Genomic DNA, 56,389 nt, shown 5'->3' with positions numbered 1-56,389 from the left:
AGGGTGTCCATGCTGACACCGAACTCGGGCAGGCCCCGCGCCACGAAGAAGATGGTGAGGACTACGGGCAGCCCGCGGAAGACCTCGATGCAGATCCGGGTCGCCCACGCGAGCGCCACGCTGAGCGCGCGCAACAGGAGAGCGACGGGGGCGGCGATGCCGGGGAAGCGGCGCCGGGCCAGCGACTCGAGTTCGATCCGCAGCACGCTCAGCAGCGTCCCGATGATCAGGGAGCCGATGATGGCGAACACCGCGGCGGTCAGCGTGTTCTTGACCCCGACGCCGATGCGGTCCCACACGGCGCTGAAATCCTCGTTGCCGGGGTCGATGAGCGGACCCCAGAGCTTCATCGAGAATTGCCCCTTGTGGTGCAGGGGCAGATAGATCAGATAGTAGATTCCGGCCAGCAGCCCGATCGCGACGAGCAGGCTGGAGATCAGCGTGATGCGGCGCTGGCGGGGGCCCGGAACGTCGTAGAGAACGCTCTGCTGACTCACGGGGTCACCTCTGTCGCGCCGCGGTGCCACCGACCGGTGACACCGATGCCCATCGGGTCATTGCCGAGCCTGCTCATCGGGCGGTCACCGCCTGCCTGCGTTCGATCCGGTCGAGAAGGGCGCCCAGGGGCACAGTCATGATCAGATATCCGATCGAGACGCCGATGGCGACGGGTACGAAGGCGAGGCCCTCCGCCGAGGTGAGCTGGTCGGCGGTCTGTGACAGGTCGCCGACGACGCCGAAGAAACCGATCAGCGCGGAGTTCTTGATCATTGCGATGATCACCGAACCGAGCGGCACGATGGACGCCTTCCAGGACTGCGGCAGAACGACGTACCGCAGGTTCTGACCGAATGTCATGCCCAGCGACCGGGCGGCCTCGGATTGCCCGGGCTGCACCGCGTTGACACCGGAGCGCAGCGCCTCGCAGACGAAAGCGGCGGTGTAGAGCACCAGCGCGATCAGGGCGAAGCGAAAGTACGGCAGGTCGGTGCCGAGCCGGGTGAAGATCGCGTCGAGCACCGGAATGCGGAGGAAGTCGGCGTTCGAGCCGAGAGCCGGCAGGGCGAACGCGGCGAAGAACATGACCACGGTCAGCGGCATGTTCCGGAAGACGGTGACATACGCGGTGCCCAGCGCCCGCAGCGGCGGGACGGGGGAGATGCGGAGCACCGCCACGACGGCGCCCAGGAACAGGGCGCCGATCGCGGCGAGCACGCAGATCTGGAGCGTGAGCCAGAAGCCGCCCGCGAAGACGTCGAATCGATCGAAGATCACACTCACGGGCCGGGCTTCCTCCTCGTCACCGGATCAGTGGGCGGAAATCAGTAGCGGTTGACCGTCGGCGCGGCACCCAGTTCGGCGCCGAACTTGCCGGCGGTGTCGTCCCAGGCCTTCTTCCAGCTGCCGTCGGCGAACGACTTCTCCAGCGTGTCGTTGATGAACGTCCGGAAGTCCTTGTCCTCCAGCTTCACGCCGATGCCGTACGGCTCCTTGGTGAAGTTGGGCCCGGCCAGCTTGTACTTGCCCTGGTTCTTCGAGATGTAGCCCAGCAGGATCACGTTGTCCGTGGTCACCGCATTGACCTGGCCACCGTCGAGGGCGGCGATGCACTTGTCGTAGGTGTCGAAGAGCACCACCTGGCTGGGGACGTCTTTGACGTACGTCTTGATCTTCTCGGCCGGCGTCGAGCCGGTGACCGAGCAGACCTTCTTGGTGCCGTCCTTGAAGGAGTCCGGCCCGGTGATGGTCGAGTCGTCTGCCTTGACCAGGATGTTCTGGCCGGCCTCGTAGTACGGCCCGGCGAACGCGACCCGCTTCTTGCGCTCGTCGTTGATCGTGTACGTGGCGACCACGAAGTCGACCGTGTTGTTCACGATCGAGTCCTCACGGACCTTCGACGGTGTCTCGACGTACTGGATCTTGTCGGCCGGAATCCCCAGTTCCTTGACGATGATCTTGGAGATCTCGACGTCGAAGCCCTCCGGTTTGCCGGACAGTCCTTTCAGCCCGAAGCCGGGCTGGTCGAACTTGGTGCCGACCTTGATCGTCTGGGCCTTGTTGAGACGCTCCATCGTGCTACCCGCGGGGAACGACTTGCTGCCGGCACCCGACTTGGAGCCCCCGTCGGATTTGTCGCCGCACGCGGCCAGGCCGAATACCAGGGCGGTAGCCGTGGCAACAGCCGCGAGACGCTGCAAACGCATGGTCCTCTTCTCCTTGTTAGATCGAACCGCTGAACAGTCTTGGGGGCGGTCTGTGAGGTGGATCAGTGCGTCAGGATCTTGGAAAGGAAGTCGCGCGCCCGCTCGCTCTTCGGATTGGCGAAGAACTCGGCGGGTGTCGCCTGCTCGACCAGCTGGCCGTCGGCCATGAAGACCACCCGGTTCGCCGCGTGCCGGGCGAAGCCCATCTCGTGGGTGACCACCACCATGGTCATCCCCTCCCGGGCCAGGGCGGTCATCACGTCCAGCACCTCGCCGACCATCTCCGGGTCGAGCGCGCTGGTCGGCTCGTCGAAGAGCAACGCCTTGGGCTGCATGGCCAGCGCCCGGGCGATCGCGACCCGCTGCTGCTGGCCGCCGGAGAGCTGGGCCGGGAACTTGTCCGCCTGGGCGGCGATGCCGACCCGGTCGAGCAGCGCCATCGCGCGCTCCCGGGCGGCGGCCGGTTTCTCCTTGCGGACCTTGACCGGGCCGAGCATCACGTTCTGCACGATGGTCTTGTGCGCGAACAGGTTGAACGACTGGAAGACCATGCCGACCTCGCTGCGCAGCCGGGCCAGCGCCCGGCCCTCGGCGGGCAGCGGCTGACCGTCGAAGGTGATCGAGCCGGAGTCGATCGGCTCCAGCCGGTTGATCGCCCGGCACAGCGTCGACTTGCCCGAACCGGACGGTCCGATGACGACGACGACCTCGCCCCGCTCGACCGACAGATCAACATCTTTCAGCACGTGCAGCGGGCCGAACCACTTGTTCACGTTCTCCAGAACGATGAGAGCCTCGCCTGCCACCCCGTGTCCATCCGCTCGTCGGTCACTCGATGGGTGCCACCTTAGGGGGACACAGGTATCGGAATGCGACGAGAATGGTCACGGAGCGGTAACGCAGCCGGCGCGGGGCGAAAGGGACGTAGACCATGACGGGTATGGCTGGCCTCTGGAACTGGTCCGCCGCCGGGCTGATCGAGCCCGAGCGCGTGCGGAACGCCCTGGCTGGAGCGTTGGAAACCCCGGTGGGGGAGATCGCCGGGGGGGGCTTCGGCGGCCTGCTCTGCGACGTTTATCAGGTCGGTGGCGATTTTCCGACACTGATCGATGTATTCCTGGCCCCGGGCCACCTCGCCGAGGAGACGATCGCCAGCGCGGTCGCGGTTCGGCTGGGCGCCGCGCTGCTGCTGCCCGACGACACCCTCAACCCGACCCGGTACGTGCTGGCCGAGCCGGACGGGACGCTGCGCGCCGTGCACGTCGAGGAGGAGGAGACCGACGACGGTGTCGAACGGCGGCATGCCCGCCCGTGCACCGGCGCCGACCCGGACTGCGCCACCGGCCCGGGTTGCGCCCGCTCCCGGTTCCGGGCCGCGGCCTGACCGCAGTACCCTGGTCAATTGCCATGACTACCGAGATGCAGAGCAGTTCCGGGATGCCCAGCGCCGCGCGCACCTATGATGTGCGCACCTACGGCTGCCAGATGAACGTGCACGACAGCGAGCGGATCTCCGGGCTGATGGAGGACGCGGGCTACGTGCGCGCCGCTGACGCCGACGCCGCCGACGTGGTGGTCTTCAACACCTGCGCGGTCCGGGAGAACGCCGACAACCGCCTCTACGGCAACCTGGGCCACCTGCGTCCCACGAAGCTGAAGAACCCCGGCATGCAGATCGCCGTCGGCGGCTGCCTGGCGCAGAAGGATCAGGGCGACATCGTCAAGAAGGCGCCCTGGGTCGACGTGGTCTTCGGCACCCACAACATCGGCTCGCTGCCGGCCCTGCTGGAGCGTGCCCGGCACAACGAGCAGGCGCAGGTGGAGATCCTCGAGTCGCTCGAGGTGTTCCCGTCGACGCTGCCGACCAAGCGGGAGTCGACCTACGCCGGCTGGGTGTCGATCTCGGTGGGCTGCAACAACACCTGCACGTTCTGCATCGTGCCGTCGCTGCGCGGCAAGGAGAAGGACCGCCGCCCGGGCGACGTGCTGGCCGAGGTCCGCGCGCTGGTCGCCGAGGGCGTCCTCGAGGTCACCCTGCTCGGGCAGAACGTGAACTCGTACGGCGTCGAGTTCGGTGACAAGCTCGCCTTCGGCAAGCTGCTGCGCGCCTGCGGTGACGTCGAGGGCCTGGAGCGGGTCCGGTTCACCAGTCCGCATCCGAAGGACTTCACCGACGACGTGATCGCCGCGATGGCCGAGACGCCGAACGTCTGCCACTCGCTGCACATGCCGCTGCAGTCCGGCTCGGACCGGGTGCTCAAGGCGATGCGCCGTAGCTACCGCCAGGAGAAATACCTGGACATCATCGACAAGGTGCGGGCCGCGATGCCGGACGCCGCGATCACGACGGACATCATCGTCGGCTTCCCCGGCGAGACCGACGAGGACTTCGAGCAGACCCTCGAGGTGGTCCGCCGGGCCCGCTTCTCCAGCGCCTTCACCTTCCAGTACTCGAAGCGTCCCGGCACCCCGGCCGCCACGATGGCGGAGCAGGTGCCGAAGAAGGTGGTCCAGGAGCGCTACGAGCGCCTGATCGCCACCCTCGAGGAGATCACCTGGGCGGAGAACGGGAAACTGGTCGGCGAGACCGTCGAGGTGCTGGTCGCGGTCGGCGAGGGTCGCAAGGACGAGCGCACCGGCCGGATGAGCGGCCGGGCCCGGGACGGCCGCCTGGTCCACTTCGCGACCGGCGACCTCAGCCCGCGCCCGGGCGACATCGTCGAGACGGTGATCACCTACGCCGCGCCGCACCACCTCAACGCCGACGGCGCGCCGCTCTCGCACCGCCGCACCCGGGCCGGCGACGCCGCCGAGGCGGGCACCACGCCGAAGCTCAAGGGCGTCTCACTGGGCCTGCCGACGATCGGTGTCCCGGCGCCGCTGCCGGCCGCCGAGGGCTGCGCCCTCTAAGGTTCTCGACCGGCTACCCGCTACCCCCGACGGCCATGATCCGCGGGACGGATCCTGGCCCTTTCCCGGTCCACGCGCGGCCAGGTCGTCCCGCGATCGTGCAACCTGGCCGCCGCCCTCGCCGGTCTATCCGGACGTGAGAGCAGACAGAGGCTCGGGTAACACCGAGCGTGACAGCCAGTTCGCCGGCTTCGTGGCCGAGCAACGCGGCCGGATGGTGTACACCGCGCGGTTGCTGACCGCCGGTGACGCCTTTCTCGCCGAGGATCTCGTGCAGACCGCGCTGACGAAGCTCTACGTCTCGTGGGCGGCCTTCGGGCGGGCCGACAGCCCGGACGCCTACGTGCGGCGGGCCCTCTTCAACGCGCTGGTCGACGAGCGCAAACGGATCTGGCGGCGGCACGAGCGGCCGGTCGCGGACGTCCCGGACCGGGCCGGCGAGCTCGTCGGCGCGGACGACGGCGATCCGGAACTGGCCCGGGCGCTCGGCGAACTGCCCCCGCGGATGCGCGCGGCGGTCGTCTTTCGGTTCGTCCACGACATGGACGTGGCCGAGACGGCCCGGGCGCTGGGCTGCTCAGCCGGCACGGTGAAGAGCCAGACGGCCCGGGCTCTCGACAAACTGCGTGCCGCGCTGGGGCAGCCCGCCCTCGCGACCACCTTCTCCGGCCAACCACAGGGAGCCAGCTGATCATGGACCTGCACACCAGACTCGAGCGCTTCGGCGGCCCGATCGAGGCCGCCGCCGCGGACACCATCGCCGCCGACGTGGAACGCGGGCAGCGCGCCCTGCGCCGTCGCCGCACCTTCCGGACCAGCGCGGTGACCGCGTTCGGGATGGCCGCGATCGTCGCCACCATCTCGGTGACCGGTGCGGTCACCGGCACCGCGCCGTCCGGGCCGGCCGTCGCCGCCAGCCTGCCGGCCGCCGCCGGGAGCACGCCCGCCGCCCGCGTCAAGCTGGTCGACTACACCGGCGCGCAGCCGAAGTGGTTCACCATCGACAAGGTGCCGGAGGGCTACTTCGTCCAGAAGGACGACGAGGGCGGTCTGACGATCGCCCCGGCATCGGTCAAGAATCCGCCGCCGGGCGCCGACCCGTCGAAGGATCCGCGGTACGACCCGAGCGTGCTGACCGACAAGATCGGCATCTATCTGGAGCCGACCTGGTACCGGGAGGGCAACGACGACGGCGAGAAGGTGACGGTCGGCGGGTTCCCGGCGGTCCTGCACGGCGCCGCCCCGCTGCAGCAGCTGATGATCCTGGTGTCGCCGAAGGTCTACGCCACCGTCCAGGCGGATGTCCCGCTGACCCGGGACCAGCTCCTGGAGCTCGGTGCCGGCCTGCACGTGAGCAAAGAGGCCGTCGACCGGATGGCCGCATCGACCGGCAAGACCGGCAAGACCGGCAAGTGACGGTCTGACCGGTCACCACCCGCTGCGGCCCGGCCGCGGTCCGCTCGCGGTCCGCGGCCGGTTCAGGTTCCCGATCGACGCGTACGCGGGTAGCCCGGCCGCCGCCCGCAGATGACCCAGCAGCGCGGTGGTGCCGGGCGGGTCCGGCGTGTCCCCGTACACCGCCGCGTAGACGGTGCGGGCGGTATCGGGCAGTGCCACCGTCCGTACGCCCGGATCCTGGTGTGCGGCCAACGCCAGCGCGGGCAGGACCGTGACGCCGAGACCGGCCGCGACCAGCGCCTGCACCGCGACGTAGTCGTCGGTGGTGAAACGGATGTCCGGGGTGAAGCCGGCCGCCGCGCAGACCCGCAGCAGCTCCGCCCGGCAGCGCTCGCAGCCGCTGATCCACGGCCGGTCCCGATGGTCGGCGAGGGTGTCCCCGGCCCGGTCGCCGGGCGTCACCAGATACAGCCGCTCTTCGAGCAGCGGCTCGGGCCGCAGCCCGTCCAGGTCCGGCACCGTCTCCCCGGGATAGGTGAACAGCAGCGCCACCTCCACCTCGCCGCTGCGCAGCAGCCGCACCGCGGCGGGCGGCTCGGCCTCGGTGAAGCGCAGGTCGATCCCGGGGTGCGCGCCGACGAACCCGGCCGCCGCGGCCGGCACGAAGGTCCCCAGCGCGCTGGGGAAGGCGGCCAGCCGCACCCGCCCGGACCGCAGCCCGGTGTGCGCCGCCAGCTCCGCCTCGGCCGCGTCGAGCCGGCCCAGGATCTCCTCGGCGCGCTCGGCCAGCATCCGCCCGGCGTCGGTGAGGCGGATGCCGCGCCCGGCCCGCTGGATCAGCCGGCTGCCGGTCTCCGCCTCCAGCCGGGCCAGGTGGTGGCTGACCGAGGGCTGGGCGTAGTGCAGGGCCTGCGCGGCCGCGGTCACCGACCCGCACCGGGCCACGGCGACCAGCACCCGCAGCCGGGTCACGTCGAGCACACCGGCAATCTATCAACCGGATCTATGAGACATCGAGCGATCCGGCATTGGACCGATGCGTTGCCGCGCCCGAGGATCGACGCATGGAGCTGACCCTCGCCGACTTCCGCGCCGCCCACGCCGTCGTCCGCCGCCACCTGGCGCCCACCCCGCTCGGCGGCTACCCGCTGCTGGACCGGGCGGCCGGCGCGACCGTGCTGGTCAAGCACGAGAACGCGCAGCCGGTCGGCGCGTTCAAGGTGCGCGGCGGACTGACCCTGCTGGACGCCCTGCCGGCCGCCGACCGGGCCCGCGGGACGCTCACCTGGTCGACCGGGAACCACGCGCAGTCGCTGGCCTACGCCAGCCACCGGTACGGCGTGCCCTGCACGGTGGTGATGCCGGCCGGCACCGATCCGGGCCGGGCCGCCGCGGTCGAGGCGTGGGGCGCCCGCGTGGTGCTGGCCGGCGACCGCCTGGAGGACGCCCAGGAGCACGCCGGCAAGCTGGCCGCGGAGACCGGCGCCCTTGCGGTCAGCCCCGGGGACACGCCCGAGCTGCTGGCCGGGGTCGGCACCCTGTACCTGGAGATTCTGGAGCGGGAACCGGACCTGGACGCGATCGTGGTTCCGGTCGGCAGCGGCACCGGGGCGGCCGCGGCCTGCCTGGTGAGCGCGGCCCTGGGCGCGCGCTGCGCGGTGATCGGCGTGCAGTCGGCCGCCTCACCGGCCGCACACGACTCGTGGCGGGCCGGCGAGTTGCTCGCCCGGCCCAACCGGTCCACGGTGGCCGGCCTGGCCACCGGGCGCGGCTACGCGCTGCCGCAGCGGGTGATGCGGGCCGGCCTGGCCGATTTCCTGCTGGTCGGTGACGACGAGATCGGGGCGGCCCGACGACTGCTGGCGAGCGCCGCGCACACCCTGGCCGAGGGGGCCGGCGCGGCCGCGCTGGCCGGGGTGTTGAGCCGGCCCGACCTGTTCGCCGGGCGCCGGATCGCGGTGGTCTGCAGTGGAGGCAACGCCGACCGCGCCGAACTGGGCACGATGATCGATGGCCGAGGGTGAAGATGCCATGACAGACTGAGGGCCGTCTACGTCCCGCAGAGGTCAGAGGTGTGGATGGCCAACTTCCCGCGCGCGCCGCTGTCGTCGTGGGGTGAGCAGCACCAGCCCGCGGTGACGTTGACGCGTGTGGTGTTCGCCCTGATCGGCGCGGCCGCCCTGATGCTCGGCTACGCCGGCCTCGACGACTATCTGGCCACCGCCCCGGCGGGCAGTCGGGACCCGCTGAACCTGGCGTACGACACGATGCAGCTGTTCGTGCTGGGCTCCGATCCGCTGCAGGGCGGCACCCGCTTCCCGGTCGCGCTGCAGATCGCCCGGTTCGCCGCGCCGCTGGTCACGCTGTACGCGGTCGTCGAGGGCGGCCGCCTGCTCCTGGCCACCGAGGTGCGCCGCTGGCGGGCTCGCCGCTCCCGGGACCACGTGGTGGTCTGCGGTGACACCTCGGTGGCCCGCACCCTGGCCGAGCGGCTGCACCGGGCCGGACGCCGGGTGGTGCTGGTCCGCACCCGGCCGATCGGCCCGCTGGAGCTGCGCGGCCGCGGCCTGCTCGGCGTGCAGGGCGACGCCCGCGAGCCGGAGGTGCTGCGCGGGGCGGCGGCCGGGCGGGCCGCGGTGATCTACTGCTGCGCCGAGTCCAGCGCGGTCAACCTGGCGATCGCCGCGAACGCCGCCCGGGTGGCCGGCGACGGTCACCGCGACCTGGCCATCTACGCCCAGATCCACGAGCCGGACTGGGCGCTCACCCTGCAGGCCCGGCGGCTCGGCGTGCCCGACGCGGGGGCGCAGCGGCTCGACTTCTTCCAGATCGACCAGCTGGCCGTGCAGGTGCTGCTGGCCCGGCAGCCGCTGCCGGTCCGGCTCGGCGGCGCCGCGCCGCGGCTGCTGCTGGCCGGTGACTCACCGCTGGTCCGGGCGCTGCTGGTGGAGGTGGCCCGGCACTGGCGGCTGCGCCGGGGCCGGCCGGACCGGCGGCTCGACATCGACCTCGTCGCGCCGGACGCCACCCGGGTGCTGGAGCGGGTCGCCCGGCGGCACACCGTTCTGCGCGACACGTGCCGGGTCGTGCCCCGGGAGACGACCGTCGCCGAACTGCTCGCCGGCGCCCCGGCCGACGCGTCGCGCTACGAGCGGGCGTTCCTCTTCTTCGCCGACGAGAAGTACGGGCTGCAGCTCGCCCTGACCGAATACCGGCTCTGGCACCGGGTCGCCGGCGACGTGGTGGTGGCCGTGGACGGCCTGGCCGAGTTGGCCGACGCGTTCAGCCCGGAACACCCGCCGCCGCTGCTGGACCCGCTGAACGGGCGGCTCAAGCTGTTCTCGCCGGCCGCGGCGGGGTGCGATCCGACGCTGATCGCCGAGGACCTGGCCGAGCGGCTGGCCCGACTGATCCATGAGCGGTACGTGGTGGCCCGGCTCGCCCGCGGGGATCGGCGAGGCGACGGGCTCGGCGATCCGTCCGGTGGGCATCCGGCGATGACCGCGTGGGCCGATCTGCCGGAACCGCTGCGCCGGGCGAACCGGCTGCAGGCCGCCGACATCGGCCCGAAACTGCACCAGGCGCACTGCGCGATCGTGCCGCGGGACGGTGCCGCGGACGATTTCGCGTTCACCGCGGCGGAGGTCGAGGAGCTGGCGAAGCGGGAGTCGCGGCGATGGGTCGAGGCGACCCTGGCCGAGGCGCGGGCCCGGGAGGTACCACCGGCCGAACGAAACGTCCCCTTTTTGGGGGAATGGGAGCAGCTTCCGGCCGAAGGGCAGGAGCGCTGCCGTAGGGCAATTCGCGACATTCCGGAAATTCTGGGCGAGGCGGGCTTCCAAGTCGTCCGTTTGTCGGACACTGGAGCCGACCGGGCACTCTTCCCGGCATGAACGGACTAATAGGGCATATGGCCGTCAAGGGGGCACGATGATTCGCATCGGGGTGACGGGCCACATCGGGCTCGACCGGTCTTCGCGCCGGCCGATCCGCAACGCGATCGTGGCCGAACTGCGCAAACACAAGCCGATCCACGGGGTCACCTGCCTCGCCGACGGCGCGGACCGGATCTTCGTGGAAGCGGTCCGGATCTGCCGCGGCACCTTCGAGGCGGTGCTCCCGGTGCCGGAGATAAGCGCCGAACCGGAAGAAGACCGGGAACTGCGCGAACTCATCCGGTACGCTACCGACGTCACCCGGCTCACCGTGCCCGGCGCGCCGGAGCTCACCTACGAGGCCGCCAGCCGGGAAGTGGTCGAACGCAGCGACCTGCTGCTCGCGGTCTGGGACGGCACGCAGGCCGGGGCGCGCGGCGGCACCGCGGAAACCGTCGCCTTCGCCAGGGAACAGGGCAAACAGGTGCACCGGATCTGGCCGGACGGCGCGCGCCGGGTCGCCGTCACCTCAGCCGTCCCGGTCTCCGCCTGAGACGGGATCAGCCGTCCCTGGCCTGCCTGAGACGGGATCAGCCGTCCCGGTCCCCGCCTGGGACGGATCAGCCATCCCGGTCTCCGCCTGAGACGGGACCGGGTGGAGCGGGCGGCAGGTCGGTGACCCACCGCCCCCCACCTCAGTTGGCCTGCTCGGCCAGCGCCAGGAACTGCTTCTTCGAGGCGAGCGCCTGCTCGGCCTCCTTGATCCGCCGGTTGTCGCCGGCCGCCCGGGCCCGCTCCAGCCGCTGCTCGGCCTCGGCGACCTGGTCGCGCATCTGACGCAGCAGCGGGTTGTCCTGCGGGCTGGTCTTGCGCCACGCCGAGTCCATCGCCACCCGGATCCGCTCCTCGGCGGCCCGCCAGCGGCGGTCCAGCCCGGCCGCGGCCTCCCGCGGCACCCGGCCGGCGTCGTGCCACGCGGCCTGCGCGTCGCGGAGCCGGTTCTGCGCGCCGCGCGGATCGGCGTCCACGTCGACCGCCTCGATCTCGGCCAGGATCGCCTGCTTGCGCTCCAGGTTGCCCTGGTACTCCGCGTCGCGGGCGGAGAAGACCTCACTGCGCCGGGTGAAGAACGCGTCCTGCGCGGCCCGGAACCGCTCCCAGAGGCGCTGCTCGGCCTCCTTGGCGGCGCGCGGCGCGGCCTTCCACTCGGTCATCAGCTCCTTCAGCCGGTTCGCCGTGCTCGACCACTCGGTCGAAGCGGCCAGCGACTCGGCCTCGGTGACCAGCTCCTCCTTGGCGGTCTGCGCCTGCTTGCGCTGCCCGTCCAGGGTGGCGAAGTGCGCGCCACGACGCCGGGTGAAACCGTCCCGGGCGGCGGCGAACCGCTTCCACAGCTCACCGTCGGTCTTCTTGTCGACGCCGCGGATCGTCTTCCACTCGTCGAGGATCTCCTTGAGCCGGTCACCGGCCGACTTCCACCCGGTGGCGTCGGCGGCGATCTTCTCCGCCTCCTCGACCAGGGCGGTCTTGCGGGCCAGCGCCTCGGTGCGGGCGACCTCGCGGGCGGCCTTGGCCTCGCTCGCCTTCTCGTCGGCCAGCGCGGAAAGTTTCTCCAGCCGGGCGGTGAGACCGTCGATGTCGCCGACCACGTGCGCCTCGTCGAGCTGGGTGCGCAGCCGCTTGACACTGGTCAGTGAGTGGGACGCGTCGGCCGCGCCCGACTTGAGGCGAGCCTCGACGAGGTCGACCTCGGTCACCAGGTCCTCGAAACGACGGGCGAAGTGGGCGAGGCCCTCCTCCGGCGTCCCGGCCTGCCATGAGCCGACCACCCGGTCGCCCTCGGCGGTCTTCACGTACACGGTGCCGTCGGCATCCACGCGTCCGAAGGCCGTCCAGTCCTCGTTCATGAGCTCATCCTCGTTCTCCCGGCGCCGCCGGACCACTCCGGTCCCCGGCCACCGCCACAGCGCAGTGGAGTGCCAACCTTCTCAGTGGCATTCTTTCTCGCGCATTGTCACAGGTCCAACCCGGTTAGGGGAAAGCTCCCGCCCGCGACCGTTGCACAACCTTGTCCTACGGTTGCTCCGTGCCCTCCAGTCCCGGTCCCCGCGTGGTCACCGTCGTCGGGCCGACGGCGGCCGGCAAGTCCGCGTTGAGCATCGCACTCGCCCACGAACTCGGCGGCGAAGTGGTCAACGCCGACTCGATGCAGCTGTATCGCGGGATGGACATCGGCACCGCGAAACTGGGCGCCGCCGAGCGCGACGGGGTGCCGCACCACCTGCTCGACATCTGGGACGTCACGGTCACCGCCGCGGTCGCCGAGTATCAGGCGCTGGCCCGCGCCGCGATCGACGACATCCTGGCCCGCGGCCGGGTGCCGCTGCTGGTCGGTGGCTCCGGGCTGTACGTGCGCGCGGTCCTGGAGGAATTCGAGTTCCCCGGCACCGACCCGGCGATCCGCGCCCGCCTCGAAGCCGAACTTGCCGCGACCGGCCCGGCACCGCTGTTCACCCGGCTCGGCGTGCTCGACCCGGTCGCGGCCGGCCGGATCCTGCCGTCCAACGGCCGCCGCATCGTCCGCGCCCTCGAGGTCATCGAGTTGACCGGGCAGCCGTTCACGGCGGCGCTGCCCGACCCGAAACCGTATTACGACACGGTGCAGATCGGCGTCGACCGGGATCCGGCCGAGCTGGACGAGCGGATCGCCCAGCGGGTCGAGCTGATGTGGTCCGCCGGCCTGCTCGACGAGGTGCGCGCGCTGGACGCGGCCGGGATCCGGGATGGGCGGACGGCCTCGCGGGCGCTCGGCTACCAGCAGGCGCTGGCCGAGATCGACGGGGTGCTGAGCGGGGCGCAGGCGCGGGCCGACACGGTGCGCGGCACCCGCCGGTTCGTCCGGCGGCAACGCTCCTGGTTCCGCCGCGACCCGTCGATCACCTGGCTGGACGGCGCCGCCCCGGCACTGCTGGCCGACGCCTTGGCCGTGATCGGCTGACCGCCGGTGGTGCCGCCCGGATGTGCCTGGCTGTGGTGACCGGTGGTGCGCGATGATGGGCGGCGTGTTTTTCACCAAGGGCCACGGCACCGCCAACGACTTCGTCATCCTCGCCGACCCCGACGGCGAACTGGAGCTGACGCCGGCACTGGTCGCCGCGCTCTGCGACCGGCGGCGCGGGATCGGTGGCGACGGCGTGCTGCGCGTGGTGCGGTCCGCGAAACACCCGGCGGGGGCCGGGCACGCCACCGAGGCCGAGTGGTTCATGGATTACTGGAACAGTGACGGCTCGATCGCCGAGATGTGCGGCAACGGGGTCCGGGTCTTCGCCCGCTATCTGACCGCTCGTCAGCTGGCCACGCCCGGGCCCGCGGGCCTGCCGGTCGCCACCCGCGCCGGCGTCGTGCACGCGGTGGTCGACGCCGACACGATCAGCGTCCGGATGAGCACCCCCCGGGTGTACGCGGCGAGCACCGCCCGGGTCGGCCCGCTGACCGTCCCCGGGATCGCCGTCGACTGCGGCAACCCGCACCTGGTCTGCGGGCTGCACGACGGGGTGACGCTGTCCGGCCTGGACCTGACCACCGCCCCGGGGGTCGACCGGGCGCTGTTCGCCGCCGGGGTGAACGTCGAGTTCGTCGAGCCGGTCATCGACCCGACCCCGGACACCGACCGCCACGTGCGGATGCGGGTCCACGAGCGGGGCTCCGGCGAGACGATGTCCTGCGGCACCGGGGCCCTCGCGGTCGGCGCGGTGGCCCTGCGCGAGGCCGGCCTGGCCACCGGCTCGGTCACCGTCGACGTCCTCGGCGGCCGGGTCGTGATCACCGCCGACGCGGCCGGCTCGTGGTGGCTGGCCGGTCCGGCGGTCCTGGTCGCCACCGGCGAGGTCGACCTGTCGGCCCTTCCGGTCACCTGACCGGGATCGTCGGCACCCCGCGGCGGGGTCTTTCCGGTGACCACCCGCGGGCAATGAAGGGTCGCGGTGATCGGTCAGGACGCGCCAGCGGCCTGATCACCGTGACCCGGCCCCGGCGGGAGCGGCGATCAGTTATCAGCGCGGACCTACGACATCCGGATCTTGAAGTTATTCTGCTTCTGAGGTGCGCTTTCCCGGAAGAGCATGCCGGCGGGAAGCGATGCCGGAGCGCGACGGGACCCCGCGCACCGGCATTCACCCGATACCGCTCAGAAGATCCCTTCCGGCGCCTGGTCCAGCTCCGACTCCGGGGTGGCCGACGGGTTCGACGGCGCCGGGACGCCGCGGACCACCGCGCGGATCGCGGCGGCGACCGCCGGGGTCACGCGCGGGTCGAAGACGCTCGGGATGATCACCGTCGGGTTGAGTTTGTCTTCGCCGACCACGTCGGCGATGGCGCGGGCCGCGGCCAGGGCCATCTCCTCGGTGAACTCCTCGGCGCTGACGTCCAGCATGCCGCGGAACACGCCGGGGAAGGCCAGCACGTTGTTGATCTGGTTGGGCTGGTCGGAGCGGCCGGTGGCGACGACCGCGGCGTGCTTGCGGGCCTCGCGCGGGTCGACCTCCGGGTCCGGGTTGGCCATCGCGAAGACGATCGACCGCGGCGCCATCCGGGCGATGTCGTCGCCGGTGAGCAGGTTGGGGGCGGAGACGCCGATGAAGACGTCGGCGCCGACGATGGCACCGGGCAGGTCGCCGGAGTAGTTCGCCCGGTTGGTGTGGTCGGCCAGCCACTGCATCGACTCGTTGAGGTCGGGCATGCCGCGGTGCAGGGCGCCCTTGCGGTCGTACGCGATGATGTCGCCGACGCCCTGGCGCATCAGCAGTTTCATGATCGCGGTGCCGGCCGCGCCCGCGCCGGAGACCACCACCTTGACGTCCTGCATCCGCTTGCCGACCACGCGCAGCGCGTTGGTCAGGGCGGCCAGCACACAGATCGCGGTGCCGTGCTGGTCGTCGTGGAAGACCGGGATGTCCAGCTGCTCCTTGAGGCGCGCCTCGATCTCGAAGCAGCGCGGCGCGGCGATGTCCTCCAGGTTGATCCCGCCGTACGCCGGGGCGATCGCCTTGACGATCTTGACGATCTCGTCGGTGTCCTGGGTGTCCAGCACCACCGGCCAGGCGTCCACCCCGCCGAACCGCTTGAAGAGCGCGGCCTTGCCCTCCATCACCGGCATCGCCGCGGCCGGGCCGATGTTGCCCAGACCCAGCACCGCCGAGCCGTCGCTGACCACGGCGACCGTGTTGCGCTTGATGGTGAGCCGGCGGGCGTCGGCCGGGTTCTCCGCGATCGCCATGCAGACCCGCGCCACGCCCGGCGTGTACGCCCGGGACAGCTCGTCCCGGTTGCGCAGCGCAACCTTCGAACTGACCTCGATCTTGCCGCCCAGGTGCAGCAGGAAGGTCCGGTCGGACACCTTGCGGACGTCGACCCCGTCCTGCTCCTCCAGCTGCTTGACGACCTGGTCGGCGTGCGCCGAGTCGGCGGTGTCGCAGGTCAGGTCGACCAGCACCCGGGTCGGGTCGGAGTCCACCACGTCCAGGGCCGTCACGATCGCCCCGGCCTCGCCGACGCAGGTGGTGAGCCGGCCGATGGACGAGGCATCGGCGGTCACGGCGATACGGATCGTGATCGAAAATCCTGCGCTCGGCAGGCGGGTGGTCACCACGGCTGTCCCTCCGACGTTGGTGGGGTGATCGCACAAATTGTCGCTCGGACGGAATGTTCGATTCCTCCGCGGTGGTTACTAGTGAGTCAGCCACGGTTATGTGGATGCGGTCGCCCGCGTGACATGCCACGATCGGGCGGAGGAGGTCACTTTTGCGAAACACGTACCAGGCTCCCGTGCTCGACGAGCCGGACCTGACGACCGGCGATCTGGAGCTGGAGGAGCGGCACTCGCTCAGGCGGGTGGCCGGTCTCTCCACCGAGCTCACCGACATCACCGAGGTTGAGTATCGCCAGCTGCGACTGGAGCGCGTGGTCCTGGTCGGCGTCTGGACCGAGGGCAGCGTCGAGGACGCGGACAACTCGCTGACCGAGCTGGCCCAGCTCGCCGAGACCGCCGGCTCCCAGGTCCTGGAGGGCCTGATCCAGCGGCGCCGGCAGCCGGACGCGGCCACCTTCATCGGCCGAGGCAAGGTCGACGAGCTGCGCGACGCGGTGGTGGCCAGCGGTGCCGACACGGTCATCTGCGACGGCGAGCTGTCCCCGTCCCAGCTGCGCAACCTGGAGCAGCAGATCAAGGTGAAGGTGGTCGACCGGACCGCGCTGATCCTGGACATCTTCGCCCAGCACGCGAAGAGCAAAGAGGGTAAGGCCCAGGTCGAGCTGGCCCAGCTGCAATACCTCCTGCCGCGGCTGCGCGGCTGGGGTGAGTCGCTGTCCCGGCAGGGCGGCGGCGCCGGTGGCGGTGGCTCCGGCGGCGGCGGCGTGGGCACGCGTGGTCCCGGTGAGACCAAGCTGGAGACCGACCGCCGGCGGATCAACCAGCGGATCGCGAAACTGCGCCGCGAGATCAAGGCGATGCGCACGGCCCGGGACACCAAGCGGTCCCGCCGGCAGGCCAGCGGCACTCCCGCGGTGGCGATCGCCGGCTACACCAACGCCGGCAAGTCCAGCCTGCTGAACCGTCTGACCGAGGCCGGCGTCCTGGTGGAGAACGCGCTGTTCGCCACCCTGGACCCGACCACCCGGCGGACCTCGGCGGAGGACGGGCGGGTCTACACACTGTCCGACACGGTGGGGTTCGTCCGGCACCTGCCGCACCAGATCGTCGAGGCGTTCCGCTCGACGCTGGAGGAGGTGGCCGACGCCGACCTGGTGGTGCACGTCGTCGACGGCTCGCACCCGGACCCGGAGGGTCAGGTCAGCGCGGTCCGCGAGGTGCTCGGTGAGGTCGGCGCCGACCGGATCCCCGAGCTGCTGGTGATCAACAAGATGGACGCCGCGGACGAGGAGACCGTGCTGCGGCTCAAGCGCGCCTGGCCGGACGCGGTGTTCGTGTCGGCGCGTTCCGGGTCGGGCATCAGTGAGCTGAGGGCGGCCATCGCGGAGCGGCTCCCGCGCCCGCCGGTCGACATGCGGATCCTGCTGCCGTACTCGCGGGCCGATCTGGTCGCCCGGGTGCACCGGACCGGGCAGGTGCTGCAGTCCCGGCACCTGGACGACGGGACCGAGCTGAGGGTGCTCGTCGATGAACGGCTGGCGGCCGATCTGGAGGAGTTCCGTTGCTGAGAGTCACCTGTCCCGGGGTGCGAAAAGCGACACCTATGGACCTTTGACCAGGGTTGATCCACGCGTTACACCGATGGGTGACGCCGCATGCGACACTGTGCGGATGCGGCGTCTCGTGTTCTCGATCGTTCTGGGTGTGGGCCTGGTGGCGATCGGTGGCACCGGCGCGTCTGCCGCTGATCCGACGCCGACGGCGACGGTCAGTGCCAAGGCGACGGCCGGTAAGAAGATTTGTGAGATCAAGAGCCCTCTGCTCAACGAGGTCTCCGGTCTGGTCGCGACGAAGTCGGGATTCGTCGCCATCAACGACAGCACGGACGCCACCCGGCGTTTCGTCTTCTTCCTGGACACCAAGTGCGCCATCCAGCGGAAGGTCAGCATCGCCCTCTCCCGTGACACCGAGGACATGATCCTGTCGCCGGACGGCAGGACGCTCTGGATCGCCGACACCGGCGACGACGACGCGCTCAAGGGCCAGCCCGCCCGGTCCAACGTCGGGCTGTGGACGATGCCGGTGACCGGGGCGCAAGCGCCGGTGCTGCACCGGCTGAGCTATCCGTCGGGGGACCAGCACGACGCCGAGGCGCTGCTGCTCGACGGTGACGGCCAGCCGCTGATCGTGAGCAAGGAGATCGGCGCGGCACACGTCTACAAGCCGTCCGGCCCGCTGAAGGACAACAACGCCACCGGCGTGCCGATGACCCGGGTCGCCGAGCTGGCGCTGCCGGCCACCGAGACGCCGGGCAACGCGTTCGCCCGGGTCTTCAACAAGGTGATCACCGGCGGCGCGATGGCGCCCGGCGACGGCAAGGTGGTCCTGCGCACCTACACCGACGCCTGGGAGTACGACGTCAAGGGCGGCGACGTGCTGGCCGCGCTGAAGACCAGGCCCCGGACCACGGGCCTGCCGAACGAGCCGTTCGGCGAGGCGATCTCGTACAGCCCGGACGGCAAGACGTTCTACACCGTCTCCGACATGAACGGCGACGCGAACACCGCGAACTGGATCATGCAGTACGACCCGGCCACCACGGTCGCCGCGCAGTCGAAGAACCAGTCGGACGGCACCGCGGACGCGGCGTGGTACACGAAGCTGAGCGTGAGCCAGATCACCTACCTGGTGGGCGGCGTCGGCCTGATCGGTCTGCTGCTGGTCGGCGTCGGGGTGATCGGGATCGTCCGGTTCCGCAAGGCGCACCCGGCCGGGGTGACCGTGGACGACGCGGACTCCGGGCCGCTGGGCAAGGACGACAACGAGCTGATCGGCGTGGGCAGTGGCGCCGGGTACGGCAGCGGCAACGGCCCGGTCTACGGCAGTCAGCCGCGACCCGGTGTCTACGGCGGCCAGGGCGGCAGCGGGCAGGGCGGCGGTGGCGGGCAGTACGGCCGGCCGGCCGGGCAGCAGCCGCCCCGGCCGCCCCAGCAGCAGCCGCAGCAGCCACCTCGGGGTCCGCAGCAGCCGCCGCGCGGTGGTCCGCAGCAGCCGCGGCCGCAGGGCGGCGGCGTCTACGGCGGCCAGCCGCAGCGTCCGCAGGGCGGCCAGCCGCAGCGTCCGCAGGGCGGGCAGCCGCAGCGTCCGCAGGGCGGCCAACCCCAGCGCCCGCAAGGTGGGCAGCAGCGGCCCCAGGGCGGCCAGTCGCAGCGTCCACAGGGTGGCCAGCAGCGACCTCAGGGTGGTCCGCCGCGGCCGCCGCAGGGCGGTGGTGGTCGGCCACCGGGCGGCACCTACGGTGGGCGCCCGCAGGGGCCGGGCGACGGACGTCGCTGAGAGAAGGGCCGGCGGATGCCGGCCCTTCTCCGTTCGCGCGGTCAGACCCGGCGCAGCACGGCCACCACGCGGCCCATGATGGTCGCGTCGTCGCCGGGGATCGGGTCGAAGGCCGGGTTGGCCGGCATCAGCCAGACGTGCCCGTCACGCTGGCGGTAGCTCTTCACCGTCGCCTCGCCGTCGATCATGGCGGCCACGATGTCGCCGGCCTCGGCGTTGGGCTGCTGGCGGACGACCACCCAGTCGCCGTTGCAGATCGCCGCGTCGATCATCGAGTCGCCCTTGACCTCCAGCATGAAGACCTCACCCTCGCCGACCAGCTCGCGCGGCAGCGGGAAGAAGTCCTCGACCGCCTGCTCGGCGAGGATCGGGCCGCCGGCCGCGATCCGGCCGACCAGCGGCACGTAGGCCGGCTGCGGCCGGGCCGCGCGCAGTGCCTCGTCGTCGACCAGCTCACCGGGGGAGCGGACGTCGACGGCACGCGGCCGGTTCGGGTCGCGGCGCAGGTAGCCCTTGGTCTCCAGAGCCTTCAACTGATACGCCACACTGGACGGGGAGACCAGGCCGACGGCCTCGCCGATCTCCCGGACGCTGGGCGGGTAGCCGTATTTCTCGCCCCACTCGCGGATGAACTCGAGGATCCGCCGCTGCCGGGTGGTGAGGGCACCGGCGACCGGCTCGGCGACGTTGTTCAGCGGGGTGACCGAACGCAGCTGCGGCGCGTCGGCCGAACGGGCCCGGCTCGGTGTGCGCCGGCGCATGGCGGCCGCGGCACTGCCCGGGTCCTGCCTGATCGGTTGCTGCTGTCGGCTCGTGCGGTCGTCGGTCGACACGTCCGCCCTCCCTGTCGGCCAGTGCCTGTCGGCACGTGGTGCGTCGCGGAGCCGGATCGCGCCGTGGGGATGGCGTTTGTCCGGCTGACCCCTCTTGACAGGAAACCGTAGTAGGCGCGCGCGACATATTCAAACATCTGTACGAGGTTTTACCGGCGTGTCGCCCGTCAGGACTGGATTTTAGTACTCGCGTTCTGATAAACCGTCGTACGGGCGTTCTATCGAACGGGTGTCCGAGAGAGGGGAGCTGTCATGGTGGTCACCGGTGGAGCTCGGCACACCGCGCCGCCGTTGCGCCTGACCCGCCGGGGCCGGGTGGTCCTTCTCGGTCTCTTCTTCGCGGTGTCGGTTCTCGCGAGCGTTGTTTTGTTCACGACCGCGTCCCGCGGCTAATGCGCCGCTTGCTCGTCATGTCCGGTTCGCCGCCGTGCCGGGAAACGGTTTCCCGACGCGCCCGGTGATCGTGCCGTCACCCCAGCGTGTTGAGGTGCAGAATACGGCGCGTCGGCACGTCACTTAACTTGCGCCGGCGTCCGCACCGGCATAGCGTCTTCCCCAACATGTAGTGGTCACAGAGATGCACAGCATCCACAGGTTGGGTTTCTCTCCCCGGATTTCCACAGGTTCGTTCACAGTCCCGCCGATGTGCCATCGCGGTGAGGCTGTGCTTCGGCGTGTCCGGGGTAGCGGTGAAGGGGGAGATCGCGGTGCGTTGCCCGTACTGCCGGCACGCCGATTCGCGTGTCGTGGACTCGCGCGAGGCCGATGACGGTCAACTGATCCGTCGCCGCCGCTCGTGTCCCGAGTGCGGCAAGCGGTTCACCACGGTCGAGGAGGCGGTGCTCGCGGTGGTCAAGCGCAGTGGCGTCACCGAGCCCTTCAGCCGGACCAAGGTCATGAGTGGGGTGCGCAAGGCCTGTCAGGGCCGGCCCGTCGACGAGGACTCGATCGCGCTGCTCGCGCAGCGGGTGGAGGAAGCCGTCCGGGCCCGCGGCGCCGCGGAGATCCCGAGCCACGAGGTCGGTCTGGCGATTCTCACGCCCCTGCGTGAACTCGACCAGGTCGCCTATCTGCGGTTCGCCAGCGTCTACAAGGCCTTCGACTCTCTCGACGAGTTCGAGAAGGAGATCGCCGCGCTCCGCGAGGCGCCACCCGTCCGGGACGCCGGGACGCGACACGCCGTCGCGCCGCGGTCCGGGACGGCCCGTGTGCCCAGGATCAACGGCTGATAACGAAGTTGTCTACGAGGGGGAGCACATCAGTATGGCCGGAGACGGCATCACCGCGGGTCGCCAGCGCAGCCGGACGAACACGAACGGCGGCGACGCGGCGGCGGCCGCGGGGCTGCGCGTGGAGCGGGTGTGGACGACGGCGGGCGTCCACCCGTACGACGAGGTGGAGTGGGAGCGCCGGGACGTCGTCATGACGAACTGGCGGGACGGCTCGATCAACTTCGAGCAGCGTGGCGTGGAGTTCCCCACGTCCTGGAGCGTCAACGCCGCGAACATCGTGACGACCAAGTACTTCCGCGGCGCGGTGGGGACGCCCGAGCGGGAGACGTCTCTGCGCCAGCTCATCGACCGGGTCGTGCAGACCTACCGCCGGGCCGGCGAGGAGCACGGCTACTTCGCGAGCCCGGCCGACGCCGAGGTCTTCGACCACGAGCTCACCTGGATGCTGCTGCACCAGGTGTTCAGCTTCAACTCGCCGGTCTGGTTCAACGTCGGCACCAAGTCGCCGCAGCAGGTCAGCGCGTGCTTCATCCTCTCCGTGGACGACTCGATGGACTCCATCCTCGAGTGGTACAAGGAGGAGGGCCTGATCTTCAAGGGCGGCTCCGGCTCCGGGGTGAACCTGTCCCGCATCCGCTCCTCCAAGGAACTGCTGTCCTCCGGCGGCACGGCCAGCGGCCCGGTCAGCTTCATGCGCGGCGCCGACGCCAGCGCCGGCACCATCAAGTCCGGCGGCGCCACCCGGCGTGCCGCCAAGATGGTCATCCTCGACGTCGACCACCCGGACATCGAGGAGTTCGTGCAGACCAAGGCGCGTGAGGAAGACAAGATCCGCGCGCTGCGGGACGCCGGCTTCGACATGGACCTGGGCGGCGCCGACATCGTCTCGGTGCAGTACCAGAACGCCAACAACTCGGTGCGGGTCAGCGACGAGTTCATGCGGGCGTACGAGGAGGGCACCGAGTTCGGTCTCCGTGGCCGCCTCGACGGCGAGGTCATCGAGACCATCGACGCCAAGAAGCTGTTCCGCGACATCGCCCGGGCCGCCTGGGAGTGCGCCGACCCCGGCCTGCAGTACGACGACACCATCAACGACTGGCACACCAACCCCGAGACCGGCCGGATCACCGCGTCCAACCCGTGCTCGGAGTACATGTCGCTGGACGACTCGTCCTGCAACCTGGCCTCGCTCAACCTGATGAAGTTCCTCCGCGCCGACGGCGGCTTCGAGGTGGAGAAGTTCGTCAAGAGCGTCGAGTTCATCATCACCGCGATGGACATCTCGATCTGTTTCGCCGACTTCCCGACCGAGAAGATCGGGGTCACCACCCGGGCCTACCGGCAGCTCGGCATCGGCTACGCCAACCTCGGCGCGCTGCTGATGGCCTCCGGCCTGCCCTACGACTCCGACGGTGGCCGCAGCGTCGCCGCGGCGATCACCTCGCTGATGACCGGCACCGCGTACCGCCGCTCGGCCGAGCTGGCCGGCGTGGTCGGCGCCTACGACGGCTACGCCCGCAACGCCGACGCGCACCAGCGCGTGATGCGCAAGCACGCCGCTGCCAACGACGAGGTCCGCGCCCAGGGCCCGGTCGCCACCGAGATCCTCCGTGAGGCCACCCGGCAGTGGAAGAACGGCAACAAGATCGGTGAGAAGAACGGCTGGCGCAACGCGCAGGCGTCGGTGCTCGCCCCGACCGGCACCATCGGCCTGATGATGGACTGCGACACCACCGGCATCGAGCCCGACCTGGCCCTGGTCAAGTTCAAGAAGCTGGTCGGCGGCGGCTCGATGCAGATCGTCAACCAGACCGTGCCGCGCGCGCTGCGCAGCCTCGGCTATCCCGAGGAGCAGGTCGAGGCGATCGTCGAGCACATCTCCGAGCACGGCAACGTGGTGGACGCGCCCGGCCTCAAGCCGGAGCACTACGCGGTCTTCGACTGCGCCATGGGCGAGCGGTCGATCGCCCCGATCGGTCACGTCCGGATGATGGCCGCGGTGCAGCCGTTCATCTCCGGCGCCATCTCCAAGACCGTCAACATGCCGGAGACGGCGACGATCGAGGAGATCGAGGAGATCCACTACCAGGGCTGGAAGCTCGGCCTGAAGGCGCTCGCGATCTACCGCGACAACTGCAAGGTCGGCCAGCCGCTGTCGGCCGGCAAGACCGCGAAGGCCGCCGCGCCCGCCACGGTCGAGGCCCCGGCCGCGGTCGAGAAGGTCGTGGAGAAGGTGGTCGAGTACCGCCCGATCCGCAAGCGGCTGCCGAAGAAGCGCCCGTCCGAGACGGTCTCCTTCTCGGTCGGCGGCGCCGAGGGCTACCTCACCGCGTCGTCCTACCCGGACGACGGCCTCGGCGAGGTCTTCCTGAAGATGTCGAAGCAGGGCTCCACCCTGGCCGGTGTGATGGACGCCTTCTCGGTCGCCATCTCGATAGGCCTGCAGTACGGCGTCCCGCTGGAGACGTACGTCAGCAAGTTCACCAACATGCGCTTCGAGCCGGCCGGCATGACCGACGACCCGGACGTGCGCATGGCGTCGTCGGTGATGGACTACATCTTCCGTCGCCTGGCGCTGGACTTCCTCGACTACGACACCCGCGCCGAGCTGGGCATCTTCACCGCCAAGGAGCGCACCGCCCAGGCGCAGGCCGAGGCCGCCGCCGAGGCTGCCACGGTCGACCTGGCCGGCATGGCGGCGTCCGCTCCGGCCGCGCCGGCGGTCGCTCCGGCCGCGACGCCCGGCACGTCCACCGTGACGGTCGCCGAGGCGAAGGCCGCCACGCCGGTCTCGGCCGGCTCGTCGACCGAACTGCTGGAGATCAAGACCGGGCACGCCGCCGACGCGCCGCTCTGCTTCACCTGCGGCACGAAGATGCGCCGCGCCGGCAGCTGCTACGTCTGCGAGGGTTGCGGCTCGACCTCCGGCTGCAGCTGATCAGTTCTCCCCGGACGGGCGGTGCGCTTTCGCGTACCGCCCGTTCTGCTTGCGGTCCGCTCCGACGCGCGCGGTCCGGTCCGTGGCCGGCTTCCGGTCCGCCTTCTCCCTGCGGTTCGTTGGTGCCTGCGGTGCGTCGATTGCGGGGTACGCCGTGGTCAGCGGCCGCCGTGGGTCTCGCGGAGCCAGACGCCGAACTCCACCGCCGTGCGGACGCCGTGGTCGACGACGGCGGTGGTGATGTCGAAGCCGTTGACCTCGGCGGGATATTCCGGGCGCTGGTGCCAGAGCTGCTTGATCGCCAGGATCGCCTGACGCTCCTCGTCGGTGAGCCGGGTGGCGAGGTCGCGGTGCCAATCGGCGGTCGAGGGATGGCCGTCGTGCAGCCAGATGGACAGGTCGACACGCCACTCGCCCAGCGTGATGGTGACCTGGTAACGCTGATCGGCCGGTTTGGCGTCGCGCTCGTCGCGATAGTCGAAACCGGTCACGCCGGGGATGGCGACCGCCCTGCCGAGCAGCGTGAGGACGTCGGCCGGGGTGAAGTCCGGACCGCCGAACAGCGTGACGTCGAGGTCGCGCCAGACCATCAGGCCGGACACGTAGCTGCCGGTCGGGGTGAGTGGTCCCAGCGGCTCCAGCAGCGCGAGCACGGAACGTGCCTCCGCCTGCAGTTCCTCGGGCCGGCCCATGTCGCCCTCCTTCCGTATCGATCGACGGGCGCGCTTTGTCGCCGATGCCCATTGTGGGACGTGCCCGGAACGGGGCCGATGACCGGTACGGCTTTAACGTGTAAGTTGAGGTGATGAGCAGCGTCGACGTCCTGCCCGCCCGGGTTGCCACCGCCAGGATCGCCGTCGGGGTGACGTTCGCGATGAACGGGTTGGCGCTCGCCGGGTGGCTGTCCCGGGCTCCCGCGGTCCGGGACGGGCTGGAGTTGTCGGTCGCCGGGTTCGGCCTGCTGCTGCTCTGCATGTCGGGCACGTCGGTCGCGTCGATCCCGCTGGCCGGTCCGCTGGTGCAGCGGGTCGGGCCGGCCCGGGCGGTGCTGCTGGCCAGCATGGCGATGGCGGCCGGTCTGGCCGTGCTGGCCACCGCCACCCTGCTCGGCTCGGTGGTGCTCGCCGGGGTCGCCCTGCTGTTCTGCGGTTTCGGCACCAGCACGTGGGATGTCGCGATGAACGTCGAGGCCGCCGACGTCGAACGCCGCCTCGGCCGGACCATCATGCCCCGCTTCCACGCCGGTTTCAGCCTGGGCACGGTCGCCGGCGCCGGTGTCGGTGCGGCCGCGTCGGCCACCGGGGTGCCGATCGGAGCCCAGCTGTACGTGACCACGGTGATCGTCGTCGCGGTCCAGATCGCCGTGGTCCGCCGTTTCCTGCCACACTCGGGTCCGGAGCCGGGCAGCCGGCCGGCGATGACCGCCGGGCAGGCTTGGCGGGAACCCCGCACCCTGCTGATCGGCCTGATCCTGCTCGGTTTCGGCTTCACCGAGGGCAGCGCCAACGACTGGCTGGCGATCAGCCTGGTCGACGGCTACCACACCGGCGACACGCTGGGCGCCCTGGGCTTCGGCGTCTTCGTCACCGCGATGACCCTGGGCCGCATGTACGGCGGCCTGGCCACCGACCGCTGGGGCCGGGTCCCGTCCCTGCGCCTCACCGCCCTGTCCGCCGCGGCCGGCATCCTGCTGGTCGTCTTCGGCGGCTCGGTATGGCTGGCCCTGGCCGGCGCCCTCTGCTGGGGAGTCGGCGCCTCCCTCGGCTTCCCGATCGGGATGAGCGCCGCCGCCGACGACCCGATCCGCGCCGCCATGCGAGTGTCCGTGGCCGGCTCCGTCGGCTACGCCGCCTTCCTGGCCGGCCCACCCTTGATCGGCTTCCTGGCCGAACACTTCGGCGTCCGCAACGCCCTCCTCTGCGTCTTCGCCGCCCTCCTCCTCGGCCTCACCGCCTCCCACGCCGCCAAGCCACTTCCCACCAGCTGACCCGTCCTTTGGCCGTCCCCGCTCCGCGTCCCGCCGTCAGGCTGGTCTCGTTTCGCGTTTCGCCGTCAGGCCACGCTTGCTCCGTGTTCTGCTGGCAGGCTGGTCTCGCTCCGTCTCCCAAGCTCTGGCCGCTCTCGCTCCGCGTCCCAGCGTCAAGCCGTCGGCCGTGCCTTGCCCGGCGGCCCGCCGTCAGGCCGCCGTAGCACCTTTCCCGCCGTCGAACCGTTCGCAGCACCTTCCCCGCCGCCGGCCGCAGCCGAATGCCCCGGCGTCGTCGTCCCGAGTCGACGCCCCGAGCCGCCGCCCTGCGTCGACGCCCCGAGCCGCCGCCCTGCGTCGACGCCCCGAGCCGCCGCCCTGCGTCGTCGTCCCGCCCTGCGCCGTGGCCTCCGTTTCGCTTCGCGTCCAAGGAATCCGCGGTCCAGGAGCGAGCTGCTGAACCGCACCGCATCGTCGGACCGTGCCCCGTCCGTCGGGCGCGCCATCGCCTCGTTCGGGTGTGCTGCCGCGCGGCCTCCTCCCCGAGGCCTGAGCGCCAGCGGTTGGGTAGGCGTTGGTGCAGAGCCCTGGACGCAGAGCATCGAGTCGCGAGCCCGGGCACCGCGCTTCCGGCCGGAGCGGTGTGTCCGGAGCGGTGGATGCGCAGCGGTGCCGGCAAGGGCCGGTGAGCGGTCAGCGGGCCTCCGCGAGAAAGGTGGTGATCAGGGTGGCGAGCGCCTCGGGCTGTTCGATCACCATGGCGTGCGAGGCGTCGGCCAGCGCGACGTGGCGCAGGTGGGGGATGGCCTCGGCCTGGGCCAGCACGTAGCGGCGGTGGGCCGCGTACAGGTCGGCGAACGGCTCCTGCTCGGGCAGGTCACGGGTGGCCAGAACCAGCAGCGACGGGCACTTGGTGGCGGCGTGGACCGGGGCCAGGTCCAGCTCGGTCATCAGGGCGCGCAGCTGGGTGGTGGTGGCGAAGGACGGCCGGAAGGTGGTGGTGCCGTCCTTGCCGTGGACCAGGTTGCGGCGGAAACCCTCGATCCACACCTTCTCGTTGGCGCCGCGGTCCCGGGCCGCCATCCGCTGGCGCTCGACCAGGTCGGCCAGTTCGCCGGCTTCGACGGTCTGACCGGCGGCGGCCTCGACCATGTCGAAGACGCCGGTGAGCCGCTCCAGCTCGGCGGCGGCCCGGTCCGGGGTGAGGCCGGGCAGCTGGTCGGGGCGGGTGGGCGGCGGACTGCCGTCCAGATTCACCACACCGGGGGACTCCGGGTGCCGCTGACCCCAGAGCGTGGCCAGCATGCCGCCGAGCGAATGGCCGGCGATCGCCGGCCGCTCCAGCTCCAGCTCGACGCAGACCGCGGCCAGGTCGCCGAGCGCGGCATCCCAGGTCCACGGACCGTCCGCGGACCGTCCGTGCCCGCGCAGATCGACGGTGACCACCCGGTGGTGCGGGCGCAACGCCCGGGCGAGGAGGGTCATGTGGGCGAGGTTGCCGCCGGCCCCGTGCAGCAGGAGCAGTGGCGGATGGTCGCCCCCGAAGTCCCGAACCGCGAGCTGCACACCGCCCGCGTCCACCAGGCTGTCGTTGATCATTGCGTTTCCTCGTTCCCCGTCGGTTCGGCGTCGGTCAGGTCGTCGGAGTCACCGCTCGCCGCGGAGAAGAAGCCGCTCGGATGAACGAAGTCCACCGATGGCGCCGGAACCCGGTGGGCCGCCCCCGCGGAAGTGGCACCGGACGCGGTGAGCGGGGCTGCGGTGGCCGGGGTGGTGAAGGGGGTGGCGGCGAGGAGGCGGGCGCGGACGGCGCCGACCGGAACGCCGCCGTCCGGGTCTCGGGGCAGCCGGCCGCGCCGGACCAGGTCGTGGATGGCCTGGCGGGTGATGCCGAGCATGGCGCCGGCCGTCGCGTAGGAGACCGTCGTCGCGAACGGGTGACCCATCCTGCGGACCACCGCCTGCCCGAGCGGTGTCCGCCACCACTCCACCGGTGGGGCGAACGCGTGATCGTCCGGGTAGAGGGTGGCGATCAGGCGGGCGATGATGTGCACCGCCTCGGCCTCCTCGCCCTGCTCGATCATCGCGGCCCACTCCCACGCCCGCACCTGCAGGCGGCGGCGGACGCGGTCCACGCCGGGATCCCCCTCCAGCAGGATCTCCAGCGGATCGACCAGCCGGATGTCGAGCAAGCGGATGATCTGCTCGGCGAGCAACATACTTGAAGTCTCCGCCCCTTGACGCCTCTCGTCAAGAAAAACTTGACACCGACTGTCAAGGATGCCGCAGGTGAAGGGACCGGCAACGGTACCTTCACTGTCCGTACGCCACTTTCCTCATCCGCCCGCGGGGCAATAAGGTGTCCCGCGAACCCGGGAGGATTACTGGTGCGCACGGTTCTAGCCGCGCTCGGCGTCGTCACACTGCTCGCCGCCGCGGGCTGCAAGAAGCAGGACACGGACGCCCCGGTCTCGTTGCCGCCGGTCACCATCGTGGAGCAGCCGGCGGCTTCCGCGGGCGGCGCCTGCATCCTCTGGGATTGGGCGTTCATCCAGCAGAAGATCGGGGTCCGGTTCTCGGTCGCCGCCGCCGACCAGGTGGATGACACGTCCACCTGCGTGGTGCAGACGGTCGACGGCTCCTGGCCCGACCTGTCACTGTCGGTGGTCGAGGAGACGAAGGCGGATGCCAAGGTGTTCCTGGCCAACCGCGTACCGAAGAAGGGTGTGAAGCTGAAGGGCCTCGGCAAGGCGGGCTATCGGCTGACCGGTCCGGCGGCCGACGGGCACGGCCCGACGGTGGAGATCGGCTGGTTGAGCGAGGCGGAGCAGTTGCAGACGCTGCGGTTCACCTTCGAGAAGGGTGCGGCGAGCTCGTCGGTCACCGCGATGAACGACAGGCTGCTGGAGCTCGCGAAGGCGATGGACACCACCGACGGCTAGGGCGGACCGGGGTCAGCGGGCGGCGACGAACACCCGGGATGCCACCTCACGCGGCAGCCTGATCTTGTCGCCGGCCTTGTCGATGGTGACCCCGTCCCGTTCCTGCGCGACGGTCACCGTCGTGCCCGGGTCGATCCCGGCGGCGTGCAGCTGCCGCAGCACGTCGGAGTTGGTCTGCACGCTTTCGCAGATCCGCCGGACCACGACGCTGCCGGTCAGCCCGGGGAAGGCCAGGTTGCGTTCGCCGGGGCCGGGCTGTTCCAGGGTCGCGTCGTCCTCGGGCAGGCCGAGTTGTTCCAGGCCGGGGATCGGGTTGCCGTACGGCGACCGGGTCGGCTTGTTGAGCAGCTCATAGACCCGGCGTTCGACGGAGTCGCTCATCACGTGCTCCCACCGGCAGGCCTCCTCGTGGGCTTCCTCCCACGGCATGCCGATGACGTTGACCAGCAGCAGCTCGGCCAGCCGGTGCTTGCGCATGACCGACACGGCGGTGCTGCGGCCCTGCTCGGTCAGCACCAGGTGGCGGTCGCCCTCGACGGTGAGCAGGCCGTCGCGTTCCATCCGGGCCACGGTCTGACTCACGGTGGGACCGCTCTGGTGCAGGCGCTCGGCGATCCGCGCGCGCAGCGGGGGCACGCCTTCTTCCTCGAGTTCGAGGATGGTCCGGAGATACATCTCGGTGGTGTCGACAAGGTCGTTCACGATGCGGTCCTCCCAGCAGCGATGTTACCGCGTGCCGGGGGGTTGACATCCGCCCCGGGCAAGGCCCATAAGACCCTACCGGAGCAGCATTCCGGTCCGCCCGGCTGTCCGTGGGAGCATGGCGGGATGGCGGACGAGACGACGGCGGCGGTGGTCTGGGACAAGGCCCTGCTCGACTACGACATGGGCGATCACCCGCTGAATCCGGTGCGGGTCGAGCTGACCATGGCGCTCGCCGGTGAGCTGGGCGTCCTCGACCGCCCCGGGGTGCGGTTGGTCACTCCGCGGCCGGCCACCGAGGCGGAGCTGACCCGGGTGCACCGCCCCGACTATCTGGACGCGGTCCGGCAGGCGCCGATCGATCCGTTCTTCGCCGGCTGGGGTCTGAACACTCCGGACAACCCCGTCTTCGACGGCATGCACGAGTCTTCGGCGCGGATCTGCGGTGCGAGTGTCGCGGCGGTCGAGGCGGTCTGGCACGGCGCCGCCCGCCGCGCGGTCAATGTGGCCGGTGGCCTGCATCACGCGATGCCGGCGCGGGCGGCCGGGTTCTGTGTCTACAACGATCCGGCGGTGGCCATCGCCTGGCTGCTGGACCACGGCGCGCAGCGGGTGGCCTACGTGGACGTCGACGTGCACCACGGTGACGGCGTGCAGACGATGTTCTACGACGATCCGCGGGTGCTCACGGTGAGCCTGCACGAGACGCCGCTGGCGCTGTTTCCGGGGACCGGTTTCTGCGACGAGACGGGCGGCCCGGGCGCCGAGGGGACCGCGGTGAACGTGCCGCTGCCGCCCGGCACCGGGGACGCCGCCTGGATGAAGGCTTTTCACGCGGTGGTGCCGTCGGTGGTCCGGGCGTTCGCGCCGGAGATCATCGTGAGCCAGTGCGGGGCGGACGCGCACCGGCTGGACCCGCTCGCCGACCTGATGCTGTCGGTGGACTGCCAGCGCGCGGCGTATCTGGCCATGCGGGAGCTGGCCGAGGAGGTCTGCGACGGCCGCTGGGTGGCGCTCGGCGGCGGTGGCTACGCCCTGGTCGAGGTGGTGCCGCGGGCCTGGACCCACCTGCTGGCGGTGGTCACCGGGGAGCCGCTGGATCCGGCGACCCGGACGCCGAAGTCGTGGCGGAGACTGGCGGCCGGGCGCAGTCCAGGGGTGGAGGTGCCGGAGACGATGGGCGACAGCGCCCTGATCAGTTCCCGCGCCTGGTCCCCGGCGACCGAGGACGACCCGGTGGACCGCGCGATCATGGCCACCCGCCTGGCCGTCTTCCCGCTGCACGGCCTCGACCCGTACGACCCCCGGGACTGACCCGATGGAGCGCAGCGCAGACGTCCTGCTCGCCGACGGCACCGCGGTGCACCTGCGGCAGATCCGGCCGGCCGACGCGCCGGCGATCGTGGAGTTCCACTCCCGGATGAGCGACCGCACCCGGTATCTGCGGTACTTCTCGCCCTATCCGCGGATTCCGGAACGCGATCTGCAGCGCTTCGTCAACGTCGACCACCGGGACCGCGAGGCGTTCGTCACGGTCGCCGCGGACGGCCGGATCACCTCGGTGGGCCGCTACGAGCGGCTCGGCCCGGATTCGCCGGAGGCCGAGGTGGCGTTCGTGGTGGAGGACGCCCAGCAGGGCCGGGGGATCGGCTCGGTGCTGCTGGAGCATCTGGCCGAGGCGGCCCGGGACCACGGGATCACCCGGTTCGTCGCCGAGGTGCTCCCGGAGAACGGCGGCATGCTGCGGGTCTTCGGCGATTCCGGCTATTCGGTGCAGCGGCGGTACGCCGACGGCGTGGTGCACCTGGGTTTCCCGATCGCGCCCACCGAGAAGTCGCGCGAGGTGCAGGAGTCCCGGGAGCATCTGACCGAGTCCCGGTCGATCGCCCGGCTGATCGCCCCGCGCGGGATCGCCATCTACGGCGCGAGCGCCAGCGGGCACGGGATCGGCGCCGCGATGCTGGGCAATCTGCGCGACGGCGGGTTCACCGGCGCGGTCGTCCCGGTGCATCCGACGGCGCCCACGGTGGCCGGGCTGACCGCGTACCGGAAAGCGTCGGAGGCCGGCGCACCGATCGACCTGGCGGTGATCGCGGTCCCGGCCGAGCGGGTCGCGGCGGCCCTGGCCGACGCGGCGGCGGCGGGGGCGGGCGGCGTGGTGGTCGGCAGCGCCGGGTTCGCCGAGGCCGGGCCGGACGGCGCGGCCCGGCAGCGGGCGCTGATCGAGACCGCGCACGCGGCCGGCCTGCGGGTGATCGGCCCGAGCAGTTTCGGGCTGGCCAACACCGATCCGGCGGTCCGGCTGAACGCGACCATGGCGCCCCGGCTGCCGGCCGCCGGTCGGGTCGGCTTCTTCGCCCAGAGCGGTGCGCTCGGGGTGGCGCTGCTGGCCGAGGCGGATCGGCGCGGGCTGGGCCTGTCGAGTTTCGTCTCGGCCGGCAACCGCGCCGACGTGTCCGGCAACGATCTGCTGCAGTACTGGCGGGACGATCCGGGCACCGACGTGGTGCTGCTCTATCTGGAGACGTTCGGCAACCCGCGCAAGTTCGCCCGGCTGGCGCGCCGGATGAGCCGGGAGAAACCGGTGGTCGCGGTGGCCTCGGCGACCCGTCCGCCGGGTCTGGCCGGCGATCTGCCGGGGCCGGACGCGCACGCGGTGACCGCGCTGTTCGCCCGGTCCGGGGTGATTCGGGTGGACACCGTGCAGGAGCTTTTCGACGTCGGCATGCTGCTGGCCCATCAGCCGTTGCCGGCCGGGCGCCGGGTGGCCGTGGTCGGCAACTCGTCGGCGCTGGCGGCGCTGGCCGAGGTGGCCTGCCGGGCGGCCGGGCTGACCGTGGCCGAGGGCTATCCACACGATCTGAGCCCGATGGCGACCGCGCAGGACCTGGCCGACGCGCTGGCCGACGCGGCGGTCGACGACCGGGTGGACGCGCTGGTGGTGGTTTTCGCGCCGCTGGTGCCCGGCCAGCAGCTGTCTGAGGAGGACGCGGATTTCGCGGCGGCGCTGGGCAGTGTGGCGCTGGCCGGGGAGAAACCGACGGTGGCGACGCTGGTCTTCGGCCGGGTGCCGCCGCGGGTTCCGGTCTATCCGTCGGTCGAGGAGGCGGTCCGGGCGCTGACCCGGGTGGTCAACTACGCCGAGTGGCTGCGCCGCCCGCCGGGGCGGATGCCCGCGCTGTCCGGGCTGGATCCGGCCGCCGCGGAGGCCGCCGAGAGCACGACGGAGCTGCTCGCCGCGTACGGCGTCGAGGTGGTGCCGTCGACCCTGGCGGGTTCCGAGCGGGAGGCGGTCGCCGCCGCGGACGCGCTGGGCTATCCGGTCGCGCTCAAGGCGGCCGGTGGCGGCTTGCGGCACCGGATCGACCTCGGCGCGGTCCGCTTGGCCATTCAGGATGAGGATGACCTGTGTACGTCGTATCGCGACCTCGCCGCGGCCTTCGGCCCGGAGGTGCTGGTGCAGACCATGGTCGCCCCGGGCGTCGCCTGCGTCGTCGAGGTGGTCGAGGACCCGGCGTTCGGCCCGGTGGTCGGTTTCGGTCTCGGCGGGGTGGCCAGCGAGCTGCTCGGCGACCTGGCCTGGCGGGCCGCCCCGCTGACCGACCGGGCCGCGGAGGCGCTGGTCGACGAGCCGCGCGCGGCCCCGCTGCTGCACGGTTACCGGGGGTCCACCCCGGTCGACCGGGCCGCTCTGATCGACCTGTTGTTGCGGGTCGGCCGGCTCGCCGACGAGCGCCCGCGGATCCGGTCGTTGCTGCTCAACCCGGTGCTGGCCCGGCCGGACGGCTTCTCCGTGCTGCACGCCGCGGCGGAATGGGGCGAGCCCGGCGTCCGTCCGGACACCGGGCCGCGCCGCCTGCGGTGATAGCGGTCAGAGAGGTCAGACCGCGTAGGCCTCGAGGCGGGAGGCCCGTTCCGGGTCGCGCAGCTTCAGCATGGTCACCTTCTCGATCTGGCGGATCCGCTCGCGGCTGAGGCCGAATTCGCGGCCGACCTCGTCGAGGGTGCGCTGGCGGCCGTCGTCCAGGCCGAAGCGCAGCCGGATCACCGCGGACTCTCGCTCGGAGAGGGTGGCCAGCACGATCTCCACCTCGCTGCGCAACTCGCCCTGCGAGACGCCCTCGCCGGGCTGGTTCGGGTCGACCGCGGCGACGAAGTCACCGAGCGCGCTCTCGCCGTCCTCACCGACCGCCTGGTCGAGGCTGACCGGCTCACGGTCGTACGAGATGAGTTCGATGACCTGGAATTCCGGCACCGCCATCGCGGTGGCGATCTCGGCGATGCTGGGCTCGCGGCCGAGCTGGGCGGACAGGTCGCGGCGGGCCCGGACCATCCGGTTGACCTGCTCGACCATGTGCACCGGGATGCGGATGGTGCGGGCCTGGTCGGCCATCGCGCGGGTGATCGCCTGCCGGATCCACCACGTCGCGTAGGTCGAGAACTTGTAGCCCTTGGTGTAGTCGAACTTCTCGACGGCGCGGATCAGGCCGAGGTTGCCCTCCTGGATCAGGTCCAGGAACGCCATGCCGCGTCCGGTGTAGCGCTTGGCGATGCTGACCACGAGCCGCAGGTTCGCCTCCAGCAGGTGGTTCTTGGCGGCCCGGCCCTCGGCGATCACGATGTCCAGCAGCTCGGCCAGCGCGGCGTCCGCGGCCGGCAGCTTCTCCTCGGCGTAGAGGCCGGCCTCGATCCGCTTGGAGAGGGTGACCTCCTCCACCGCGGTCAGCAGGCGGGTGCGGCCGATGCCGTTGAGGTAGGCGCGGACCAGGTCGGCGGAGACGCCCCGCTCGTCCGTCGCGTCGAGGTCGACCACCTGCTCGACTTCGTCGGTCATGATGTCCTCAACCGTCGCCTTCGTCTCCAGGACCACTTGAGTCCCCTCCCCGTTCGTCGTGCCTACCAGCCGCATCCGTGCCGGTGACCAGAAGCTTCGTCGCCCGCGCGTTAAGCGGAGGTGAGGCCAGCGTCCAGGTGGCATGAATCAGGGAGAACCCTGAAGTCCGCAAGCCGACAAGGCCGGGTGAAACGGATAATGTGCAAGACCGACGAAGGGGTGGGCCGTGGTCTTCCGGAGGATGTTGCAGGCACTCGGGGTGGGCGGGCCGTCCGTCGACACCGTGCTGACCGATCCGAACTGCTTTCCCGGCGGCTTCCTGGCGGGAAACGTCCACATCGCCGGCGGTGACCACGCGGTCGACGTGGAGTACGTCGCGGTCGGCCTGATGACCCGGGTCGAGGTGGAGACCGGCGACAACGAGTACCAGACCAATCAGGAGTTCCACCGGCAGCGGCTGACCGGTTCGTTCCGGCTGGAGCCGGGCGCCCGGCACGACGTGCCGTTCCGCTTCGAGGTGCCCTGGCAGACCCCGATCACCGAGCTGTACGGCCAGCATCTGCACGGCATGACGATGGGCCTGGCGACCGAGCTGGAGGTGGCCCGGGCGGTGGACAAGTCCGACCTGGACGCGGTGCAGGTGCACCCGCTACCCGCCCAGGAACGGATCCTGGAGGCCCTGCTGCGGCTGGGTTTCCGCTTCCACAAGGCCGACGTGGAACGGGGCCGGGTCTACGGGGTCGAGCAGGAGCTGCCGTTCTACCAGGAGATCGAGTTCCACCCGCCGGCGCAGTACGCGTCCGGGATCAATCAGCTGGAGCTGACCTTCCTGCCCACGCCCCGGCGTCTGCAGGTGGTGCTGGAGCTGGACAAGCGCGGTGGCCTGTTCACCGAGGGGCACGACGCCTTCGGCAGCTTCGACGTCGACTACGCCACCGTGGACCGGGTGGACTGGACCGCGCAGCTCGACGACTGGCTGCGGCAGTCCGCCCGCCGCCGCGGGTTGTTCTAGAGCTCCAGCAGGATCGTGCGCGGTCCGACGTTCACACTCTCGACCAGCATGTGCGCCCGGAAGCGGCCGGTCTCCACCGTCGCTCCCCGGGCGCGCAGCGCCTCCGCGTAGGCGACGACCAGCGGCTCGGCCACCTCGGCCGGGGCGGCCGCGATCCAGCTCGGCCGGCGACCCCTGCGCGCGTCGCCGTACAACGTGAACTGGCTCACCACCAGCAGCGGCGCGTTCTCGTCGGCGGCCGACCGGTCGCCGTCCAGGATGCGCAGCTCCCAGGTCTTGCGGGCCAGGTCGGCGGCTTTCGCCGGGGTGTCGTCGTGGGTGACGCCGAGCAGCACCAGCAGCCCGTCGGTGATCGATCCGACGATCTCGTCGTCGACCGTGACGCTCGCCCGGCTCACCGTCTGCACCAACGCCCGCATGCCACCACCGTTCCGAGCGCCGCGCCGGTCGCGGCGACTCGGATACCGACGGTAGCCGACCGGTCAGCCGGCCTGGTCGCTGGTGTACTCGTCGGCCGGGGTCCGCAGCGCCCCGGTGGTGGCGTCGCCGGTGGTGGTCGGCGCCACGCCGGGTCCGGTGCGCGGCCGGTTCGGGAAACTCGCCGGTCCCGCCGTGCCGCCGGTGGTGGTCATCAGCCCGCCGGTCGACGGGCCGCCGTTGCGCAGTTCCTCCGGATCGGTGCCGGCCGGGACCGTGCTGGACAGGTCGGAATCTTCGCTGCTCATGTGCACCTCCGTGATGGTCGGGCCGGGAATGCCCCAGGCGGGACCCGGCAAACGTCCGTCCGTTGGATCGGAGTGGCTCAATAGCTCGGCGGTGCTCCGCTGATCGATGCCAGGATTTGCCTGGTCGGGGGCGGTGTCTAGCCCGGTGACCGGGCCGGGCGTTGCGCTCTGCGATCGAGGTGGACCTGGTTTCGTGCGCTGTCGTGCGCCGGACCGACCGGACTCAGACGGGAGAATCACCCATGCCCCTCACCAGCACCACCGGAGGGCGGACGACCGAAGCCCCGCGGGCCGCCCGTCCGGCGCCCGCCACCACTGCCAGCCGCACCGCCCGGGCACCGGACGGCGACGCCAATCGGCGACAGGCCCGTTCGGTGGCCAAACAACAGCAGGCGGCCGAGCGGATCGCGGCGGCGACCGCCGAGATCTCCGCCCAGAACGCCGAGGCCGCGGAGGCTTCACGGCAGCTCACCGACTCGATGCAGCAGATCGCGGCGGGGGCCGAAGAGGCTTCCGGCGCGACGCAGCAGAGCCTGGCCGCGATGAACCAGATCGAGGACCGGGTCAACCGGCAGGAGTCGACCACCCGCCAGGTCGCCGACCTGAGCCAGGCCCTGCAGGTGCTGCTCAACGAGACCCGGTCCGGGATCGTCGGGCTGCTCACCAACGTCGAGAGCGCCTCGGCCCGGCAGACCGAGTCCGTCGTCACCATCTCCGAGCTGGAGAAGCAGGCTGACGAGATCGGTGAGATCGTCAAGACGGTGGCGCACATCGCCGACCAGACGAACCTGCTCGCGCTGAATGCGGCGATCGAGGCGGCCCGGGCCCGGCAGCACGGCAAGGGCTTCGCGGTGGTCGCCGACGAGGTGCGCACCCTGGCCGAGACCAGTGAGCGCAGCGCCCGGCAGATCCGCGACCTGATCGACGAGGTGCGCAACTCGGTCACCGAGATCGCCGGCGCGGTGCAGACCTCCGCCGAGACGGCCCGGGGCGAGGCGGAGAAGGGCAAGTCGATCACCTCGCAGCTGGAGACCATCCGGGCCGACATGGGCACGATCATGGCCGGCGCGACCGAGATGGCGGCCGCGGCTGAGCAGGCCAAGCGGTCCGCGGGCAGTGCCAAGCAGCGGTCCGAGGAGATCGCGGCGGCGGCCGAGCAGCAGTCGGCGGCCTGTGAGGAGTCGTTGCAGACGGTCGGTCAGCAGACCCAGGCGCTGCGGCAGAGTGAGCAGGCGGCCGAGGCGCTCGCCGAGGTCTCCGAGACGCTGCGCAGCAGCACCGACATCGCCAAGAGCGCCGAGGACGTGGCGTCGGCCGCCGAGGAGCTCTCCGCGGCGGTCGAGGAGATCAACCGCGCGGCCAACCAGATCAACGTGGCGATCAAGGAGATCAACACTGGGGCCCGGACCGCGGCGGAGAAGGGCGAGCAGACCTCGGTGCTGGTCACCCAGATCGAGCAGGGTGCCCAGCTCTCCGCCGATCGCGGTGGCGCCGCGGTGGAACGCTCGGACACCATTCTGGAGATGCTCGCCGCCAACAAGGAGGCGGTCGACTCGATGATCGACGCGATCGGCCGGGCCGCCCGCGAGGGCATCGAGAACGTCCGGAAGGTCACCGAGCTGGAGCAGATCTCCCGCCGGATCGACAAGATCGTCGACGCCATCGCGAACGTCTCGATCCAGACCAACATGCTCGCCGTCAACGGCTCGGTCGAGTCGGCCCGGGCCGGCGAGTTCGGCAAGGGCTTCGCGGTGGTCTCCACCGACATCCGGAACCTGGCCCGGGACTCGGCCGACAACGCGGACCGGATCAAGGACCTGGTCAAGGCGGTGCAGGACCGGATCGTCGAGGTCCGCGGCGACCTGGAGGAGACCAGCCGGATGTCGCTGGCCGAGGTGGAGACGGCGAAGGCCACCACCGCCCGGCTGGACGAGATCGAGCGGGACATGCAGCAGGTCCGCGGCGGCAACCTGGAGGTCCGCGAGGGCGCCGAGCAGATCGCCAAGGTGCTCGGCGAGGTGAAGATCGGTCTGGAGCAGATCTCCGCCTCGGCGAACCAGGCCGAACAACTGGCCGGGCAGGCCTCCACCGCGGCCCGGGAGCAGGCGCAGGGGGCCGAGGAGCTCGCGGCCGCGGTCGAGGAGATCGCCGCGCTCGCCGACGAGCTGCAGAACGCCGGCTGAGCCCGACCGGGGGAGGGAGCTTCGATGAGCGTCGACATGGACGAGGACGCGGACCTCGGCGAGGACACCGCGGACTACGTCACCTTCGACATGGTGGGGGAGCGGTACGCCTTCCCGATGCGCCGGGTCCAGGAGATCATCCGGATGCCCTCGGTGGTGAAGGTGCCGCTCGGGCCGCCGTCCCTGGAGGGTCTGGCCAACCTGCGCGGCCGGGTGCTGCCGGTGGTCAACCTGCGGCAGTGCTGCTCGATGGAGCAGGCCGAGCACGACGAGACGACCCGGGTGATCGTGGTCGACGGCGGCGTGCCGCTGGGCTTCGTGGTGGACCGGGTGGCCAGCGTGATCAGCATCGATCCGCAGGACCTGGAGCCGGGCGAGGCGGTGCAGGCCACGGTCCGCTCGGACGTGCTGGTCGGGGTGATCAAGTCGGACGGCGGGGAGATGACCACGGTCCTCGACGTCGACCGGCTGATCGGCAGCCAGTTCGCCCGGCTCGCGGAGAAGCGCGGCCCCGGTGGCCGGGAGTCGGTGACCCGGGTGTCCGGTGAGGCCGATCCGGATGCCGATCTGGACGACACTCTGGAGCTGGTCAGTTTCGCGGTCGAGGGCCAGGAGTACGCGCTGCCGATCGACCAGGTGCAGGAGATCGTCCAGGCGCCGGAGTCGGTCAGCCACGTCCCGAACGCCGGCAGCCGGGTGCTCGGTGTGATCGACCTGCGCGGCCGGCTGCTGCCGGTGGTCAGCATGCGGCGGGTCTTCGGCCTGCCGGTCACCCCGCTGGAGCCGCAGAACCGGATCGTCGTGGTCTCCCTCGACGACGGCGTGGTCGGCGTGGTGATGGACACCGTGCGCGAGGTGCTGCGGGTGCCGCACCAGCTGGTGGCGCCGCTGCCCGGGGTGGTGGCCGGGGAGGGCCGCAAGACCGAGGTGGAGTCGGTGGTCCGGCTGGAGGACGGCAAACGGCTGGTCTCGGTGCTGAGCGTGAACCGGATGTTCGACTCACCCGAGGTGCGTGACGAGATCGCCGGATATCGGGAGGACGACGAGGAGATGACCGCCGAACGGGCCAGCGAGGCCGACGACGGCCGTGGCGACGAGGAGCTGTTCGTCGTCTTCCGGCTCGACGATGAGGAGTACGCGGTCGACGTCGACGCCGTGCAGGAGATCATCCGGGTGCCGGAGGCGCTGATCCGGGTGCCCAAGTCCTTCAGTTTCGTGGAGGGGCTGGTCAACCTGCGCGGCACCGTGCTGCCGGTGGTCGACCTGCGGACCCGGCTGGGCCTGGAGCGCACCGAGCGCGACGAGCGGCAGCGGATCGTGGTGCTGATCATCGGCGGGGTGCGGACCGGCTTCATCGTCGACTCGGTGGCCGAGGTGGCCCGGGTCGGGCGCAACGTGCTGGAGCCGGCTCCGGAACTCTCCGAGGAGCAGGCGCGCGTGGTCTCGCGGGTGGCCAACCTGCCGGACCAGCAGCGGATGCTGCTGCTCGTGCAGGTCGATCAGCTGCTGGCGGCCGAGCAGGCGGCGGTGGCGGCCGAGTTGTGCGAGGACGTCGTGTCCGAGGCACTCGCCGGGGTCTAGGGCGATGCCAACTTCGGTCCTGGTCGTCGACGACTCGGCGCTGATGCGCCGGGCGCTCAAGGGCATGCTGGCGGAGGCCGGCGACTTCGAGGTGCACACCGCCCGCAACGGGGTGGACGCGCTGGAACAGTTGGAGCGCGTCCACCCGGACGTGGTCACCCTCGACGTCAACATGCCGGAGATGGACGGGCTCACCTGCCTGGCCCAGATCATGGAGAAGCAGCCCACCCCGGTGGTGATGGTCTCCTCGCTGACCGATCACAACGCCCTGGTCACCCTGGAGGCGTTGCAGCTGGGCGCGGTCGACTACGTGCCCAAGCCGGGCGGCACGGTGTCGCTCAACATCGATGAGGTCGCCACCGAGCTGGTGCAGAAGGTGCGCGGCGCGGCCCGGGCGAAGCTGAAGCGCGCCACCGGTCTGAAGAGCCGGATCCGGGCCACGCCGGCCCCGCTGGAGACCCGGCCGGCCGCCGTCGACCTGGTGCTGATCGGCTCCTCGACCGGTGGCCCGGCGCTGCTCTCCGACCTGCTGCCACAACTGCCCGGCACGCTGAGCGCCCCGGTGGTGGTGGCTCAGCACATCCCGGCCTCGTTCACCGCGGCGCTGGCCCGGCGGCTGGATGAGACCTGCGCGCTGCGGGTGCACGAGGTGGACCGGATCATGACAGTCCGGCCCGGCAACATCTACATCGGCCGGGGCGGTGCCGACGTGGTGGTCGCGCGCCGCACCGACGGCCTGATCGTGAAGTCGGCCCCGGCCGCCGCCGAGTACCGCTGGCATCCCAGTGTGGACCGGCTGGTGGCGTCGGCACACCGCTACCTGGACCCGGCGCGGCTGGTCTGCGTGCTGCTCACCGGGATGGGTGACGACGGCGCCAAGGAGATGGCCGCGGTCCGTGCCGGCGGCGGCCGGACCATCGCCGAGGCCGAGGAGACCGCGGTGGTCTGGGGGATGCCCGGCGAACTGGCCGCCAACGGCGGCGCGACCGAGGTGCTCCCGTCGTACGAGATCGCCGACCGGCTGGCCGACTGGGTGCGCTGAGAAAGGTTGATGATCATGGGACTGGTCAAGAAGCCGGCTGCCGCGCCGGAACCACCACCGAGCCTCGGCCCGGACGACCTGATCGCGCTCCTCGATCACCCCGACCCGGAGCGCCGCCGGGAGGCCGCCTTGGACCTGGCCGGGGTGCCCGAGGCGGTGCCCGGGCTGCTGGCCCGGGCCGGCCTGGAGACCGAGCCGCGGGTCCGCGACGCGGTGCTGACCACCCTGGCCGGGCACGACACGGAGGCGGTCGCGGCCGGTCTGGCGGTGCACCTGGCCAGCGACGACGCCGGACTGCGGACCGCGGTGGCGGAGGCGCTGGCCACCATGCCGGGCTCGGTCCCGGCGCTGTTGCCCGACCTGCTCGCGGCGCCCGACCACGACGTGCGGGTGATGACCGCGATGGTGCTGGCCGACCTGCCCGACCCGGAGGCCCGCACCTGGCTGGTCCGGATGATCACCGACGACCCGCACCCGAACGTGGTCACCGCCGCGATCGACGCGCTGCTGCCCGGGGCCGGTCCCGAGCACGCCGCGGTGCTGGAGGCCGCCGCCCAGCGGTTCCCGGACGACCCGTTCCTGATCTTCACGGTCCGGGCGGCGCTGCCCCGGCTGACCGGTACGGCCTGATGGCGGCCGCGGCACCCTCGGGCACCGGACTTTCCGACGCCGAGTTCGACCGGTTCACCGAATACTTCTACAAGCGCACCGGCATCCACTTCACCCCGGGCAAGCGGTACTTCGTCGACAAGCGGGTGGAGACCTGCATCCGCAGTTCGCCGTTCGACACGTTCGCGAGCTGGTTCGCCGCCCTGCGGATGGACCGGCCGGACATGCTGCAGGAACTGATCAACCAGCTCACCGTCAACGAGACGTACTTCCTGCGCGAGGACTACCAGTTCGACGCGATGCTCAGCACGGTGCTGCCGAAGACCCTGGCCGCGCGCGGCGGGCCGGGCCGGATGTCCGGACCGGTCAAGATCCTCTCGCTGCCCTGCTCGACCGGCGAGGAGCCGTACTCGATCGCGCTGCGCCTGCTGGAGGAGTGGGACCAGATCGACCATGTGGACGTGGAGATCCACGGGGCCGACATCGACAGCGAGGTGCTGGCCAAGGCGGCGCACGCCAGTTACGGCGAACGCTCCCTGCAGCGGGTGCCGAAAGCCTGGGTGAACAAGTACTTCACCTCGGTCGGGTCCGGCCGCTTCCAGGTGGACGAGGGCATCCGGAGCGCGGTCACGCTGCACCGGATGAACGTCTGCGACACCGCCGCGATGAAGGCGTTCCGGGACTTCGACGTGATCTTCTGCCGCAACGTGCTGATCTATTTCGACGAGCTGTCCAGTCGCCGGGCCGCCGAGAACCTGTACGGGGCGCTGCGCCCGGGCGGCTACCTCTTCCTCGGGCACTCCGAGTCGATGAGCCGGATCTCGCCGATCTTCACCCCGACCCGCCTGCCGGAGGGCATCGTCTACCAGCGACCGACCGGAGCGAAGTGATGACCCGGGTTCTTGTAGTGGATGACGCCGCCACCGTGCGGCTCTATCACACCAGCCTGCTGCGCGACGCCGGGTTCGAGGTGGCCGAGGCGGCGAACGGGCTGGAGGCCGTCGAGGCGGCCATGACCACGCCGTTCGACCTGTTCCTGGTGGACGTGAACATGCCGAAGATGAACGGCTACACGTGCATCGAGACGCTGCGGTCGGAGACCGTCGGCACGGCCGCCCCGATCCTCATGATCAGCACCGAGGACCGGCCCGGCGACGCGGACCGCGCGTATCAGGCCGGAGCGAATCTCTACCTGGTCAAGCCGGTCCCGGCCGATCGCCTGATCCGGGTCGCCACGATGCTCACCTCCGGAAAGGACCCGGAGGCATGAACCCGCTGCTGTCCCAGTTCCTCGCCGAGGCGAACGATCTGCTCGCCTCGGTCGACGACGGTCTGCTCCAGCTGGAACGCAACCCCGGCGATCCCGAGCTGGTCAACGAGGTGTTCCGGGCCGCGCACACGTTCAAGGGCTCGTCCGGGCTGTTCGACTTCCCCGAGCTGACCCGGCTCACCCACGCCGCCGAGGACCTGCTGGACGCGGTCCGCGGCGGCCGGCTCGCGCTCGACTCGGGAATGGCCGACGACCTGCTGGCCGCCTTCGACCTGATCCGCGGCTGGCTGGCCCACGTCACCGCGCACGAGCGGCTGCCGGCCACCGCCGGCCAGGACGCCGCCGGGCTGATCACGAAGCTGCGGGCGCCGCTCGGCGGCGAGCCTTCGGCCGCCGATCAGGAGCCGATCGCCGCGGTACGACACGTCGACGCCGCTCCGGACTGGCTGGCCGAGCTCGGCACCGAGTGGTTGATCGAGACCGCCACCTGGCTCAACACCACGTCGTCCACCCTGCGGTTCCTGCGCTATCTGCCCGACCAGGACTGCTTCTTCCGCGCCGAGGACCCGCTGCATCTGGTCCGGCAGATCCCGGGCCTGGACCGGATGGTCGTGGTCCCGCCGGCCACCTGGCCCGCCGTCGCCGAGTACGACGAATACGCCTGCCTCCTCTCCTTCGTGGTGGCCACCCGGGCCTCGTACGGCGAACTGCACCATCTTTTCCGTTACGTTCCCGATCAGGTCAGCTACGTCGAGCTGGACGCCGCCGCGATCAACCGGCACCTGGAGGGCGAGGACGCCGAGGAGATCACCCCGCCGCCGGTCCCCGAGCCACTCAACATCGACCCCGGCCTGGCCGCCGACGCCCGCGCGGTGCTCACCGCCGCGCACCGCACCCTGGCCGTCGGCGAACCGGCCGGCACCCAGCTGGTCGCCCTGACCGCGTCGGTCACCGCGGCGGCCCGGGCGCTGGGCGTCCCGCTCGATCTGACCGGCGCCGACGCCGAAGCGGTCAACGCCGCGGTCGAGGGCGTGCTGGGCCGGGCCCCGGCCGAGGGCGCCGCGGAACCGCCCGGCGTCGACTCGCCGGTGATCGCCGCGCTGGCCGCTCCGCCGGCGCCGGTGCCGGCCGCCGAACCGGCCGGCCGGGCCGACGACCCCGGCGGTCAGGTCGGCACCCGGGTGCTCAAGGTCGACCAGGAGAAGGTGGACCGGCTGATGGAGCTGGTCGGCGAGCTGAACGTGGCCAAGAACGGGCTCACCTTCCTGGCCGCCGCGGCCGAGGAGGAGTTCGGCAGTCGAGCGCTCAGCCGCCGGATCAAGGACCAGTACGCCGGGCTGCACCGGATCGCCGAGGAGCTGCAGGCCGCCGTGATGGACGTCCGGATGCTGCCGCTCTCGGTCGCCTTCGGCCGCTTCCCCCGGCTGGTCCGGGACCTGAGCCGGCGGCTCGGCAAGACCATCGAACTGGTCACCGAGGGCGACGAGACGATGGCCGACAAGGACGTCATCGAGGCGCTCGGCGACCCGCTGGTGCACCTGGTCCGCAACAGCCTCGACCACGGCATCGAGACCACCGAGGAGCGGATCGCGGCCGGCAAGCCCGGCACCGCCCGGCTCACCCTGGCCGCGGTCGCCGACGGGGACGCGGTGCTGGTCGAGGTCTCCGACGACGGGCGCGGGGTCAACCCGGCGCGGGTCAAGCAGAAGGCGTACGAAAAGGGGCTGATCTCCGAGGAGGAGCTGGAGTCGCTCAGCGACAGCGAGGCCGTCGATCTGGTCTTCCGCCCCGGCTTCTCCACCGCCGACCAGATCTCCGACCTGTCCGGGCGCGGGGTCGGGATGGACGCCGTCCGGGCCAGCGTCGAGAAACTCGGCGGCAGCGTCACCATGCGCTCCGAGCTGGGCACCGGCACCACCACCCGGCTGCGGCTGCCGCTGTCCATGGCGGTCACCCAGGTGATGGTGGTCAGCGTGGCCGGGCAGCGCTTCGGTGTCCCGGTCGACCTGGTGGTGGAGACGGTCCGGGTGCCGGCCGCCGAGATGGGCCGGGTGCTGCACCAGGACGTGGTGGTGATGCGCGGCGAGGTGGTTCCGGTGATCGACCTGGCCCGGGCGTTGCAGATGCCCTGGGCGGCGGATCCGGACCGGGACCGCGCGGTGCTGATCGTCTCGGTCAACGGTCAGCGGGTCGGCCTGCTGGTCGAACAGTTCCACCGGGAGGTCGACGTGATCCTCAAACCGATGGAGGGTCTGCTCGCCTACGCCGACGAGTTCTCCGGCACCGCGCTGCTCGGCGACGGCCTGGTGCTGCTGGTGCTCAACCTCAAGGAGGTGCTCGGCCTTGCCGCTCGAGCTGCATGACGAGAACGCCACCCTGATCGGCGTGGTCACCGTCGACGAGGTGGAACAACTGGTCGGCTGGCTGCGCTCGTGCCAGCGGCCCCGGGTCAGCCTGCGCCGTTGCAACCATCTGCACACCGGCGCACTCCAGGCCCTGCTGCTTTTCCGGCCGAAGATTTCAGCAGCACCGAAAGACGCCTTCCTGACGTCCCAGGTGCTGCCGCTGCTCACCGGGAGCAACGGCGACACCGGCCGACAGGGGACCGAACCGCCATGACCACCGTGATGCTCGTCGACGACTCCGCCACCATGCTGATGAGCCTCAAGTCGATCCTGACCAAGGCCGGATACTCGGTCGAGACGGCCGGGCACGGCAAGGAGGCGCTCGACAAGCTCGGCAAGGGCGTCAAGCCCAACCTGATCATCAGCGACGTGAACATGCCGCAGATGGACGGGATCACCTTCGCCCGTGAGGCCCGGAAGGCTCCGGGTATGCGGTTCACCCCGATCCTCATGCTGACCACCGAGTCGGATCAGGCCAAGCGGGTCGAGGCGAAGAACGCCGGCGCGACCGGCTGGCTGGTCAAGCCGGTCGGACCGGACCAGCTGCTGGGCGTGATCAAGCAGGTGCTGCCCGGGGCCTGAGGCCCGTCCGAAGCGCAACGGAGGTACCGCACATGCCTAGCCTTCTCCGCAGGCTCACGCTCGCCCCGGAACAGCCGGAGGAGCAGGGCGTTTCCGGGGATGTCGTGGCCGAGGCGCTGGAGCCGATCCCGGCGTACTGCGATGTGATCGACGGCCACGTCAAGGACGTCATCGAGCAGACCGGTGAGGCCGCACACGCGATCGTCCAGCAGATGGTGAAGATCGACTCGTTGGCGGAGGTGATGGCCGGCGACGTCGCCCAGCTCGCCGGCACCCTCAGCCGCACCGAACGGGAGCTGTCCCAGGTCAGCTCCTCCAACGACCAGCTGGTCAGCCGGCTGATCGCCTACTTCCTGCACCGCGACCACCAGATCCGGGCGCTCGTCGAGCAGATGCGTGAGCTCAACCAGCACGTCACCCAGATCGAGGAGGTCAGCCGGGCCACCAACATCCTCGCGCTGAACGCGATGATCGAGGCGGTCCGGGCCGGCGACGCCGGCGAAGGCTTCTCGGTCGTCGCCGACGAGGTGCGCAAACTGGCGCACCGCTCGTCCGAGGCGGCGCACGGCATCGGCAGCAGCATCGGCGACCTGACCGCGAAACTCGACGCGGTACTCTCCGACGACACCCAGTTCGATCGGGCCGCGGAGATGCCACCGGTCAAGGAGGAGACCGCGATGACCCGCCGGCTGGGCGGCATCGCCAACGCTCAGCGGGAGATGTCCGAGATGGTCTCCGGCATCCTGCGGGACACCGTCGTCGCCGCCCGCCAGGTGCAGACCAGCTCGAACGCGCTGACCTCGGAGACCACCGGGGCGGTGGGGCACGTGCAGTTCCAGGACATCAGTCGGCAGATGTTGGAGCATGTTGCGGAGGCGGTCGCCGACGTGCGCGGGCAGGCCGAGTCGGTGGCCGGGTACGCCCAGGGCCGGGTCACCGCCGACGAGGTCCGGGACGGGGCCATCAACGTGGAGGACCTCCGCTCGAAACACGTGATGGCCCGGCAGCGGTTCACCCATGCCGCGCAGACCGGTGAGGACGCCTCAGCCGGGACCGAACCGTTGATCGAACTGTTCTGAGAGGGTTTGTGATGGCGCGCATCGAGGATTACGGCCACGAGGCGCCGACCGAGCAGGACGCGGTCAAGGCATTCGCGGAGCTGGTCGGCCCGCGGATGGCCGAGGGGCTGTGGAGCCTCGCCGTGCAGTCGCTCGGCCTGCAGCGACCGGTGTCCAGTCCGGCCGACCTCCGGCGGGTGGCCGAACACGTGATGGAGGTCGGCGAGCTGAGCCGGGTGGCCGGGCGCTCGCTCAAGGTCCGGCTGATCACGTACGAGGCGCTGGCCCGGACGGTCCAGTCGTGACCGCGCGGCACCCCGACCGGATCCGCGACCTGGCCCGCCTCGGTCTCGACCGGGAGGAACACCGCGGCTACCTGGGCGAGCTGGTCAAAACCGTGGCCGACCGCCTGCAGACCCCGTTCGCACTGGCCGACGCCCTACTCAACGACGCGCAGGTGTTCCTGGCCGGCACCGGCCCGGTGCCGGACTGGATCGGCGAATCCGGCGGCACCCCGCTGGAGTGGGCGTTCTGCACCCGCTTCCTCACCACCAGCGCCCCGTTCACCGTCGGCGACTTCACCGAGGACCCGGAACACCGGGACAACCCGCTGGTGCGCATCGAGGGGGTCCGCTCCTATGTCGGTGCCCCGCTGATCTCCTCGACCGGGCACGTCCTCGGCGGCCTGTGCGCGCTGGACGTGCGCCCGCGCCACTTCACCGAGGACGACATGCGATATCTCAGCGGGATGGCCGCCGAAACCGTCCGCCGCATCGAGGACCACGCCGGCCGGGCCGCCTGAGCGAGACTGCCGCACCGTCCCCGCCGGTCGCAATGGCAGCATGTACCGCATGACGTTTTCGCTGCCCATCCCGGCCGAGGCCAACGCGCTGCTGGACCGGAGTCCGCTGGCCGTGCTGCTGGGGCTGGTGCTGGACCAGCAGATCACCATGGAGAAGGCGTTCACCTCGCCGCTGGTGCTGGCGCAGCGGCTCGGGCACGAGCCCACCGCGACCGAGATCGCCGACTTCGATCCGGAGGCGCTGGTGGAGATCTTCGCGACTCCGCCGGCGCTGCACCGGTTCCCGAAAGCGATGGCGGCCCGGGCCCAGGAGGTGTGCCGGGTGATCGCCGATCGCTACGCGGGGGACGTCGAGGCGCTCTGGCGGGACGCGTCGAGCGGGGCCGAGCTGTACCAGCGGATCTTCGCGCTGCCCGGGTTCGGGAAGCAGAAGGCGCAGATCTTCGTCGCGCTGCTGGGCAAACAGGTCGGGGTGCAGCCGTCGGGGTGGCGGGCGGCGGCCGGTGGGTACGGCGAGGAGGGCGCCTACCGGTCGGTGGCGGACATCGTCGACGATGAATCGCTGGCCCGGGTGCGGGAGAACAAGAAGGCGGCCAAGGCGGAGGCCAGGGCGGCCAAGGGCTGATTCGCGGCCGATGCCGGCGGGTGGACCGGGCGAATGGGCGGACTGGTTGGGCAGAAAGGCCCGTCCGGTGCGAGGATGGCGGGGTCGAACGGGAGACCCCTGTGAAGAAGCAGCCCTCGGTCCTGATCACGGATGCCGCGCGGAGCCCTGGCGATCAGTTGCGCAGCCGCGAGGTCCGGTACGTGTTGATGATGGGCACCCGGGTGGGCTGCCTGATCCTCGGTGGGGTGCTGGTCAGCGTGCGGCCGCCGCTGCTCGCCCTGTGGCTGGTGCTGTGCCTGGCCGGCATGGTGTTCCTGCCGTGGGCCGCGGTGCTGATCGCCAACGACCGGCCGCCGAAGACCAAGGCGGAACGGGCCGCGGACGCCGCCGCCCGGGAACGGCAGCAGATGGCGTTGACCGAGGTCGTGCCCGAGGAGCGGGAGCCGGTCACGATCGACTCCGAGATCATCGAATCGGACAAAAAGCTTTAAATAGCATATGTCGTATGTCCGCGCTGATAACTGACCGCCGCTCCCGCCGGGGCCGGGTCACGATGATCTGGCCGCTGGCGCGTCCATAGCGATCATCGCGACCCTTCATTGCCCGTGGATGGTCACCGAGAAGACCGGGTCCGGCGGCAGCAGCCGGGCGGCGTCCGTGGTTGCTCACCGAGAGAGCCGGGTCTCTCGCGCGGCAGCCGGGCGGCGCCCGTGGGTGGTCATCGGGAGGGATCGGGGCGGGCGCCGAGGAGTTGGACAGCGGCTGCTCCGAGGGCGGCGCCGGCTTGCAGGGCGGCCGGCGGCGAGCCGTCGTTGAGCCAGGATGTCAGCAGGCCGGCGGCGAAGGCGTCACCCGCGCCCGTGGGGTCCTTGACCGGCACGCTGAGGCCCGGAGCGGACCATGCGGAACCGTCGCGGGTGGCCCAGACCGCCCCGGCCGGGCCCTGCTTGACGACCGCATGGCGGACGGTCGCGGTCAGCCGCGTGGCCTGTGCCGCGGCGGGGGCGGGGCCGGCCAGCACGTCCGCCTCGTCCGCGTTGCACAGCAGGAGGTCGGCGTCGCGTACCCAGGTCAGGAAAGCGGACGCACCCGCGTCCCGCAACGGTGCGGCGGACGCCGCGTCGACGCTCACCGTGAGGCCCTGCTGCCTCGCGGCCGCGAGGGCCGCCAGGCCCGCCGGGCGGGACCCGGCGTGCAGCAGCGGATAGCCGGACAGGTGCAGATGGTCGCCCGGCGCGGCGGCCCGCAGCGCGGCGGTCACGTGCGCCGGATCGAGCAGCAGGCACGCGCCCCGATCGGTGATCATGGTGCGTTCCGACGCGCCGGTCAGCACCACCACGCTGCCGGTCGCCGCACCCGGCAGCACCCGCACCGCGTCGCCGACCCCGGCCGCGACCAGCTCGGCGACCCGGTCCCGGCCGGCCTGGTCGGCACCGACCGCGGCGACCAGCGTCGTGGCCTGCCCGGCCCGGGCCAGCCAGGCCGCCGTGTTGGCGGCCTGGCCGCCGCCGCTGACCCGGATCGCGGCGGCCGTGTCCGAGCCCGGCCGGATCGGGCCGTCATGCTCCACCAGCACGTCGGTGACCAGGTCACCGACGACGATCACCCGGGGCACGACACGGCCCGCGAGAGGTGAGCGGCGGCCCGGGCCCGGGAACCGGTCCGGAATGGCGAGCCGGCCCGGGGTCGGGTAGCCGCCGGGGGTCGGGAAGTGGCCCGGGGTCGGGTGGCGGCCCGGGGTCGGGTGGCGGCCCGGGAACCCGAAGCGGCGGCGAGAACGCGCGGCACGGCTCAGGCCGGAACGGAGAAGCCGAGCGGCGCGGCGGTCCCGGCGCTCTCGGCGACCGCGATCCGGGCCGCCAGCGCGGCGTTGCGCAGGATGATCCGGACGTTGGTGGTCAGGCTCTGCCCGTCGGTGCTGGAGTGGAAGTGCGCCAGCAGGAACGGGGTGACCGCCTTGCCGGTGACGCCCTGCTCGGCCAGCGCCGCCAGGCCGCTCGCCAGGGTGCGGTCGTGCAGCTCCGGGTCCAGCTGCTCGTCGGTGGGCAGCGGATTGGCCAGCACCAGCGCGCCGGTGGTGACGTCCTGGTCGCGGCGGGCCCGGATGAAGTCGGCGACCTGCTCCGGCGAGTCCAGCTGCCAGTCGACGTCGAAGCCGCCGTCGGTGATGAAGAAGCCGGGGAAACGCCGGGTGCCGTAGCCGGCCACCGACACGCCCAGCGTCTCCAGCCGCTCCAGGGTGGCGCCCACGTCGAGGATCGACTTCACGCCGGCGCAGACCACCACGATCGGGGTGCGGGCCAGCGCGGTCAGGTCGGCGGACTCGTCGAAGGTGAGGTTCGCCTCCCGGTGCACCCCGCCCAGGCCGCCGGTGGCGAACACGCCGATCCCGGCCGCGGCCGCGACCGCGCTGGTGGCGGCGACCGTGGTGGCTCCGTCGGCCCGGTGCGCGGCGGCGATCGCCAGGTCGCGCACGGACAGCTTGGCCACGTCTCCGGCGAGCGCCAGGTGCTCGATCTGGGCGTCGTCGAGGCCGGCGATCAGCTCGCCGCCGATCATGCCGATGGTGGCCGGCACCGCCCCGTTGTCCCGGACGGTCTGCTCGATCTCCCGGGCCACTCGCAGGTTGTCCGGGTGCGGCAGCCCGTGCGAGATGATCGTGCTCTCCAGGGCCACCACCGGGCGGCCGTCGCGGCGGGCACGGATCACGTGCTCGCCGAAGCGAATAGCGAAGTCAGTCACGGTGCCCACGGTACGGGCCGTCTTGGCTGCGTTGTCGTTGGACCGACCAGGGGTGAGGTGTCAGACTTGTCGGCTGGAGCTTTTCTCCACCCACTTTTGTGATCTTCTGAAGGGCAGATACCTGTGAGCACCCAGATCCTCGAGCGTCCGGAGACCAAGGACGCCGACACCGGTCCGGAGATGTTCCACTACGTGCGCAAAGAGAAGATCGCGGAGAGTGCCGTGATGGGCACCTACGTGGTCGCGCTGTGCGGGGAGACCTTCCCGGTCACCAAGGTGCCGAAGAAGGGCTCCCCGGTCTGTCCGCAGTGCAAGGAGATCTACGAAGCCATGAAGGCCTGATCGGGCCGTGGCGAGCGGATACGGACTGCTCGTCGCGGATCTGATCGGGGTGGCGGTGTTCGCCGCCTCCGGGGCCTCGGCCGGCGTCGCGAAACGCCTCGACCTGTTCGGGGTGGCGTTCGTCGGTTTCGCGTCCGCCCTGGGCGGCGGGATCCTGCGCGACCTGACGATCGGCGCGGTCCCCCCGCTGGCGTTCGCCGACTGGCGGTACGCGGTGACCGCGGTGCTCGCCTCGGTCGCGGTGTTCTGGCTGCACCCTCGGCTGCACCGGGTGCGGCGGACGGTGCTGGTCCTGGACGCCGCCGGCCTCGGACTGTTCACCGCGACCGGCACACTGAAAGCGCTCACCGCCGGGGTGCCACCGGTCGGCGCCTGCCTGCTCGGCATGCTGACCGCGATCGGCGGCGGGCTGACCCGCGACCTGCTCACCGGTGAGATCCCGGTCGTGCTGCAACGCGACATCTATGCCAGCGTCGCCTTGGGCGGCGCGATCCTCGTCACCGGAATGCAGCGGCTCGGCCACACCGGTCCGGTGCCGCTGGCCGGCGCCGCGGCCCTGATGACCGGGGTACGGCTGCTCGCGCTCTACCGACGCTGGTCGGCGCCGGTCGCGGTGCCGTGACCCGCGGCGGGCCCGGTCCGCGGCTATGCTGGATGCTCGCCTCCGCGACCTCTGCCGCGGAGGTTTTTCCATGGATGAAGGGATCACCGGAGCTTGAGCCCGTCTCTGCCGAATCTGGAGATCTTCCCGCCGTTGCGGGCCTGGCAGCGCAAGGCGATGGTGGAATATCTTCGCCGCCGTTCCGAGGACTTCATGGCCGTGGCGACGCCCGGCGCCGGCAAGACCACGTTCGCCCTGCGGCTGGCCGCCGAGATGCTGGTCGACGGCACCGTCGACGCGGTCACCGTGGTCTGCCCGACCGAGCACCTGAAGTCGCAGTGGGCGCAGGCGGCGGCCCGGGTCGGCATCCAGCTCGACCCGCGATTCCGCAACTCGGAGATCCACTCGTCGCGGGACTTCCACGGGGCGGTGGTCACCTACGCCCAGGTCGGGATGGCGCCGCAGGTGCACAAGCGGCGCACCATCACCCGGCGCACCTTCGTCATCCTCGACGAGATCCACCACGCCGGCGACTCGCGCAGCTGGGGTGACGGGGTCAAGGACGCGTTCGAGCCGGCCGCCCGGCGGCTGCTGCTCACCGGCACCCCGTTCCGCTCGGACGAGAACCCGATCCCGTTCGTGCAGTACGAGCGCGGCATGGACGGCATCCAGCGCTCCAAGGCCGACTCGGTGTACGGCTACGGCGACGCGCTGCGCGACCGGGTCGTGCGGCCGGTGATGTTCATGGCGTACTCCGGGGAGACCCGCTGGCGCACCAATGCCGGTGACGAGCTGGCCGCCAAGCTGGGCGAGCCGATGACCAAGGATCTGATCGCCCAGGCCTGGCGGACCGCCCTGGACCACCGCGGCGAGTGGATGCCGCAGGTCATGCAGGCCGCGCACAACCGGCTGCTGCGGGTCCGGGAGGGCATGCCGGACGCCGGTGGCCTGGTCATCGCCAGCGACCAGACGGCGGCCCGGGCGTACGCGAAGCTGCTGCACGACCTGACCGGCGAGGCGCCCACCGTGGTGCTCTCCGACGACGACGGCGCCTCCGGCCGGATCGCCGAGTTCGCCGCCTCGCAGAAGCTGTGGATGGTCGCGGTCCGGATGGTGTCCGAGGGCGTCGACATCCCGCGGCTCGCCGTCGGCGTCTACGCCACCAGCGCGTCCACCCCGCTCTACTTCGCGCAGGCGATCGGCCGGTTCGTCCGGTCCCGGCAGCCCGGCGAGACCGCCACCGTCTTCCTGCCCAGCGTCCCGCACCTGCTCGGACTGGCCAGCGAGATGGAGGCGGAACGCAACCACGTGCTCGGCGCGCCCAAGGAGAAAGACGGGCTGGACGACGAGCTGCTGGAACGGGCGCAGAAGTCCGAGGACGCCATCGGCGACCTGGAGAAACAGTTCGAGGCGCTGTCCGCGACCGCCGAGCTGCAGGAGGTCATCTACGACGGCACGTCGTTCGGCGTGCCGGCCCGCACCGGGACCGCCGAGGAGGCCGACTATCTCGGCCTGCCCGGCCTGCTCACCCCGGACGAGGTGACCATGCTGCTGAACAAGCGGCAGACCGAGCAGCTGGCCGTGCAGAAACGCCACGAGCAGGAAGCGGCGAGGAACGCGCCGGAGCCGGCCCCGCGCGAGGCGGTCGTGCCGATGAGCGCCGGCGAGCGCCGGGCCACCCTGCGCCGCCAGCTGAACACCCTGGTCGCGGCGCACCACCACCGCACCAACCTGCCACACGGCAAGATCCACGCGGAGTTGCGGCGGCTCTGCGGGGGGCCGCCGAGCGCCCAGGCCACGATCGAGCAGCTGGAGGAGCGGATCGCCACGATCCAGACCTTCTAGATACCTTGTGTGTGGCCGGTCACCGCCGATAAGCCACCGGGGGAGGTGTCTATGCGGGAGACCACGCAGCACGCCGTACGCCTGCTGGAGCGGGCGCAGACCGGCGACGCCACCGCGGCGCTCGCCGAGGCGGAAACCGTGCTCCGCAGCCCTGGCGGCGACCTCGCCTGCATGCACTTCGTCCGGGTGGTGTGCCGGATCGCCCAGTCCGACCCGGCCGGCGCGATCGCCGCGGTCGGCCCGATGCTGTGCGCCGCCGAGCGGGAGGGCAGCCGCGGCTGGCAGGCCGCCGGCCTGGCCAGCCGCGCGTGGCAGCGGCTGCGCGCCGCCTCGACCGGCGGGATGACCGCCGACCACGACACCGACGAGGTGCTCCGCGACCTGGTCGCCGCCGAGATGCTGGCCGACGGCGAGCCCGACCCGGTGGCCGCGGTCAACTCCCGGGTCGCGGTCGCCATCGGGTGGTACGAGCTGCGGCTGTACGAGCTGGCCGAGCCCCAGTTCACCGTCGCGTACCGGATGAGCAGTGCGGACGCCGGCCGGAACGGCAACCGGGCGATGTGGTCGCTGAACCTGGCCGAGATGCACCTGCGCTGGGCGCTGGAGCTGTACCAGATCCACCGGCCGGCCGAGGCCGAGGGCCACAGCGCCGAAGCCGAGCGGTACGCCATCCGGGCGGCCGGCGAGGTGTCCGGCGCCGACGCGGCCTGCTGGCGGGACAACGCGCTGCTCTACGCCGCCTGCGCCCGCGCCGACCGGCACGACCCGGGCGGGGCCGCGGCCGACATCGTGCGGTACACCGCGCGACTGCGGGACCGCGGCTTCCCGACCGACGCGCTGGCGATCAGCCGGCCCTTCCACGGGGTGGCGCTGCTGCGCTCCGGGCGGCCCGCCGACGCCCTCGCGGTGATGGCCGAGGCGGCCACCGGGCTGCCGCCCGACGCGGACTGGCTGGTCGTCGCCAGCACCCACCGCACCCGGGCGGTCCTGCTGGCCCACCTCGGCTCGGCGGACGCCGCGGCCACCCTGGCCTACGGGGACGGCCTGGCCGCCGCCCTGTGGCGCCAGCGGCTGAACACGCTGCACGCCGCCCGTACCCGGTACGACCTGGAACAGCTGCGCGTCCAGCACGAGCAGGTCGCGAAGGCCGCCGAGATCGACCCGCTCACCGGCATCGCCAACCGGCGCGCCTTCGACCAGGCGCTGCACGCCGCGCTGTCCCGGCCCGGCGACGCTGCCGTGCTGCTCATCGACACCGACAAGTTCAAGGTGATCAACGACACGCTGGGCCACGCCGCCGGCGACGCCGCCCTGCGCGCCATCGCGGCCGCGCTGGCCGCCCAGGTCGAGGCCGCCGACCTGGTGGCGCGCCTGGGCGGCGACGAGTTCGCGGCGCTGCTGCCGGGCGCCGGGGCGGCGGAGGCGGCCGCGGTCGCCCGCCGGATGGTGCAGGCCGTCCGCGACATCCCGGACTGCCTGGCCACGGTCAGCATCGGCATCGCCGTCGGTCCGGCTGCCGCCCTGCACGACGTGCTGGAACAGGCCGACGAGGCCATGTACCGAGCCAAACACCGCGGCGGCGACGGCACCGAGACAACCTTCACCCCACAGAACCGAGCCGCCGCCTGACCCGGCCCCGAGCTCGCCGTCCCAGCGGATTCAGCCACCTCACGGCCGGACTCCACCGAGCCCCCTCACCGGCCGGACTCCACCGAGCCCCCTCACCGGACCGACTCCACCGAGCCCACCTCACCGGACCGACTCCGTCAGAGCCACCTCACCGGACCGACCTGAGCTAGCCGACCACTCAACCGGCCTCGACCGACAGGTCCGCGCGGCCGCCCCGACTAGCCGACCGATCCGGGTGGGCTTCCCGGCCCCACCCGACCGGTCCGCGCAGGATTCCCGGCCTTGGTTGACCGGTCCGCGCAGACTCGCCAGCCTCAACCGACCGATCCCGCCCGGGATGACTCGGCCGGCCGGGGTGGAGCTACGGCTTGGCGATGTCGTCCGGCCCGCTCATTTGCCCATGGCGAGCCTCGCGGGGCGGGTCTGGGGTCCAGTGACCACCCGCGGGCGGTAGGGCGCGGTGATTTGTTCTGGACGCGCAGCGGCCAAAATCGCCGTGCCCGGGAGCGGCGGGAGCAGCGATCAGTTATCGGCCGC

53 protein-coding genes (1 of these 53 only partly in view) are annotated in these 56,389 nt (G+C 71.5%); 36 read left to right on the top strand and 17 right to left on the bottom strand.

Annotation, left to right across the window (positions count from 1 at the left end):
* The 4 genes from ACSP50_RS35290 to ACSP50_RS35275 all read right to left on the bottom strand — a co-directional run.
* A protein-coding gene (locus tag ACSP50_RS35290; protein ID WP_014694113.1) for an amino acid ABC transporter permease crosses the window boundary here: on the bottom strand, positions 1-497 show its 5' portion. It extends 472 nt beyond the left edge of the window; only the first 497 of its 969 coding nucleotides appear in the window; the start codon lies at positions 495-497; its stop codon lies beyond the left edge, outside the window.
* Positions 498-570: 73 nt separating this feature from the next.
* On the bottom strand, positions 571-1,281 hold the full coding sequence (locus ACSP50_RS35285) for an amino acid ABC transporter permease (RefSeq protein ID WP_014694112.1): 711 nt from the start codon (positions 1,279-1,281) through the stop codon (positions 571-573).
* Between the two features lie 41 nt (positions 1,282-1,322).
* Positions 1,323-2,204 (bottom strand): glutamate ABC transporter substrate-binding protein, encoded by an 882-nt coding sequence (locus ACSP50_RS35280; protein ID WP_014694111.1) that lies wholly within the window; start codon positions 2,202-2,204, stop codon positions 1,323-1,325.
* A gap of 62 nt (positions 2,205-2,266) precedes the next feature.
* Entirely contained in the window at positions 2,267-3,010 is a 744-nt protein-coding gene (locus tag ACSP50_RS35275; RefSeq protein WP_014694110.1) for an amino acid ABC transporter ATP-binding protein, read from the bottom strand.
* Positions 3,011-3,144: 134 nt separating this feature from the next.
* On the opposite strand from ACSP50_RS35275, the gene ACSP50_RS35270 reads away from it, so the two are divergent.
* The 4 genes from ACSP50_RS35270 to ACSP50_RS35255 all read left to right on the top strand — a co-directional run bounded on the left by ACSP50_RS35270 (position 3,145) and on the right by ACSP50_RS35255 (position 6,530).
* Positions 3,145-3,588 carry a hypothetical protein gene (locus ACSP50_RS35270; protein ID WP_172898818.1) on the top strand — a complete coding sequence of 148 codons (444 nt, stop codon included), beginning with the start codon at positions 3,145-3,147 and terminating at the stop codon, positions 3,586-3,588.
* Positions 3,589-3,611: 23 nt separating this feature from the next.
* Entirely contained in the window at positions 3,612-5,114 is a 1,503-nt protein-coding gene (gene miaB / locus ACSP50_RS35265) for a tRNA (N6-isopentenyl adenosine(37)-C2)-methylthiotransferase MiaB (protein WP_043512810.1), read from the top strand.
* A gap of 136 nt (positions 5,115-5,250) precedes the next feature.
* Positions 5,251-5,805 carry a SigE family RNA polymerase sigma factor gene (locus tag ACSP50_RS35260; protein WP_014694107.1) on the top strand — a complete coding sequence of 185 codons (555 nt, stop codon included), beginning with the start codon at positions 5,251-5,253 and terminating at the stop codon, positions 5,803-5,805.
* A 2-nt stretch (positions 5,806-5,807) separates the two neighbouring features.
* Positions 5,808-6,530, top strand: a complete 723-nt coding sequence (locus ACSP50_RS35255) for a hypothetical protein (RefSeq protein WP_014694106.1) — start codon at positions 5,808-5,810, stop codon at positions 6,528-6,530.
* 12 nt (positions 6,531-6,542) lie between these two features.
* Here ACSP50_RS35255 and ACSP50_RS35250 read toward each other — a convergent pair whose 3' ends face one another.
* The gene (locus tag ACSP50_RS35250) at positions 6,543-7,493 is read right to left on the bottom strand and encodes a LysR family transcriptional regulator (protein WP_014694105.1); all 951 of its coding nucleotides are present in this window, start codon (positions 7,491-7,493) and stop codon (positions 6,543-6,545) included.
* Between the two features lie 83 nt (positions 7,494-7,576).
* Between ACSP50_RS35250 and ACSP50_RS35245 the strand changes: the two genes are divergently transcribed.
* Genes ACSP50_RS35245 through ACSP50_RS35235 form a run of 3 tightly spaced genes read left to right on the top strand, consistent with a single transcriptional unit; the run spans position 7,577 to position 10,940 of the window.
* Positions 7,577-8,536, top strand: a complete 960-nt coding sequence (locus tag ACSP50_RS35245) for a threonine/serine dehydratase (RefSeq protein ID WP_014694104.1) — start codon at positions 7,577-7,579, stop codon at positions 8,534-8,536.
* Between the two features lie 54 nt (positions 8,537-8,590).
* Positions 8,591-10,405: an NAD-binding protein gene (locus tag ACSP50_RS35240; protein WP_014694103.1), complete on the top strand. Its 1,815-nt coding sequence runs from the start codon at positions 8,591-8,593 to the stop codon at positions 10,403-10,405.
* Between the two features lie 37 nt (positions 10,406-10,442).
* Positions 10,443-10,940 carry a hypothetical protein gene (locus ACSP50_RS35235; protein ID WP_014694102.1) on the top strand — a complete coding sequence of 166 codons (498 nt, stop codon included), beginning with the start codon at positions 10,443-10,445 and terminating at the stop codon, positions 10,938-10,940.
* Between the two features lie 142 nt (positions 10,941-11,082).
* On the opposite strand, the gene ACSP50_RS35230 is transcribed toward ACSP50_RS35235, so the two are convergent.
* Complete coding sequence (locus ACSP50_RS35230; protein ID WP_014694101.1) at positions 11,083-12,294, bottom strand: DUF349 domain-containing protein; 1,212 nt, start codon at positions 12,292-12,294, stop codon at positions 11,083-11,085.
* A gap of 161 nt (positions 12,295-12,455) precedes the next feature.
* Between ACSP50_RS35230 and miaA the strand changes: the two genes are divergently transcribed.
* The gene (gene miaA, locus ACSP50_RS35225) at positions 12,456-13,385 is read left to right on the top strand and encodes a tRNA (adenosine(37)-N6)-dimethylallyltransferase MiaA (protein WP_080128126.1); all 930 of its coding nucleotides are present in this window, start codon (positions 12,456-12,458) and stop codon (positions 13,383-13,385) included.
* A 64-nt stretch (positions 13,386-13,449) separates the two neighbouring features.
* Positions 13,450-14,304, top strand: a complete 855-nt coding sequence (gene dapF, locus ACSP50_RS35220) for a diaminopimelate epimerase (protein ID WP_043516189.1) — start codon at positions 13,450-13,452, stop codon at positions 14,302-14,304.
* A gap of 269 nt (positions 14,305-14,573) precedes the next feature.
* On the opposite strand, the gene ACSP50_RS35215 is transcribed toward dapF, so the two are convergent.
* A complete protein-coding gene (locus ACSP50_RS35215) occupies positions 14,574-16,034 on the bottom strand; it encodes an NAD-dependent malic enzyme (RefSeq protein WP_014694098.1) in 1,461 nt (486 codons plus the stop codon).
* A gap of 152 nt (positions 16,035-16,186) precedes the next feature.
* Here ACSP50_RS35215 and hflX point away from each other — a divergent pair, with 152 nt between their 5' ends.
* Positions 16,187-17,602, top strand: coding sequence for a GTPase HflX (gene hflX, locus ACSP50_RS35210; protein WP_014694097.1), 1,416 nt, complete (start codon positions 16,187-16,189; stop codon positions 17,600-17,602).
* A gap of 103 nt (positions 17,603-17,705) precedes the next feature.
* Positions 17,706-19,370: a hypothetical protein gene (locus tag ACSP50_RS35205; protein ID WP_052311979.1), complete on the top strand. Its 1,665-nt coding sequence runs from the start codon at positions 17,706-17,708 to the stop codon at positions 19,368-19,370.
* Between the two features lie 41 nt (positions 19,371-19,411).
* On the opposite strand, the gene lexA is transcribed toward ACSP50_RS35205, so the two are convergent.
* Positions 19,412-20,131, bottom strand: coding sequence for a transcriptional repressor LexA (gene lexA, locus ACSP50_RS35200; protein ID WP_231957073.1), 720 nt, complete (start codon positions 20,129-20,131; stop codon positions 19,412-19,414).
* Positions 20,132-20,910: 779 nt separating this feature from the next.
* On the opposite strand from lexA, the gene nrdR reads away from it, so the two are divergent.
* Positions 20,911-21,432, top strand: coding sequence for a transcriptional regulator NrdR (nrdR, locus tag ACSP50_RS35195; RefSeq protein ID WP_043516183.1), 522 nt, complete (start codon positions 20,911-20,913; stop codon positions 21,430-21,432).
* A 34-nt stretch (positions 21,433-21,466) separates the two neighbouring features.
* Positions 21,467-24,373, top strand: coding sequence for a vitamin B12-dependent ribonucleotide reductase (locus ACSP50_RS35190; protein WP_014694092.1), 2,907 nt, complete (start codon positions 21,467-21,469; stop codon positions 24,371-24,373).
* Between the two features lie 158 nt (positions 24,374-24,531).
* Here the strand turns inward: ACSP50_RS35190 and ACSP50_RS35185 are convergent, their stop codons facing one another.
* Positions 24,532-25,065 (bottom strand): hypothetical protein, encoded by a 534-nt coding sequence (locus ACSP50_RS35185; protein WP_014694091.1) that lies wholly within the window; start codon positions 25,063-25,065, stop codon positions 24,532-24,534.
* 113 nt (positions 25,066-25,178) lie between these two features.
* On the opposite strand from ACSP50_RS35185, the gene ACSP50_RS35180 reads away from it, so the two are divergent.
* Positions 25,179-26,360, top strand: coding sequence for an MFS transporter (locus tag ACSP50_RS35180; RefSeq protein WP_014694090.1), 1,182 nt, complete (start codon positions 25,179-25,181; stop codon positions 26,358-26,360).
* A gap of 672 nt (positions 26,361-27,032) precedes the next feature.
* Here the strand turns inward: ACSP50_RS35180 and ACSP50_RS35175 are convergent.
* Complete coding sequence (locus ACSP50_RS35175) at positions 27,033-27,938, bottom strand: alpha/beta fold hydrolase (protein ID WP_014694089.1); 906 nt, start codon at positions 27,936-27,938, stop codon at positions 27,033-27,035.
* Complete coding sequence (locus tag ACSP50_RS35170; protein ID WP_014694088.1) at positions 27,935-28,558, bottom strand: hypothetical protein; 624 nt, start codon at positions 28,556-28,558, stop codon at positions 27,935-27,937. The genes ACSP50_RS35175 and ACSP50_RS35170 overlap by 4 nt, the downstream gene beginning before the upstream one ends.
* A gap of 168 nt (positions 28,559-28,726) precedes the next feature.
* On the opposite strand from ACSP50_RS35170, the gene ACSP50_RS35165 reads away from it, so the two are divergent.
* Positions 28,727-29,281, top strand: coding sequence for a hypothetical protein (locus tag ACSP50_RS35165; protein WP_014694087.1), 555 nt, complete (start codon positions 28,727-28,729; stop codon positions 29,279-29,281).
* 12 nt (positions 29,282-29,293) lie between these two features.
* Here ACSP50_RS35165 and ACSP50_RS35160 read toward each other — a convergent pair whose 3' ends face one another.
* Entirely contained in the window at positions 29,294-29,956 is a 663-nt protein-coding gene (locus ACSP50_RS35160) for a metal-dependent transcriptional regulator (protein ID WP_052311978.1), read from the bottom strand.
* Positions 29,957-30,109: 153 nt separating this feature from the next.
* Between ACSP50_RS35160 and ACSP50_RS35155 the strand changes: the two genes are divergently transcribed.
* Together ACSP50_RS35155 and ACSP50_RS35150 are read left to right on the top strand one after the other, a co-directional pair.
* Positions 30,110-31,297 carry an acetoin utilization protein AcuC gene (locus tag ACSP50_RS35155; RefSeq protein WP_014694085.1) on the top strand — a complete coding sequence of 396 codons (1,188 nt, stop codon included), beginning with the start codon at positions 30,110-30,112 and terminating at the stop codon, positions 31,295-31,297.
* 4 nt (positions 31,298-31,301) lie between these two features.
* Positions 31,302-33,848: a bifunctional GNAT family N-acetyltransferase/acetate--CoA ligase family protein gene (locus tag ACSP50_RS35150; protein ID WP_014694084.1), complete on the top strand. Its 2,547-nt coding sequence runs from the start codon at positions 31,302-31,304 to the stop codon at positions 33,846-33,848.
* Positions 33,849-33,863: 15 nt separating this feature from the next.
* On the opposite strand, the gene sigB is transcribed toward ACSP50_RS35150, so the two are convergent.
* Positions 33,864-34,817 carry an RNA polymerase sigma factor SigB gene (sigB, locus tag ACSP50_RS35145; protein WP_043516178.1) on the bottom strand — a complete coding sequence of 318 codons (954 nt, stop codon included), beginning with the start codon at positions 34,815-34,817 and terminating at the stop codon, positions 33,864-33,866.
* Between the two features lie 226 nt (positions 34,818-35,043).
* Here sigB and ACSP50_RS35140 point away from each other — a divergent pair, with 226 nt between their 5' ends.
* Positions 35,044-35,829 (top strand): sporulation protein, encoded by a 786-nt coding sequence (locus ACSP50_RS35140; RefSeq protein ID WP_043512804.1) that lies wholly within the window; start codon positions 35,044-35,046, stop codon positions 35,827-35,829.
* Here ACSP50_RS35140 and dtd read toward each other — a convergent pair.
* Both dtd and ACSP50_RS35130 read right to left on the bottom strand, forming a co-directional pair.
* The gene (gene dtd / locus ACSP50_RS35135; RefSeq protein WP_014694081.1) at positions 35,826-36,248 is read right to left on the bottom strand and encodes a D-aminoacyl-tRNA deacylase; all 423 of its coding nucleotides are present in this window, start codon (positions 36,246-36,248) and stop codon (positions 35,826-35,828) included. The two genes, ACSP50_RS35140 and dtd, sit on opposite strands and share 4 nt — an antisense overlap.
* 63 nt (positions 36,249-36,311) lie before the next feature.
* A complete protein-coding gene (locus tag ACSP50_RS35130; protein WP_014694080.1) occupies positions 36,312-36,554 on the bottom strand; it encodes a hypothetical protein in 243 nt (80 codons plus the stop codon).
* A gap of 242 nt (positions 36,555-36,796) precedes the next feature.
* On the opposite strand from ACSP50_RS35130, the gene ACSP50_RS35125 reads away from it, so the two are divergent.
* From ACSP50_RS35125 to ACSP50_RS35060, 14 genes are all read left to right on the top strand, one after another.
* Positions 36,797-38,737, top strand: a complete 1,941-nt coding sequence (locus tag ACSP50_RS35125) for a methyl-accepting chemotaxis protein (RefSeq protein WP_014694079.1) — start codon at positions 36,797-36,799, stop codon at positions 38,735-38,737.
* A 24-nt stretch (positions 38,738-38,761) separates the two neighbouring features.
* On the top strand, positions 38,762-40,318 hold the full coding sequence (locus ACSP50_RS35120) for a chemotaxis protein CheW (protein ID WP_014694078.1): 1,557 nt from the start codon (positions 38,762-38,764) through the stop codon (positions 40,316-40,318).
* Between the two features lie 4 nt (positions 40,319-40,322).
* Positions 40,323-41,360: a chemotaxis-specific protein-glutamate methyltransferase CheB gene (gene cheB, locus ACSP50_RS35115; protein ID WP_014694077.1), complete on the top strand. Its 1,038-nt coding sequence runs from the start codon at positions 40,323-40,325 to the stop codon at positions 41,358-41,360.
* A gap of 15 nt (positions 41,361-41,375) precedes the next feature.
* Entirely contained in the window at positions 41,376-41,990 is a 615-nt protein-coding gene (locus tag ACSP50_RS35110) for a HEAT repeat domain-containing protein (protein WP_231956781.1), read from the top strand.
* Positions 41,990-42,859, top strand: a complete 870-nt coding sequence (locus ACSP50_RS35105) for a protein-glutamate O-methyltransferase CheR (RefSeq protein WP_014694075.1) — start codon at positions 41,990-41,992, stop codon at positions 42,857-42,859. Before ACSP50_RS35110 ends, ACSP50_RS35105 begins: the two co-directional genes overlap by 1 nt.
* Positions 42,859-43,239 carry a response regulator gene (locus ACSP50_RS35100; protein ID WP_014694074.1) on the top strand — a complete coding sequence of 127 codons (381 nt, stop codon included), beginning with the start codon at positions 42,859-42,861 and terminating at the stop codon, positions 43,237-43,239. Before ACSP50_RS35105 ends, ACSP50_RS35100 begins: the two co-directional genes overlap by 1 nt.
* Positions 43,236-45,602, top strand: a complete 2,367-nt coding sequence (locus ACSP50_RS35095; protein WP_014694073.1) for a chemotaxis protein CheA — start codon at positions 43,236-43,238, stop codon at positions 45,600-45,602. Before ACSP50_RS35100 ends, ACSP50_RS35095 begins: the two co-directional genes overlap by 4 nt.
* Positions 45,583-45,858: a hypothetical protein gene (locus tag ACSP50_RS35090; RefSeq protein WP_014694072.1), complete on the top strand. Its 276-nt coding sequence runs from the start codon at positions 45,583-45,585 to the stop codon at positions 45,856-45,858. The genes ACSP50_RS35095 and ACSP50_RS35090 overlap by 20 nt, the downstream gene beginning before the upstream one ends.
* Complete coding sequence (locus tag ACSP50_RS35085) at positions 45,855-46,226, top strand: response regulator (RefSeq protein WP_014694071.1); 372 nt, start codon at positions 45,855-45,857, stop codon at positions 46,224-46,226. Before ACSP50_RS35090 ends, ACSP50_RS35085 begins: the two co-directional genes overlap by 4 nt.
* A 32-nt stretch (positions 46,227-46,258) precedes the next feature.
* Complete coding sequence (locus tag ACSP50_RS35080) at positions 46,259-47,305, top strand: methyl-accepting chemotaxis protein (RefSeq protein ID WP_014694070.1); 1,047 nt, start codon at positions 46,259-46,261, stop codon at positions 47,303-47,305.
* An 11-nt stretch (positions 47,306-47,316) separates the two neighbouring features.
* The gene (locus ACSP50_RS35075; protein ID WP_014694069.1) at positions 47,317-47,589 is read left to right on the top strand and encodes a hypothetical protein; all 273 of its coding nucleotides are present in this window, start codon (positions 47,317-47,319) and stop codon (positions 47,587-47,589) included.
* On the top strand, positions 47,586-48,086 hold the full coding sequence (locus ACSP50_RS35070) for a GAF domain-containing protein (protein ID WP_014694068.1): 501 nt from the start codon (positions 47,586-47,588) through the stop codon (positions 48,084-48,086). Before ACSP50_RS35075 ends, ACSP50_RS35070 begins: the two co-directional genes overlap by 4 nt.
* Positions 48,087-48,126: 40 nt before the next feature.
* Positions 48,127-48,711: an HhH-GPD-type base excision DNA repair protein gene (locus ACSP50_RS35065; protein WP_014694067.1), complete on the top strand. Its 585-nt coding sequence runs from the start codon at positions 48,127-48,129 to the stop codon at positions 48,709-48,711.
* Between the two features lie 101 nt (positions 48,712-48,812).
* Positions 48,813-49,184 (top strand): DUF3099 domain-containing protein, encoded by a 372-nt coding sequence (locus ACSP50_RS35060; RefSeq protein ID WP_014694066.1) that lies wholly within the window; start codon positions 48,813-48,815, stop codon positions 49,182-49,184.
* A 227-nt stretch (positions 49,185-49,411) separates the two neighbouring features.
* On the opposite strand, the gene ACSP50_RS35055 is transcribed toward ACSP50_RS35060, so the two are convergent.
* Together ACSP50_RS35055 and ACSP50_RS35050 are read right to left on the bottom strand one after the other, a co-directional pair.
* Positions 49,412-50,308 (bottom strand): carbohydrate kinase family protein, encoded by an 897-nt coding sequence (locus ACSP50_RS35055; RefSeq protein ID WP_014694065.1) that lies wholly within the window; start codon positions 50,306-50,308, stop codon positions 49,412-49,414.
* Between the two features lie 176 nt (positions 50,309-50,484).
* The gene (locus ACSP50_RS35050) at positions 50,485-51,435 is read right to left on the bottom strand and encodes a pseudouridine-5'-phosphate glycosidase (RefSeq protein WP_043516174.1); all 951 of its coding nucleotides are present in this window, start codon (positions 51,433-51,435) and stop codon (positions 50,485-50,487) included.
* Positions 51,436-51,552: 117 nt separating this feature from the next.
* Between ACSP50_RS35050 and ACSP50_RS35045 the strand changes: the two genes are divergently transcribed.
* The 4 genes from ACSP50_RS35045 to ACSP50_RS35030 all read left to right on the top strand — a co-directional run bounded on the left by ACSP50_RS35045 (position 51,553) and on the right by ACSP50_RS35030 (position 55,852).
* Positions 51,553-51,777 (top strand): DUF3039 domain-containing protein, encoded by a 225-nt coding sequence (locus ACSP50_RS35045; RefSeq protein WP_043512800.1) that lies wholly within the window; start codon positions 51,553-51,555, stop codon positions 51,775-51,777.
* Between the two features lie 7 nt (positions 51,778-51,784).
* A complete protein-coding gene (locus ACSP50_RS35040; RefSeq protein WP_014694062.1) occupies positions 51,785-52,399 on the top strand; it encodes a trimeric intracellular cation channel family protein in 615 nt (204 codons plus the stop codon).
* 156 nt (positions 52,400-52,555) lie between these two features.
* Complete coding sequence (locus ACSP50_RS35035) at positions 52,556-54,223, top strand: DEAD/DEAH box helicase family protein (RefSeq protein ID WP_369793975.1); 1,668 nt, start codon at positions 52,556-52,558, stop codon at positions 54,221-54,223.
* 51 nt (positions 54,224-54,274) lie between these two features.
* Positions 54,275-55,852, top strand: a complete 1,578-nt coding sequence (locus ACSP50_RS35030; protein ID WP_014694060.1) for a diguanylate cyclase — start codon at positions 54,275-54,277, stop codon at positions 55,850-55,852.
* Positions 55,853-56,389 lie beyond the last annotated feature (537 nt).

It is taken from the genome of Actinoplanes sp. SE50/110, assembly GCF_900119315.1.
Lineage (GTDB): Bacteria > Actinomycetota > Actinomycetes > Mycobacteriales > Micromonosporaceae > Actinoplanes.
The sequence above is the reverse complement of the archived record's forward strand: the minus strand, read 5'-3'. Positions and strand labels throughout refer to the sequence as shown.

Bases quoted from the DNA above. Each gene is read 5' to 3' on its own strand.
- ACSP50_RS35085 (WP_014694071.1), top strand. From the start codon at position 45,855: ATGACCACCGTGATGCTCGTCGACGACTCCGCCACCATGCTGATGAGC.
- ACSP50_RS35080 (WP_014694070.1), top strand. From the start codon at position 46,259: ATGCCTAGCCTTCTCCGCAGGCTCACGCTCGCCCCGGAACAGCCGGAG.
- ACSP50_RS35240 (WP_014694103.1), top strand. From the start codon at position 8,591: ATGGCCAACTTCCCGCGCGCGCCGCTGTCGTCGTGGGGTGAGCAGCAC.
- cheB (WP_014694077.1), top strand. From the start codon at position 40,323: ATGCCAACTTCGGTCCTGGTCGTCGACGACTCGGCGCTGATGCGCCGG.
- ACSP50_RS35120 (WP_014694078.1), top strand. From the start codon at position 38,762: ATGAGCGTCGACATGGACGAGGACGCGGACCTCGGCGAGGACACCGCG.
- ACSP50_RS35255 (WP_014694106.1), top strand. From the start codon at position 5,808: ATGGACCTGCACACCAGACTCGAGCGCTTCGGCGGCCCGATCGAGGCC.
- sigB (WP_043516178.1), bottom strand. From the start codon at position 34,817: ATGACCGACGAAGTCGAGCAGGTGGTCGACCTCGACGCGACGGACGAG.
- ACSP50_RS35160 (WP_052311978.1), bottom strand. From the start codon at position 29,956: ATGTATCTCCGGACCATCCTCGAACTCGAGGAAGAAGGCGTGCCCCCG.
- ACSP50_RS35075 (WP_014694069.1), top strand. From the start codon at position 47,317: ATGGCGCGCATCGAGGATTACGGCCACGAGGCGCCGACCGAGCAGGAC.
- ACSP50_RS35230 (WP_014694101.1), bottom strand. From the start codon at position 12,294: ATGAACGAGGACTGGACGGCCTTCGGACGCGTGGATGCCGACGGCACC.
- ACSP50_RS35190 (WP_014694092.1), top strand. From the start codon at position 21,467: ATGGCCGGAGACGGCATCACCGCGGGTCGCCAGCGCAGCCGGACGAAC.
- ACSP50_RS35235 (WP_014694102.1), top strand. From the start codon at position 10,443: ATGATTCGCATCGGGGTGACGGGCCACATCGGGCTCGACCGGTCTTCG.
- ACSP50_RS35280 (WP_014694111.1), bottom strand. From the start codon at position 2,204: ATGCGTTTGCAGCGTCTCGCGGCTGTTGCCACGGCTACCGCCCTGGTA.
- ACSP50_RS35170 (WP_014694088.1), bottom strand. From the start codon at position 28,558: ATGTTGCTCGCCGAGCAGATCATCCGCTTGCTCGACATCCGGCTGGTC.
- ACSP50_RS35205 (WP_052311979.1), top strand. From the start codon at position 17,706: ATGCGGCGTCTCGTGTTCTCGATCGTTCTGGGTGTGGGCCTGGTGGCG.
- miaB (WP_043512810.1), top strand. From the start codon at position 3,612: ATGACTACCGAGATGCAGAGCAGTTCCGGGATGCCCAGCGCCGCGCGC.
- lexA (WP_231957073.1), bottom strand. From the start codon at position 20,131: ATGCGCCGGCGCACACCGAGCCGGGCCCGTTCGGCCGACGCGCCGCAG.
- ACSP50_RS35155 (WP_014694085.1), top strand. From the start codon at position 30,110: ATGGCGGACGAGACGACGGCGGCGGTGGTCTGGGACAAGGCCCTGCTC.
- ACSP50_RS35185 (WP_014694091.1), bottom strand. From the start codon at position 25,065: ATGGGCCGGCCCGAGGAACTGCAGGCGGAGGCACGTTCCGTGCTCGCG.
- ACSP50_RS35030 (WP_014694060.1), top strand. From the start codon at position 54,275: ATGCGGGAGACCACGCAGCACGCCGTACGCCTGCTGGAGCGGGCGCAG.
- ACSP50_RS35125 (WP_014694079.1), top strand. From the start codon at position 36,797: ATGCCCCTCACCAGCACCACCGGAGGGCGGACGACCGAAGCCCCGCGG.
- ACSP50_RS35180 (WP_014694090.1), top strand. From the start codon at position 25,179: ATGAGCAGCGTCGACGTCCTGCCCGCCCGGGTTGCCACCGCCAGGATC.
- ACSP50_RS35245 (WP_014694104.1), top strand. From the start codon at position 7,577: ATGGAGCTGACCCTCGCCGACTTCCGCGCCGCCCACGCCGTCGTCCGC.
- ACSP50_RS35150 (WP_014694084.1), top strand. From the start codon at position 31,302: ATGGAGCGCAGCGCAGACGTCCTGCTCGCCGACGGCACCGCGGTGCAC.
- ACSP50_RS35110 (WP_231956781.1), top strand. From the start codon at position 41,376: ATGGGACTGGTCAAGAAGCCGGCTGCCGCGCCGGAACCACCACCGAGC.
- ACSP50_RS35095 (WP_014694073.1), top strand. From the start codon at position 43,236: ATGAACCCGCTGCTGTCCCAGTTCCTCGCCGAGGCGAACGATCTGCTC.
- ACSP50_RS35100 (WP_014694074.1), top strand. From the start codon at position 42,859: ATGACCCGGGTTCTTGTAGTGGATGACGCCGCCACCGTGCGGCTCTAT.
- ACSP50_RS35175 (WP_014694089.1), bottom strand. From the start codon at position 27,938: ATGATCAACGACAGCCTGGTGGACGCGGGCGGTGTGCAGCTCGCGGTT.
- ACSP50_RS35105 (WP_014694075.1), top strand. From the start codon at position 41,990: ATGGCGGCCGCGGCACCCTCGGGCACCGGACTTTCCGACGCCGAGTTC.
- ACSP50_RS35270 (WP_172898818.1), top strand. From the start codon at position 3,145: ATGGCTGGCCTCTGGAACTGGTCCGCCGCCGGGCTGATCGAGCCCGAG.
- ACSP50_RS35065 (WP_014694067.1), top strand. From the start codon at position 48,127: ATGTACCGCATGACGTTTTCGCTGCCCATCCCGGCCGAGGCCAACGCG.
- ACSP50_RS35035 (WP_369793975.1), top strand. From the start codon at position 52,556: ATGGTGGAATATCTTCGCCGCCGTTCCGAGGACTTCATGGCCGTGGCG.
- dtd (WP_014694081.1), bottom strand. From the start codon at position 36,248: ATGCGGGCGTTGGTGCAGACGGTGAGCCGGGCGAGCGTCACGGTCGAC.
- ACSP50_RS35130 (WP_014694080.1), bottom strand. From the start codon at position 36,554: ATGAGCAGCGAAGATTCCGACCTGTCCAGCACGGTCCCGGCCGGCACC.